This window comes from Schlesneria paludicola DSM 18645, from assembly GCF_000255655.1.
Lineage (GTDB): Bacteria > Planctomycetota > Planctomycetia > Planctomycetales > Planctomycetaceae > Schlesneria > Schlesneria paludicola.
This window is the reverse complement of sequence record NZ_JH636434.1, coordinates 2,611,625-2,669,295: the sequence shown is the minus strand read 5'-3', so window position 1 is coordinate 2,669,295 and position 57,671 is coordinate 2,611,625. Positions and strand designations below refer to the sequence as shown.

53 protein-coding genes, 1 tRNA gene and 1 other RNA gene (1 of these 55 cut by a window edge) are annotated in these 57,671 nt (G+C 55.8%); 17 read left to right on the top strand and 38 right to left on the bottom strand.

The genetic code is table 11. The annotated features are described in order from the left end of the window. On the top strand, positions 1-121 hold the final stretch of the coding sequence (gene lpxB / locus OSO_RS0113255) for a lipid-A-disaccharide synthase (RefSeq protein WP_237729279.1). Its footprint begins 1,058 nt before the window's first position; the window shows 121 of its 1,179 coding nt (coding positions 1,059-1,179); the start codon falls outside the window, past its left edge; its stop codon occupies positions 119-121. Positions 122-246: 125 nt separating this feature from the next. On the opposite strand, the gene OSO_RS0113250 is transcribed toward lpxB, so the two are convergent. The 17 genes from OSO_RS0113250 to OSO_RS43355 all read right to left on the bottom strand — a co-directional run bounded on the left by OSO_RS0113250 (position 247) and on the right by OSO_RS43355 (position 20,744). Beyond that, entirely contained in the window at positions 247-1,902 is a 1,656-nt protein-coding gene (locus tag OSO_RS0113250; RefSeq protein ID WP_010583774.1) for a pyridoxal phosphate-dependent decarboxylase family protein, read from the bottom strand. A 438-nt stretch (positions 1,903-2,340) separates the two neighbouring features. Then, positions 2,341-4,110, bottom strand: a complete 1,770-nt coding sequence (locus OSO_RS47900) for an RNA polymerase sigma factor (protein WP_010583773.1) — start codon at positions 4,108-4,110, stop codon at positions 2,341-2,343. Positions 4,111-4,456: 346 nt separating this feature from the next. Further along, on the bottom strand, positions 4,457-6,106 hold the full coding sequence (locus OSO_RS0113235) for a LamG domain-containing protein (RefSeq protein ID WP_010583772.1): 1,650 nt from the start codon (positions 6,104-6,106) through the stop codon (positions 4,457-4,459). Positions 6,107-6,350: 244 nt separating this feature from the next. Next, the gene (locus OSO_RS0113230; RefSeq protein WP_157605175.1) at positions 6,351-6,761 is read right to left on the bottom strand and encodes a hypothetical protein; all 411 of its coding nucleotides are present in this window, start codon (positions 6,759-6,761) and stop codon (positions 6,351-6,353) included. Between the two features lie 68 nt (positions 6,762-6,829). Continuing rightward, a complete protein-coding gene (locus tag OSO_RS0113225; RefSeq protein WP_010583770.1) occupies positions 6,830-7,603 on the bottom strand; it encodes a sulfite exporter TauE/SafE family protein in 774 nt (257 codons plus the stop codon). Then, positions 7,600-9,810, bottom strand: a complete 2,211-nt coding sequence (locus OSO_RS0113220) for a heavy metal translocating P-type ATPase (RefSeq protein WP_157605174.1) — start codon at positions 9,808-9,810, stop codon at positions 7,600-7,602. Before OSO_RS0113220 ends, OSO_RS0113225 begins: the two co-directional genes overlap by 4 nt. 62 nt (positions 9,811-9,872) lie before the next feature. Next, entirely contained in the window at positions 9,873-10,046 is a 174-nt protein-coding gene (locus OSO_RS50790) for a hypothetical protein (RefSeq protein WP_010583768.1), read from the bottom strand. Next, positions 10,047-10,490: a hypothetical protein gene (locus tag OSO_RS0113210; protein WP_010583767.1), complete on the bottom strand. Its 444-nt coding sequence runs from the start codon at positions 10,488-10,490 to the stop codon at positions 10,047-10,049. 4 nt (positions 10,491-10,494) lie between these two features. Next, positions 10,495-11,181 (bottom strand): cbb3-type cytochrome c oxidase subunit II, encoded by a 687-nt coding sequence (locus tag OSO_RS0113205; RefSeq protein WP_010583766.1) that lies wholly within the window; start codon positions 11,179-11,181, stop codon positions 10,495-10,497. 69 nt (positions 11,182-11,250) lie between these two features. Next, positions 11,251-12,672, bottom strand: a complete 1,422-nt coding sequence (locus tag OSO_RS0113200) for a cbb3-type cytochrome c oxidase subunit I (RefSeq protein WP_010583765.1) — start codon at positions 12,670-12,672, stop codon at positions 11,251-11,253. 57 nt (positions 12,673-12,729) lie between these two features. After that, entirely contained in the window at positions 12,730-13,392 is a 663-nt protein-coding gene (locus OSO_RS0113195; RefSeq protein WP_010583764.1) for a hypothetical protein, read from the bottom strand. Positions 13,393-13,591: 199 nt separating this feature from the next. Further along, positions 13,592-14,644 (bottom strand): cytochrome c, encoded by a 1,053-nt coding sequence (locus tag OSO_RS0113190; protein ID WP_010583763.1) that lies wholly within the window; start codon positions 14,642-14,644, stop codon positions 13,592-13,594. Positions 14,645-14,727: 83 nt separating this feature from the next. Beyond that, complete coding sequence (locus OSO_RS43370; protein ID WP_010583762.1) at positions 14,728-15,171, bottom strand: hypothetical protein; 444 nt, start codon at positions 15,169-15,171, stop codon at positions 14,728-14,730. Between the two features lie 99 nt (positions 15,172-15,270). Next, positions 15,271-15,762, bottom strand: a complete 492-nt coding sequence (locus OSO_RS43365) for a universal stress protein (protein ID WP_010583761.1) — start codon at positions 15,760-15,762, stop codon at positions 15,271-15,273. A 70-nt stretch (positions 15,763-15,832) separates the two neighbouring features. Further along, positions 15,833-16,342, bottom strand: a complete 510-nt coding sequence (locus OSO_RS47895) for a universal stress protein (protein WP_157605173.1) — start codon at positions 16,340-16,342, stop codon at positions 15,833-15,835. 331 nt (positions 16,343-16,673) lie between these two features. Continuing rightward, positions 16,674-18,131 (bottom strand): sigma-54-dependent transcriptional regulator, encoded by a 1,458-nt coding sequence (locus OSO_RS0113170; protein ID WP_010583759.1) that lies wholly within the window; start codon positions 18,129-18,131, stop codon positions 16,674-16,676. A 318-nt stretch (positions 18,132-18,449) separates the two neighbouring features. Continuing rightward, the gene (locus tag OSO_RS43355) at positions 18,450-20,744 is read right to left on the bottom strand and encodes a PAS domain S-box protein (protein WP_010583758.1); all 2,295 of its coding nucleotides are present in this window, start codon (positions 20,742-20,744) and stop codon (positions 18,450-18,452) included. A gap of 384 nt (positions 20,745-21,128) precedes the next feature. Here OSO_RS43355 and OSO_RS0113155 point away from each other — a divergent pair, with 384 nt between their 5' ends. Then, positions 21,129-22,307 (top strand): acetate/propionate family kinase, encoded by a 1,179-nt coding sequence (locus OSO_RS0113155; protein ID WP_040592313.1) that lies wholly within the window; start codon positions 21,129-21,131, stop codon positions 22,305-22,307. 152 nt (positions 22,308-22,459) lie between these two features. Here the strand turns inward: OSO_RS0113155 and ilvC are convergent, their stop codons facing one another. From ilvC to OSO_RS0113135, 3 genes are all read right to left on the bottom strand, one after another. Continuing rightward, positions 22,460-23,464 (bottom strand): ketol-acid reductoisomerase, encoded by a 1,005-nt coding sequence (gene ilvC, locus OSO_RS0113150; protein ID WP_010583756.1) that lies wholly within the window; start codon positions 23,462-23,464, stop codon positions 22,460-22,462. A 148-nt stretch (positions 23,465-23,612) separates the two neighbouring features. Next, a complete protein-coding gene (gene ilvN, locus OSO_RS43345; RefSeq protein WP_050986102.1) occupies positions 23,613-24,152 on the bottom strand; it encodes an acetolactate synthase small subunit in 540 nt (179 codons plus the stop codon). A 298-nt stretch (positions 24,153-24,450) separates the two neighbouring features. After that, entirely contained in the window at positions 24,451-24,672 is a 222-nt protein-coding gene (locus tag OSO_RS0113135) for a hypothetical protein (protein ID WP_029246964.1), read from the bottom strand. A gap of 656 nt (positions 24,673-25,328) precedes the next feature. Here OSO_RS0113135 and OSO_RS0113130 point away from each other — a divergent pair. The 5 genes from OSO_RS0113130 to OSO_RS0113105 all read left to right on the top strand — a co-directional run bounded on the left by OSO_RS0113130 (position 25,329) and on the right by OSO_RS0113105 (position 28,748). Next, positions 25,329-26,564, top strand: a complete 1,236-nt coding sequence (locus OSO_RS0113130) for an NAD(P)/FAD-dependent oxidoreductase (RefSeq protein WP_010583754.1) — start codon at positions 25,329-25,331, stop codon at positions 26,562-26,564. A 45-nt stretch (positions 26,565-26,609) separates the two neighbouring features. After that, positions 26,610-26,999 carry a DUF488 domain-containing protein gene (locus tag OSO_RS0113125; RefSeq protein WP_010583753.1) on the top strand — a complete coding sequence of 130 codons (390 nt, stop codon included), beginning with the start codon at positions 26,610-26,612 and terminating at the stop codon, positions 26,997-26,999. A gap of 153 nt (positions 27,000-27,152) precedes the next feature. After that, positions 27,153-27,716: a c-type heme family protein gene (locus tag OSO_RS0113120; RefSeq protein ID WP_010583752.1), complete on the top strand. Its 564-nt coding sequence runs from the start codon at positions 27,153-27,155 to the stop codon at positions 27,714-27,716. A gap of 194 nt (positions 27,717-27,910) precedes the next feature. Next, positions 27,911-28,480, top strand: a complete 570-nt coding sequence (locus OSO_RS43340; RefSeq protein WP_010583751.1) for a c-type heme family protein — start codon at positions 27,911-27,913, stop codon at positions 28,478-28,480. Positions 28,481-28,547: 67 nt separating this feature from the next. Continuing rightward, positions 28,548-28,748 (top strand): DUF542 domain-containing protein, encoded by a 201-nt coding sequence (locus OSO_RS0113105; RefSeq protein ID WP_029246962.1) that lies wholly within the window; start codon positions 28,548-28,550, stop codon positions 28,746-28,748. Positions 28,749-28,916: 168 nt separating this feature from the next. Here OSO_RS0113105 and OSO_RS0113100 read toward each other — a convergent pair whose 3' ends face one another. The 8 genes from OSO_RS0113100 to OSO_RS0113060 form a co-directional block, all read right to left on the bottom strand. After that, a complete protein-coding gene (locus OSO_RS0113100; protein WP_202799931.1) occupies positions 28,917-30,473 on the bottom strand; it encodes a glycerophosphodiester phosphodiesterase family protein in 1,557 nt (518 codons plus the stop codon). Positions 30,474-30,813: 340 nt separating this feature from the next. Then, entirely contained in the window at positions 30,814-31,299 is a 486-nt protein-coding gene (locus tag OSO_RS0113095) for a hypothetical protein (RefSeq protein ID WP_010583748.1), read from the bottom strand. A gap of 3 nt (positions 31,300-31,302) precedes the next feature. Beyond that, a complete protein-coding gene (locus OSO_RS0113090; protein WP_010583747.1) occupies positions 31,303-31,719 on the bottom strand; it encodes a hypothetical protein in 417 nt (138 codons plus the stop codon). A gap of 7 nt (positions 31,720-31,726) precedes the next feature. Continuing rightward, positions 31,727-32,209: a hypothetical protein gene (locus OSO_RS0113085; RefSeq protein WP_010583746.1), complete on the bottom strand. Its 483-nt coding sequence runs from the start codon at positions 32,207-32,209 to the stop codon at positions 31,727-31,729. Positions 32,210-32,257: 48 nt separating this feature from the next. Further along, the gene (locus tag OSO_RS0113080; protein WP_010583745.1) at positions 32,258-32,587 is read right to left on the bottom strand and encodes a hypothetical protein; all 330 of its coding nucleotides are present in this window, start codon (positions 32,585-32,587) and stop codon (positions 32,258-32,260) included. Positions 32,588-32,897: 310 nt separating this feature from the next. Next, complete coding sequence (locus tag OSO_RS0113075; RefSeq protein ID WP_010583744.1) at positions 32,898-33,305, bottom strand: hypothetical protein; 408 nt, start codon at positions 33,303-33,305, stop codon at positions 32,898-32,900. 29 nt (positions 33,306-33,334) lie between these two features. After that, the gene (locus tag OSO_RS0113070; protein WP_157605172.1) at positions 33,335-33,679 is read right to left on the bottom strand and encodes a hypothetical protein; all 345 of its coding nucleotides are present in this window, start codon (positions 33,677-33,679) and stop codon (positions 33,335-33,337) included. Between the two features lie 641 nt (positions 33,680-34,320). Continuing rightward, positions 34,321-34,785, bottom strand: coding sequence for a hypothetical protein (locus OSO_RS0113060; RefSeq protein WP_010583741.1), 465 nt, complete (start codon positions 34,783-34,785; stop codon positions 34,321-34,323). Between the two features lie 2,114 nt (positions 34,786-36,899). Here OSO_RS0113060 and OSO_RS0113045 point away from each other — a divergent pair. The 3 genes from OSO_RS0113045 (at position 36,900) to OSO_RS0113020 (ending at position 39,169) form a co-directional block, all read left to right on the top strand. Next, positions 36,900-37,121 (top strand): hypothetical protein, encoded by a 222-nt coding sequence (locus OSO_RS0113045; protein WP_010583737.1) that lies wholly within the window; start codon positions 36,900-36,902, stop codon positions 37,119-37,121. A gap of 1,072 nt (positions 37,122-38,193) precedes the next feature. Then, positions 38,194-38,952: an HK97 family phage prohead protease gene (locus OSO_RS47890; protein ID WP_010583733.1), complete on the top strand. Its 759-nt coding sequence runs from the start codon at positions 38,194-38,196 to the stop codon at positions 38,950-38,952. 4 nt (positions 38,953-38,956) lie between these two features. Beyond that, positions 38,957-39,169, top strand: coding sequence for a hypothetical protein (locus OSO_RS0113020; RefSeq protein ID WP_010583732.1), 213 nt, complete (start codon positions 38,957-38,959; stop codon positions 39,167-39,169). A gap of 161 nt (positions 39,170-39,330) precedes the next feature. Here the strand turns inward: OSO_RS0113020 and OSO_RS0113015 are convergent, their stop codons facing one another. From OSO_RS0113015 to OSO_RS0112985, 6 genes are all read right to left on the bottom strand, one after another. Then, a complete protein-coding gene (locus tag OSO_RS0113015) occupies positions 39,331-39,852 on the bottom strand; it encodes a hypothetical protein (protein ID WP_010583731.1) in 522 nt (173 codons plus the stop codon). A gap of 734 nt (positions 39,853-40,586) precedes the next feature. Continuing rightward, a complete protein-coding gene (locus OSO_RS0113005) occupies positions 40,587-41,081 on the bottom strand; it encodes a hypothetical protein (RefSeq protein ID WP_010583729.1) in 495 nt (164 codons plus the stop codon). Between the two features lie 193 nt (positions 41,082-41,274). Beyond that, positions 41,275-42,012 (bottom strand): hypothetical protein, encoded by a 738-nt coding sequence (locus OSO_RS0113000; RefSeq protein WP_157605171.1) that lies wholly within the window; start codon positions 42,010-42,012, stop codon positions 41,275-41,277. Between the two features lie 310 nt (positions 42,013-42,322). Next, complete coding sequence (locus tag OSO_RS52255; protein WP_261340379.1) at positions 42,323-42,454, bottom strand: hypothetical protein; 132 nt, start codon at positions 42,452-42,454, stop codon at positions 42,323-42,325. Positions 42,455-42,842: 388 nt separating this feature from the next. Next, positions 42,843-42,913: transfer RNA gene (locus tag OSO_RS0112990), tRNA-Gln, on the bottom strand. Between the two features lie 181 nt (positions 42,914-43,094). Further along, a complete protein-coding gene (locus OSO_RS0112985) occupies positions 43,095-45,635 on the bottom strand; it encodes a DUF4159 domain-containing protein (protein ID WP_162130539.1) in 2,541 nt (846 codons plus the stop codon). A 299-nt stretch (positions 45,636-45,934) separates the two neighbouring features. Between OSO_RS0112985 and pgm the strand changes: the two genes are divergently transcribed. The 4 genes from pgm to OSO_RS0112955 all read left to right on the top strand — a co-directional run bounded on the left by pgm (position 45,935) and on the right by OSO_RS0112955 (position 51,350). Then, positions 45,935-47,581, top strand: coding sequence for a phosphoglucomutase (alpha-D-glucose-1,6-bisphosphate-dependent) (pgm, locus tag OSO_RS0112980; protein ID WP_010583724.1), 1,647 nt, complete (start codon positions 45,935-45,937; stop codon positions 47,579-47,581). Between the two features lie 71 nt (positions 47,582-47,652). Further along, positions 47,653-48,951, top strand: coding sequence for a 3-keto-disaccharide hydrolase (locus tag OSO_RS0112970; RefSeq protein WP_050986100.1), 1,299 nt, complete (start codon positions 47,653-47,655; stop codon positions 48,949-48,951). Between the two features lie 15 nt (positions 48,952-48,966). Continuing rightward, the gene (locus tag OSO_RS0112965) at positions 48,967-50,355 is read left to right on the top strand and encodes a lactate utilization protein B (RefSeq protein WP_010583721.1); all 1,389 of its coding nucleotides are present in this window, start codon (positions 48,967-48,969) and stop codon (positions 50,353-50,355) included. A gap of 266 nt (positions 50,356-50,621) precedes the next feature. Continuing rightward, entirely contained in the window at positions 50,622-51,350 is a 729-nt protein-coding gene (locus OSO_RS0112955) for a hypothetical protein (RefSeq protein ID WP_010583720.1), read from the top strand. Between the two features lie 82 nt (positions 51,351-51,432). Here OSO_RS0112955 and ltaE read toward each other — a convergent pair whose 3' ends face one another. The 4 genes from ltaE to ricT form a co-directional block, all read right to left on the bottom strand. Continuing rightward, the gene (gene ltaE, locus OSO_RS43330; protein WP_010583719.1) at positions 51,433-52,521 is read right to left on the bottom strand and encodes a low-specificity L-threonine aldolase; all 1,089 of its coding nucleotides are present in this window, start codon (positions 52,519-52,521) and stop codon (positions 51,433-51,435) included. A 154-nt stretch (positions 52,522-52,675) separates the two neighbouring features. Then, on the bottom strand, positions 52,676-53,461 hold the full coding sequence (locus OSO_RS0112945; RefSeq protein WP_010583718.1) for an NYN domain-containing protein: 786 nt from the start codon (positions 53,459-53,461) through the stop codon (positions 52,676-52,678). Between the two features lie 302 nt (positions 53,462-53,763). Further along, positions 53,764-54,150, bottom strand: coding sequence for a VanZ family protein (locus tag OSO_RS0112935; protein ID WP_157605169.1), 387 nt, complete (start codon positions 54,148-54,150; stop codon positions 53,764-53,766). A gap of 182 nt (positions 54,151-54,332) precedes the next feature. After that, the gene (gene ricT / locus OSO_RS43325) at positions 54,333-55,424 is read right to left on the bottom strand and encodes a PSP1 domain-containing protein (protein WP_010583716.1); all 1,092 of its coding nucleotides are present in this window, start codon (positions 55,422-55,424) and stop codon (positions 54,333-54,335) included. Between the two features lie 700 nt (positions 55,425-56,124). Here ricT and OSO_RS0112910 point away from each other — a divergent pair. From OSO_RS0112910 to OSO_RS43320, 3 genes are all read left to right on the top strand, one after another. Further along, positions 56,125-56,685, top strand: a complete 561-nt coding sequence (locus OSO_RS0112910; RefSeq protein ID WP_157605168.1) for a hypothetical protein — start codon at positions 56,125-56,127, stop codon at positions 56,683-56,685. A gap of 260 nt (positions 56,686-56,945) precedes the next feature. Beyond that, positions 56,946-57,297, top strand: a transfer-messenger RNA (tmRNA) gene (gene ssrA / locus OSO_RS49425). 166 nt (positions 57,298-57,463) lie between these two features. Continuing rightward, a partial coding sequence (locus OSO_RS43320) for a four helix bundle protein (protein WP_010583714.1) occupies positions 57,464-57,671 on the top strand: 208 nt, incomplete at its 3' end.

The following is a 57,671-nucleotide window of genomic DNA, read 5'->3' as shown; positions in this document are numbered from 1 at the left end:
GGAACTCAAGGATCTTCGCAATAAGATCCATAGCACCGGGGCCACGCGTCGCACCGCCGAACTCATTCTGAGCTGGATGGACAACAAGCCTGAGTCGGTGGAGCGGTCGATTGCGGCCTAGGGGGGTATGCCACGCCTGGTAACGCGGTTGCGAAGTCTGGCAGGGCCGGAGTAAACAACGAATCGCGTTGCCCGCAGACGCATTCCCCTTCGCCGCCTTCGGGGCGAAGGAAATGTGTTCTGTCATCAGGGCTTCTGCGCTTGTTCGGCGGCGATTTGGGCTCTGGCTTTCCACAAAGATTCGAGGACGGCGTCGATATATTGTTCTTCGGAGAACGGGCTCAGGATGTAGCTCTTGAGGGCCACGATGGGTTCGCCATAGTCCGTCTCGCGGTAGCAATCAGTCAACGAGATCACGACACCGCCACCTTGCAATGCATCGGCCTGAACCAGTTGATAGATGCGGCGATTGTATTCGTTGTGAAGCCGTAACTGGTCGCGGTAGGTGGCATCCTTTTGCTCGCGCTCTGTGATGCTGAAGGTGTCGACTCCGTCGGGATAGACTCGAAACAGCGTGACCGGACCGAAGTTGCCGCGGTTCACGACTGTGGTCGCGGCGTGGCCTTCGAGATGTTCGCGTAAGACCTCGGCCATCGAAACGACGTGTCCCAGCAAGGCGCGGAATCCGTCCTTGCCGAACAACCGGAGATTCGCCAGGGCGGCCATCGGCGCACTGCCTCCGCGTGTCGTTTCGAGCGTATACCGACCGGGATGATAGTGGCCGTCATGAAACAGATACGGTGTGTCCGACTGTGCGCGAGTGATCAATTCCAAGTCGATTGCCTCTTTGACCAGGAACAGACTCGACACGTAGGGCGTGAATCCGGTCTTGTGAAAATCAATGCCAACCGAATCGGCCAAAGGCAACTCGCGAATCCGTCGCCGGGTTCCAGCCAGAGCCCGGACGGTGCGAAGGCGAAACTCGAGCGGGTTCTTGTCGAAGTCGTAGTCGTTGAAGACGGACCACGCCCATCCAATCACCGCGTCGCCGTGGAGATGCGGGCGATAGTCGAGGTGAAACTCATCCACCAGACGGTCGCGGATCTCGCGGATCGACTTCAGGTCGTCCAGGCCGAAGTGGTCGGTGGTGCCCATGGTGGCCACGATCGCGGCGATCTTGCCGCCATTTTTGAGAACATCGCGCGCCATCGATTCGAGCAGACAGACCTGCATTTCGTTGTCGACCGAGCACGGGATTGAGATCACGTTACCTCGTCCGATTCCCAGCCAGTTCGCGACGCTCAGGCAGGCATAGTGAGCCCGCTCGGAACAGAAAATGACCGCTCGTTCGGTGATCCCGCGGTCCGCCGTACCGGGGCAGGCTTTTTCCAGGCCCAGTTTGACGGCGTAGAGCAGCGTGCCAGTACCGCCGAAAGTGAAGAGTCCCGCCGAACGAGCGGGATCATAGCCAATCAATTCGGCAGTCATTGTCGAGACTTCAACCTCGGCGACCCCGACCTGGCGCGACGATTCTTCGCTGACCAGATTCGGGTTGTAGATCGACGGCAACAGGCCCCCAATCACGCTGGCGATCGTCGGGGGAGGGATGACGTTGATTTGGGCCCGGGGATGACCCCAGATGAACATGCCGGACAGATGTTCGACCAGCATCTGCGTGACTTGTTCGAGGGATTGCGGTCGTTCTTCGACGCGCGATCGTTTCGCCGCGTCGTAATCGAGCGTCACTGCTTTGCCCAGCAATGGCGAGACCGACTTCATCCCATCGAGTTGATCGAGTGCTCGCAAGAACGAGAAGACGAAGTAGGCATCGTGGACACGATCAGAGACGGGTTGCGGAAATCCTTGCCGTAGCGAGGTCACCAAATCGACATAAGCAGACATCAGCCAAATTCCCGGGAGAAACGATCGACCACGAGCACCTGTGGACGAATGGTTTTACCACGGATGGCACTGAAGGGCACGGGACAGCCGATGCGAACGAGCGTGGCGACATTTTTTCCCTCGTTACCAAGCACCACTTGGTGACGCCTCTTGCGATTCACTTTCTTGTCTCGAGCAGGAAAGTGGCCTCGGATCGATGTCTACATTTCTGAAGTGTAGGAACAAAGGCCTGTAGGACCGGCCATTTGAAGGGGACGCGAATTCGGCTTGGGTGAATGATCGGCCTTACAGGCCTCAATGGAGTTTTTTGGGGGGGAACCCAGCCCGTCGGAGTCCTGCGGCCTCCTTTGGGCTGGGCTGGTGGAATGGCTGGGCCATTTGGCCCGCAAACGATTTGGAACGAGGGGAAACGGCAGTGCAGGACAAACATTCGCAACATCAAAAGCCGGGGTTCGCCTTGGTTGGTTTTGTTTCATCTACTCGCTGCTCACCCAAGAGTTCGTCCAGGAACTCGTTGATTTCGTCATGAATTCGTTGAGTCTGACGGATGATCAGCTTTTGTTCAAAGATACTAATCGTTCCTTCTGCTTCTCCGGCGACCCGATCGCCATCTTTTTGAGGTGCCCACGAGTCAGGGTGTACCGATTTGGGAATGACTTCGACCAGTTGCTTCAAGAGGGGGGCGTTGTTCGCCGGCGAGGCGATTAGTGGCTTGTCGAAATACACACGCGTCTCGAACGTATTTTGGGCGCGCGTTTGGGTGGTGATGATCAATTGATCATTCTCCAGCACGTAGTCGAGTGCAAGGGGGTCTAACATGAGCCGCAGCGTGTTTTTCAAAGGGATCTCATTCACCGTCAGCGTGACCGGAACATCCGTGGAAATTCCCTCATCGCTGAGAGCTTTGTTGTCGAACTGAACGGCAATCCCGTGCGTCGACTTGAAGACGTCAATGGCTTCATGAAGAGGTGTGTCGACGAAGTTCGCTTCCGAGTTCACTTCCAATTCGGTCAGGATCTGTTGGGCTTTTGCGCTCCGTTTTTTCGTATCCCATTTTTTCCTGATGGGTTTGGGGAGCTGGACTGATCCAAATGGAAGCTTGACGTCCTTCGCTTTGGTAAATGCATCAGTGGTCTCGGATTCGGATGAATTGAAGGTCGCGTTTTTGGAACCTGGCTTGAACTCGTCCGATTGGGGACGCTCGGAATTCGCCGGTTTCGAATCCGCCGCCTGAATTGGGTCGACCGCAAGCGTCGCGATGCTGGCGGCGTTTTCGATTCCCTGGAGCGCCGAAAGGGTCGAGACAATTCCAGCCGCCTGGGCGGTTCCCTGTGATCCCTCGTCGAAATAGCCGATGGTTCCTGTTGCCAGAGCCAGGCATCCCAATGTCAGACCGATCGTCAATACCGCTTTGGTTCCCGTTGTCATGACGAAAACTTCCTTTCCGGCGAGCTCGAGCGCCCGTGTTGAGATGTGTTGACTTGAGATTCGTTCCGGTGCAAAGCGGCAGGAGGAGAAATCCCACGCCAGGCCCGTCTGGACCGTTGCTTCGATCAAAGCCTCTGATGCCACTGCCGATGTCGATCCTTGCGCCAATTGAATCGCAGTTAACGCGGCACCAATGGTCACTCCACGTTTCAGCAACCGCTGTCGTAATTCGTCTTTTCCCCGTTTGAGCAGCCCCTCGACCGCACCGACGGTCAGCCCCAATTCCGTGGCCACGTCGCTAGGAGACTTTCCCGCCAGATATCGCAGCACCAGTGGCTGGCGGTACCGTTCTGGCAGTGCGTTCAGTTCCGCATCCAAAAGCTGGTGATCGTGGCGGTCCGCGACTCCCGCCAGGATTCCGAGATCGATCACATTGTCTTCTTCCACGAGAGTGGTCTCCCGTCGTCGTCGTTTCTGGCGTGTGACCTGCAGGGAAATCCGATAGGCGACTCCATACAGCCAACTTGCCAGAGACGTTTGTTTCCGCACTCGTCTGGCATCGCGAATCAGGACCAGAAAAGTGGCCTGAAACGCGTCTTCAATATCGTTCGCGTCGCGTAAGACTCGGCGGCAAACGCCCAGGACCATGGGGCTGTGTCGTCGGACGAGTTCGGCGAATGCGAATTGATCACGAGCACCGACGAAACGTTCGATCAACTCCGGATCGCTGGGCGCGGGCGAAGCAGTGATCAACTCGGCGTTGAGTTCGGCGATGCTCATGGTTTTCGATAGATAGTGGCGCGAGCGATCTATTTCCGGCGCGCATTCTGCCAGATTTTTGAGAAAAGTGGGAAGAATTTGGACGGAGGGAGATGAAGAGGCGTTTCCAAGCGGGAGCGTCGTAGCGAGGGAAAGGCGTATTCTCCTCGTTGCCATGCTTCCACTTGGCGACGCTTCCTAGACGTCAGAAATGTGTACGACGGGCCGTGGCCACTTTCCTGCTCGGGAGAATGTCAAATCGTAGGAGGCGTTACCAAGCGGGAGCTTGGTAACGAGGGAACGAAGCTCCCGCTTGGTAACGAGGGATAGACTGGAGTTGGAGGGCCGAAGGTGGAGCTGGTCTGACTCACGGTTTCGTGGCCAATTTTCGAATCTCGTCGGCGGAGAGGGCGTAGCGATGGAGTTGCACATCAGCCATCGCGCCGTGAAAGAAATCGCCACTGCCGGCGCCGATCTGCCATGGTTGATCGTTTGAGAGGTTGAGTGGGGTCGCCGCGCTGCTTGTCGCTTTCGAAACCAATTCTCCGTCGACAAAGAGCCGCAGTTCCTTTCCCGCGCGTTGTGCGGCGATGTGGTGCCAGCCGGTGGGAAACTCGCGATCCCAGGTCGTACAAAGACCGGTCTCCATCGACCAGATATGTCCCGATGGCAACGTCGTATTGAACAGCTTTCCGCGATACTGCGCCATCGTCCAGAGGCGGCGGTACTTCACGTCGGGAGTTGTGTCGAGCTGCTTCAGCAGTTCCCAGTGTTCGCCACCTTCGTAACGATAAATCTGACCGAGAGGTAAAGTCCCCCCATAGAACGAACCGTTGTGAACCAGCATTCCCATCACTTCGAGTTCCGTTCCGGTTCGGCCTCGGTCGATCCACTGTGCATTGTTCCATTCGAACACTTTCCCGGTCGCCCAGGTCGCGACTTGCAACTTGCCCTGGTACGCGGCAAACGCATAGGTCTGGGTATTGGCCGCTTCGCCGACCTGACCCATGTCGGTCCAAGTCTCGCCGTCGAATCGATAGACGTGTCCTTCGTCGTAGCCACTGGCCCACAAGCTTCCGTCGAACACACCGAGTGCTTCAACGCGTTTCCCATTGGGAAGGCTGAGAGGTGTCCAGCGTTGGTCGCCGTCGTAGCGGAAGAAGGCGGCCGGCTTGTAGAGCGAGCTTACGTACAACTTGCCTTTGTAGTTGACCATCCCGCCGACTGCCTCGACACCGGGAAGGTGGCCGACTTCCTGCCACTGCGACTTGTCGTTCAGGCGGAAGATGCGACCGCCCAGATTCGGGTTTTCCGATTCCTGCAGCGACGATCCCCCCAGCCGGTACTTGCCGGACCCGACATACAGATGACCGTCGAAGGCGGCCATTCCCGTAATACTGTTGGCCTTATCGGGTGAACCCAGGTCGGTCCACTTGTCAGCGCCTTCGTAGGCAAACACGTGCCCGGCTTGATCGACGCCGGCCTCACACGTTCCGACATACAGGCGATCGTCATGAACGGCCATCGATTGGCCGAAGACAGCGCGACCAGGACGCCCCTCATCCGTGAAAATCGGATCGGTTCCCGCATCAACGCCAAACTGCAGTTGCCGGAAATTGGCTTGACTATGAGTCACGCCCGAATTGGTTCGCAAACTGAGATGAAACCCCGTTCGCGTCTTCGGATCAAAACTGCTGAGCAAATCTCCCAGGTCATCATCGGCGGAATCCGACGCATGGACCCAGAGTGACAGCGTGAAGTCAGAGGTGCCCAGCTGCAGGGCCGCATGGGCGGGAACTCGCACATGGTCGCCCCGTCCATTCAACGTGGCGTACTGCTTGGGAAAGACACCGGTCGAATAAGAGAGCCCCAGCGCCGTTCCGTCGGGGGACGACGAGACGGCGTTTTTGGTGTCGCCGGAAAGTTTCCAAACGGCAGCAGGTTCTTCCGCATTCAGACTCGAAAAACCTGTCACAGCGACGAAGGTCAGCAAGAGGGACGTGATCTGGTAGCGCATCGATTCTCACGTTTATGGAAAAGTGTCTGGATGGCCTGGCAGCCTGTTGAAACAGAGAGTTAACGCCTTCGTCATGACGACATCATGGCGTTTTCGAATCTGCGGAAAGCCGGTCCGCGCGGTTCCAACACGCTGCTCATGCGGGGCCGCCGCATGCGTTACCGTTATGCGAAATGAACGGGCCAAGTGTCAATCGAGCGGGGTGAATCGAGCCCACCGAATCAAGGGGCAACGTCGTGGCGGTTCAGTTGGGTCCGCGGAGTCCGGCCTTGGCCGCGATGACACCCACCAGTAGCAGATGGACCAGGACCACGATGGTCCCGACACCGATCAACGTCAGTGATCCATCATCCTTGCCCGCTTTTCGACCGAGCAATCGAGTCGAAATGACCGCGCAGACCCACGTCCAGTGAAACATGACATGGACGACGACGGCGGCGGCAAAGATGCAGAATGTCGTTGTCAGGGAGTCGATCCAGTCGACCGACGTCGCGCCCCACACTTTCCAATCGAGTCCGGCACCGCGTGGAAACACGATTTGAAGGACCGCAATGATCCAGGCCTGAATCATGAATGTCACGAGTAGAAATACATCGATCCAGAAATTGATGATCGTCAGATGACGGCTCCAGAACGTGGCGGGGGGCGAAGACATTCGTGTGGCTCTTTGGATCTTGGGGCTGGCATCCGGCGTCGCAAGTGGACTCGTCGATTTCGTCACGTTCATTTCCAACTCGCGAACCAGGTCGTAGCCAAAGGAGATGCTGGAGCCGATGGCTGAGAGAGATTGGTTTGTTTCGCGCAGAACGGACAGGCTTCTGGTGGCGAGTTCTCGGGCATTCCAAGGAAGGCGGCGCCGCGTGCTACCGTCAGGAGTCCCGTCGCCATGACGGACCAGGCCGAGATCTGCCAGATGCGTTGCCGTGTGTTCACGTGAAACCAGGACATGCCGCAGCCAGCGAGCAGCATCAGGGGAATGGTCCCCACACCAAACGCGATCATCGTCAGCATGCCATTGACGAGATCATGCGAACTGGCCGCCAACGAAACAAAGGCGTAGACCAAACCACATGGCAGCAGTCCCGTCAAAATTCCGGCGGTGAAGGCATTTCGCAGGCCGGGGGTTTTCAGGATGGTCGAGAACAAGGGGCGCAGCAGGCAACCTGTTGTGGAATGTCCATGTACGCTGCGCCGCCAGATTCCCGTGGCTGCCAGTCCTTCTCGAATGAGAAACAGGCCGGAAATCAGGCACAAGATCGCCGGAACATGCACGATTTGTGGAGCCGATTCGATCAGTCGCTTGCCGGCGAATCCCGCCGCCGCTCCCAAAGTCGAATAGCTGATGATGCGTCCAGCGCTGTAACAGAGTTGAGCACGCAAGTTCGCAGCGAACGTCCCCGTGTTCAATCCCACGAGTGCGGCAAACCCTCCGCACATCCCCAGGCAATGGGACGAGCCAAGTAATCCGCTTAACATGATCAGCCACCAGGGAGTCATGGCGTCGCCTTTGGGTATGCCCGGAAGTCGGGCGGCGCGACATCTGACGTCGCGCCGCCCATTCCCTGCGCCGAATCGTGGCGGAAGAAAGACGACTTTGAAGAGAGCCGCAATGAGTTTCCGAGTACCATCAGGCTACTGGCCACCATCAGAATGGCGGCGAGTGCAGGATGAAGTTGGCCAGAGGCTGCGACGATCACGCCGACACTGTTATAAGCAAACGACCATGCCAAATTCGTCCTGATCGTCCTGACGGTTCGTCGCGAAAGATCATAGATCCAAGGAACAAGCCGCAGATCGGTCGTCAGCAGGCAAATGTCGGCGGAATCGCGACTGACATCCGCTCCGCAGCCGAGTGCAATTCCGACATCGGCAGCAGCCAGCGCCGGGGCATCGTTCAGTCCATCGCCCACCATCGCGACGAGGTCATACTGATCGTGTGCTGAACGAACAGCCGCCAGTTTATCCTCGGGCAGTAGCTCTGCCTCAACGGGCAGGTTCAGCTTTTTCGAGAAAGACATCGCACGCGCCGCGCGATCGCCTGTCAGAATCGACTGATCCAGACTTCGATTGCGGCATTCCTCGATCGCCTCGATCGTTTCTGGACGAATCGTTTCCTCAAGAATAAAGAGACCGCGCACCGCCCCCCGAAAACCGATCGCGACGACGGGACAGTCGATGTAAACAGGGGCATGGAGCACGGTGGACAAGTGCGGTCCCCAGGACAGTCCACTGTCGTTCATCAACGAAGGAGATCCCAGTAGAACGGTGTCGCCGTGAAGTGTGACCAGGCGCAGTCCGCGGCCGGGGATCGTCTGAACGTCACCTGCGAGATCCATTGAGTGAGGATCATGGCGGACGTTTCCGACGGGCCATTGGGATTCGGGATCGGCAGGCACAGGTGTCGAATCGGAAACGGTCGAAGTCACGCCGACGACATCGGTCAACTCGTCACGAATCGCGCGCGAAAACAAATGATTGGACGAGGCGGTCATGTACCGCGCTGTCGCGATGACGTTCATTCGGTCGGCCGATGATTCGCCGACGATTTGCAGGACTTGCGGTGTGCCCGTGGTCAGCGTTCCTGTTTTGTCCCAGCGGATCGCGCGGATGCCCGCCAGTGTTTCCAAGGCCGCACCGCTACGGCAGAGGATTCCCTTCTCGGCCGCGGTTCCCATCGCGGCCCAGATCGCAAGCGGCGTGGCGAGTGCCAGCGAGCAGGGGCAGGCAATGAGAACCACCGAAAGTGCCGTTAAGAGGCCGTAATCCCAGTCCACGCGCAGGCCGTGAAAGACAAATGCGGCGATCGCCACCACGCTGATGATGGGAAAAAACCATTGTGACCAGGTATCGCTGAGCTGCTGGTAGCGACCTTTCGAGATGCGGGCCATGCGTACGGCGTTGATGAGTTTTCCCAAGGCGCCGCCCGTGGGTGGTGCGGTAACTTCGACCAAGAGGTCTCCATCCAGATTGATCGTGCCGCCCAGTAAAAGATCTCCGCAGTTCTTTTCGATCGGGCAGCTTTCACCCGTGAAGAACTGTTCGTCGACGACGCCGCGTCCACGCAGAATCCTTCCATCCAAGGGAATTCGTTCACCTGCCCGAACGCGAAAGTGTTCACCGACCACCATCAGCGCCCGAGGAACGTCGATCTCACCCACGGCGTTCGCGCGATGGACGAGATCCGGAACGAGTCGTTCGAGATGTTCCAGCGCATGTGACGCCTGGGCTCGTCCGGCCGCTTCCATCCAGCGGCCAAGCGTGACAAAGACCAGAATCACGCAGCCCACTTCAAAATAGACATGCCCCTCATCGCGCAGCGTGTGCAGGGCGGACAATGCGAATGCGGCGAGAACTCCAATCGAAAGCAGCAAGTCGGTCGAGACTCGTCCATTACGAAGGCCGGCCCAGGCGTGACTGATGAGCGGTCGGCCCAAGAGCAACAAGACGGGGACCGAGAACGCCAGCGCGCCATACCGCAGAAAGTTGCGAAGCGCGAGCTCAAAGGGAAGTTGGGTCTGCCCGGTGTAGCTCCACAGAGCCATGGTGAGCATCACAACATTCATCGTAAAAAAGACGGAAAGCCCCAGAGCGGTGGCGGGGCCGAACACCGATTCGGTTCCCGGGGCGGAACTGGTGATGCTGGCGGCGAACCGGCATCCAAAACAACAGAATTCTGGTTCCGAGGTTTGTCTGGTTCTTGCCACCGGCAGATCACAATAGTGACATCGCGCGGGCTCTGGACAGTCGTGCTGTGGCGAGGGCTGGTTCATGGTGGCGACAGGAGCTCGGACTGAATTGCCGGAAGAAAATAGGTGATCGCGTAGCCGATGGCGAAGATCCAGAAGATCAACCACATCAAGCGGACGTACCAGGGGATCACATGGCTGGAATAGGTGTGATAGTTCAATTCATCATCTGGCGTGTTTTTTTCTGGCGACATTTACGGCCCTTCCGAAGCTGGCGACGTGCGGGCGAAGTCTCCCATCGCGTCCAACCGTTGTTCATTTTCAAACATGGTACGACTGGGACGATCCAGATCCTGGAATGCGCCGCGTGAGGCCGTCCAAAGCAGCAAACACAAAAAGCCCGCCGTCGCGAACAGGTAGTTCATGATCGGCGTAATGGCGAACGCACCCTCTTCATCCCCCTGAACGACGAGCACCAGATCCAGGAACTTGTTGGCGAAGCCCAGAATGGTGGGAATCAGAACGAGGGCGGCAAAGAACCACGTCAGCCAGTGCGTGCGATAAGGCGGCTCGGATTTCGTTTCGATCACAGCCGAGTCCTTTGTCGAGAGTTGATTTGCGGTGGAGTCAGAGGAGGAGCTGGTGACCGTCGACGTCGATTGCGACGTTGTGGCCGGTCCTGGATGGGACGTGGTCATGGGGTTACTCCGCGAGGGCTGCCGTCTTGATCGGAACAGGCAAGTAGTCTTCGTAATACGGATAGGTCTCGTGCCACGACCCGAGCCATTGGACATAGGTGATCAGTGCCAGGCCACGAGCGGTGGGCTGGTCTGGTTTTCCATCGAACAGCCACGGATAGCGCGGCATGGGTGAGTCTTTCGACAGCGTCTGCGGATCGAAAAAATGCACGGCATGCCAATCGTTGGATCGGCGTCCCCCTTCGCGGCTGAGATCGGGACCCACGCGCCGGGTTCCAAACATCACCGGACGTTGAAGTTCGTTCTGATATTCCCAGGACTTTGAAACGGGCCCCCAGCGGCGATCTTCATTGGAGACGGGACGTACGAACTGGCTATGGCAGTGCCAGCACCCTTCACCGACGTAGATCTGTCGCCCCAACCGAAGTGCCTTGGCACAATTTTCGTCGTACCAGTGGCCGGCCGCTTCGAGATCTTCGGGAGGTTTCCCATAGGCCGTTTCAAAGGCTTGCGGGAAGCGTTGTGCCAGGTCTTCAAACTGATAGCGCAGATTGCCATTGACCAGTTGTTCGGCCGTTTGCTCGGGCAGATGCCGGTACATCAGAATGGGGACCACAGCATTTGAGAGAAATGCGATCGCGAAGAAGCCGACTCCCGCGATCAATAGGATGCCTGATTTACGTTCAAACATAAGGTGACTTTCTGAACGATGTCTCGACGAATGAACGATCGAATGTGGTTCGATTCTTGTTAAGAAAACTTACGATGCGAGCGGCGAGACAACATTGATGGCCGGCAGCAGGTTTCTCGATTTCTGCCACGTCATGTAGAAGTTGACGACGAACAGAATCTGAGCCGAGAACATGACCAGTCCCGCGACCAGGCGGACCGACCAGAATGGAATCGAAAGTTGGATGGATGTTTCCCAAGGGTGGAGCGCGGCCCAGGACCATCCTTGAAACAGCCCTCCCAGAATCAGATCACCGGCCATGACCATCAGCCCACCGCTCGATGCCCAGAAGTGCCATTCGCACCAGGTTTCGCTGTACCATTCGGTCTTCAGAATTCGCGGAACCAGATAGGTCATCACTCCCAGTTGCCACAAACTGAACACTCCGAACATCACCATATGGGCGTGTCCGACGACCCAGTCGGTGAAGTGGATCAACGCCTGGAATGTCATGGTGACCTGCAGGGCACACTGCAGACATGTCAGGAAATAGAACATGATTCCGGTATAGAAGTATCGCAGAGGCAGGTTGCGAACGACGCGTCCACCCGTTCCGTACAGGGTTCCCAGGAAGTTAATGATCACCGTGATCACGACAAATTCGAGCGCAATTGTGGAAAGGACCGCTCCATACTGAAGGAACATGGGGATCGGTGTGTACAGGAAGTGGTGAATGCCCTGCAGAGGATAAAAGAACGCCAGGCCCCAGAATCCCACCAGCGACAAACCGTGACTCCACATGGGCCGCTGTAGAAGAATGGGCACAAAGTAGTACAACATTCCCCAGCCGAGAGGGGTCACGAACAGCCCCACGAGATCGTGGATGAAGAGTCCCCCGATCGCTCCGGCGCTTGATCCGCAGACGAAGTATTCGGTGACGAAGTTTCCCATGGCGTACGTCAAGAAGGTCCAGACCAATGCCGCCAAGTAGTACCAAAGCGTGACGTAAAGCGGTCCTTTCACTTGCAAGATCGGGGCACCAAAATTGATCGCGACCAGCAGCAGCCCCAACTGGGCGAGGGGATCGATCCAGACGGGTGTTTCACCCCATTCCACGCCTTGCGCCTGACCGAACATCAATCCGACGGCGGTTGCGAGCACCACGAATTGCCATGCAAAAAAGATCAGGTACGAAAGCCGGCGATCAAACACCGGATGCAGCGTGAGCCGGGGAACGACCCAGTGCATGATCCCCAGAAAGCCGTTGGCCAGGAACCCGTAGGCGATGGCATTTGTATGGATCATGCGCCATCGTCCTGGCGACAGCAGTTCGATCGCCGGAAGCGGATTGTGCCGGATGAGCTGAAGTCCCATCAGCAGGCCCGCCAGCATCGAGACCGTCATGAACGTCAGTGCGGCGATGAAGTACCAAAGGACAATGCGGCCATCGACCAAATCCTCGTGCCGCGGCATGGTCTGATTGGCGGTGATCTCGTGCGATTGAGGAGTCATTCCACTCTTTCTGATGAACTTGATAGCCGATTCAACGTGTCTGCCAGTTGCTGCATGTCATTTTGAAACGGGATCTGACGTCGGTCGTTTGTAGGCTTCGAAAGCACCCCATGGATAAAGCACTGCCAACGTCCAGCCGAAAACCAGATGCGTCGACAACGCCACCCAGCTCGGCAAATACTGCGAATTCGTAATCCAGTTGCCGCCAAACAGCAGCGGTTGCAGCCAGGACAGAATCAGCCAGAAATTGATGAACCACAGCGCGACCGCCAGTCCTGTCGCGACCACCAGGCGGTATCCGAATGACTTGAATTGAGTCAGTCGGACGAGTGTCACGAAAAAGGGAACACCAAGAATCATCCCTGTCGCCAGGTAAAGGCAGCAGCCAACGGCGAGGACGACGCCGTCACCGATGGCATAGACATCCTTCGTTCCCGACGCGAGCTCCAGCGCCCGCTCGCCCAAGGGAAACGTCAAGTAGACTCGAATTAACTCCAGGGGGGACTTGCCGGCGATTGGCGCGCCGATGACATTCACCAGCAGACTCATGGCTGCTCCGAAGGCGCCGAGCAAAAATCCGGTCGTCGCGTAGTACTCGGAATAGAATCCCTGCGGGGGCCACGGCTGAATCGGACCAGCCTCTTTCATTTCTGCTTCGAGTTGGTCGAGGCGATTCCGTAGTTCTTCCAGTTCACGGACTTTCTGAGCATCGAATGTCACGGTGACTGCCCTTCTCTCAAGGATCAAACATGGGTTGCAGCATGGGCCAGGGGCCAGTGCGATGGATGCAATTTCGATTGGATCAAACGGATGTGAGGCCGAGAGTCACCGGAGACTCTCAAGGACGGGCATCTCGGAAATTCAGACGTAATGTTTTTTAAACGTTCGCCGTGTCATCGCCCGCTCGCCCTCATCGTTGTCAATGTTCAACGTGCGTCGATGTCGTCGCTGCCGCAGAAACTGGAACGTAAGGCTTGATCGCACCCGGTGCAGGGATGTCTCCTTGTCGCCGGCGATTGGTGACGGACAAGACGTACGCCACCAGATCCCAGATCGTTTCGGGCTGGTCTTTCAGTGCATTGGCAAATCCCGGCATCGGCGTACCGTTAATTCCATTGTGAATCCGGCGATAAATATCGATCGGTCGATTGCCGCCGTGCAGCATTCCCGATGTTAGGTCGGCGGCACGTGTCTGATGTCCCCAGGCATCTGCTCCACGATTTTCGGCCGTTTGACCGCGACCGTCGTCGCCGTGGCACTTCGAGCATCCCTTCGACAGGAATGCCGCCTGACCGCGTTTGACTTCGGCCGTCGTAAATTTGGGCTGCGGCGTCATCGGCAGGACTTCCGAGGATTCGGCTTGCGTCCAGCGCGAAAGGACCTGGGGAATCAGTTGCGATTCGACGTCTTCTGGCGTGATTTTCTCGTCAACGTCGGCCATGTCGACAAGTTCTGCTTCGAGTTCGCCGCGGCGCGTCAGCATAAGGACGTAGTCGACGACCGCCTGCTGATCGGCTTCGTGTAGCAGGCTGAATCCGGGCATCGAAGTTCCACGAATCCCCTGTCGAACGGTCCGAAGCAGGTCTTCACGCAAGGGCCGGAAGCCATAAGGCGTCGATGTGAATTTGAAAATCCCTTTGCGGTAGTCGCGAGGCCGGGGATACATGAACACGGCAGCCGGGCCCTTTCCGTCTCCCGTGACGCCGTGGCATTGTTCGCACCGTTGTTGGTAAACGGCCTGGCCCCGCACGAGATCCACAGTACGTTCATCTTCGTCGGAAAGCAGTTTGGTTTTCAGAAAGCTTCCGGTGTGTTTTTCCAGTTCGCTTCGAACCGCCTGTTGCAATTCGGGCGACAATTCACGGGCCGCATCGCTGCTGGCGAACTGCGGAACCTCGGCGCGATGGCAGCCCGCGATCAGGCACAGAATAATGACACCGGCAATCGATGTCTGACAGAGGCGATCGATCACAACGGACTCTCCCGAACGGGGGATTGGGGACGGAACTCTTCGCGCCTGGGTGCGATTTCAAATGGGGCTGAATGTCTGCGGAGTTACTTCTTCAAGACGGGCCGCTGGCTTCGGACATACTTGTGGCATTCGACACAGCCTTTCATGGCATCCATCCATTGCAACATGGCATTATCGAGATTTGATTTGGCGGCGGCCTCATCCAGTTTCCGCACGGCAGTTCGAAAATCACGATTGAAATCGCGATAGTCGGCGTCGGTCAGGACATTCCATTTTTCGACTTTGCTCATCTCCAGCAGAGTGGCCGCGCCCTGGCGAATCAGACCGGGGTCTTCTACCGTCAGACCCTCCAGAATCTGGGACGAGGCCCCTAACTTCTTCCGCATGAAGGCTTGCAGGTCGAGCGACGACTCTTCGGCCGCCACAGGTTGGGGTCGCGAACCGCTGAGTTCGACAACCGCAGCCACCGCGACGACGACTGCCACGCAGGCAAACCAGCGTAAGGATCGATTGGAAAATTTAAGCATGTTTGATTTCTCCTTTTGAGTTGCATCACATCTGAAACGGATTCCGGCATTTCCGTGCGACACGATTCGTCAGGCTGGCTGCGTCGCACAGAGGCTCGTTCATCCCTTGGTCGCCGTTCCCACCTCGTCGACGAATTGATGTCCGGTGGGATGAATGGTCAGCACGGGGCAATCGGAGATTCGGACCAGCTTTTCCGCGACGGAGCCGAGAAGGAGTCGCGAGAAGCCGGAATGACCATGGGTTCCGACCACGATCAGATCGATGTCCTCTTGCTTCGCGTATCGGACGATTTCGTCGACGGCGAAACCGACGTCCGCCACGAGAATCGTCCGATGCTGCTCGGCCCATTTCTGACCAATCAGTTCTGAAAGTCGCCGACGTGTCTGCTCGAGCAGGATGTCTTGGGTGGAATCGGGGATTGTCCAGGAAGTGGTTGCATCAGGCAGCGTGACCGGCAGCGGGGCAATCACGTGCATCACGTGAAGTTCTGCTTGAAATCGTTCGGCAAGTGACATGGCATATTGCAGAGCTTGCTGTGCCGGCGGACTGAAGTCGGTGGGGAACAAAATTCGTTTCACTTCGACTTTCATCGTGAACTCCGGTGGATGGGTCTGGTGTATCGTGGATTTGGTCATGATCCGAGAGCGTTGGTCAAACGTGTCACAATGCCGGAGAGGTGCGCTTTTCGGTTGACGGCTTTGAAGCGGCGCGTAAGGGCGATTCAGGCTGACGCAGGCAGAACACGGGGCAATGCGACTGACGGAAAACTCCTTCTGCAACGCTGCCATGCAGCCGAAACGGCGACTGACGATGCTGTTCGGACGCAATGACGATCAGGTCCGCATCTTCTTCCCGGGCGACTTTCAGGATCATGCCTACGGGATAGCCCTTCACCAGGCGAAACGTCACAGGGACATCACCCGCCATCGCGCACATTTGCTGAAAGGATTCACGGCACTTGAGATATTCCGTACTCGCCTCGTCGACGAGCGCGAGATCTTCGTCGTCCGGTGCCTCATTGGAGTGCGGCAAGACATGCAGGACGACAAGCCGCGCGAAGTGGTCGCGGGCGATCGAGCAGGCCAAGTGAAAAGCCTGATCGGCTTGTGTTGAAAAGTCGGTGGGATGGAGTACGACATCAATGGCGGCCATGATCGGTTTCCGATTCATTCGAACTGCGTTCCAGGCGAAATCGAAGTCGATCTGGTGTGTCTGAACACCCAGCTCTGATCCGCGAAGAACGGAAACGATCGAAAAGCAGGCCCCGTGCCACGATTGATCAATCTGCGGAATCGATCCGGAGATTGGAAAATCTACCTGGAATCGCGAGTCGGCGCAGCGATGGAATGCCGCCAGACCGTCATCAGGTGGGGAACACCTGGAGTGTTTTTTTTCAGTTGGATGAAGTTCGACAGTCCGACAAGAACGCACAAGAGGCGTCGCGATCAGTCGGCCCTGTCAATCAGGGGCATCGATCACGGATTGGCGACAGCGTCACGGGTCAGTCTGACACGCGAACGGAACGATCCAACTGTATTCCGAGCGCACTGAGCTTCACGCGCAGCGTTGAGCGAGAGATTCCGAGAATCGCCGATGCGCGACTGATGTTTCCTTCGACCTGGTGCAAGAGTTCCGTCAGCAACGTTCGTTCAACGCGCTGGATGACTTCGTCGTACAGTTGCTCGGTTCCAGACTGAATCCGTTCCTGAATGAATCGGCTGAGTTCGTTGTCGGAAGTCAGTTCCGCCGCACTTGGGATCGGCTTCAATGACCCGGCATCGCCAGACGTTCCTCGAAGTCGGTCCGGTAGCGATTCTGGCAGAATGACCACGCCCATCGCCTCGACGACGGCGTGTTTCAGCACGCTTTGCAATTCTCGTAAGTTGCCGGGCCACGTATAGGCTTCCAGCAGTTGCATGGCCTCGGGCGAGACACGCTGAACATCCTTTTCGAGTTCCTTGCTGAATCGTTTCAGGAAATAATGAATCAGCAAAGGCAGATCACCATTGCGCTGCCGCAGCGGCGGCAAATGGATGGTGTAGACATTCAAGCGATAATAGAGGTCATTACGAAACGTTCCCTGTTCCATCATCTCGGTCAGATTGCGATTGGTGGCGGCGATCAAACGTACGTTCGTACGGATCAAATCACTGCCGCCGACCCGCTCAAACTGCTGGTCCTGCAAGACGCGCAGAACCTTTGTCTGCGTCAGGGGCGTCATGTCGCCGATTTCGTCAAGAAACAACGTGCCACCATCGCACTGTTCGAATTTTCCAATGCGCTTGCGTTCCGCGCCGGTGAAGGCACCTTTCTCGTGACCGAAGAGCTCGCTTTCCAGCAGATTTTCTGGAATTGCGGCGCAGTTGATCGCAAGGAACTGTTTGTCGGATCGCTTACTGTACTGGTAGATGGCCCGTGCAACGACTTCTTTGCCGGTACCGCTTTCGCCCAGAATCAGCACAATCACGTCTTGCCCGGCCACCCGGCCGATCTGACGATAGACTTCCTGCATTGCCGGGCATTGTCCCACGATCAAATCGACGGAACAAGAATCCAGTTCGTTGTCCGCCGCAATTTTCGTGGGGGTCCGCGCCATGCGTGAGGCTTCGAGTGCGCGGTCGATCGCCGCCTGCAGGGCATCGAGATCGAGCGGCTTCAAGAGATAGTCAAACGCGCCGAACCGCATGGCATCAATTGCGGTATTCGCGGTTCCATGACCGGTCATCAGGATTACTGGGGTGCGACTTTGCCGCTGCTGGAGTTCTCGCAGCAGTTCTAATCCCGATGTTCCGGGCAACCGCAGATCGGTGACGATGGCATCGAAATCGTCTTTCTGAACGAGACTTAGCGCTTCTTGTGCATTCCCGGCCGTTTGAACGAGGATTTGATCAGAACAGAATGCGTGCCGAAAGCAGTCCAGAATGAGCGGGTCATCATCCACAACGAGAAGTTTCGGCATAGTGATTCTGACTTTCGAAACGCATCGAGGCGATTTCGCAGTGACTGTTGTGGACCGAGGGATTTCGACAATAAACAGTATAACGTCGAAAGAATATCTATCACGCATCGGCACCGAGAATTTCCCCCAATCGGCAACGCTGTGAAGGATTTATTCGTTCGATCTGAAGGTCCCGAAGTTGTTTCGCTGATTGAGAATCGATTCAAGCGAGCCGAGAAGCGTCCGGGAACGTCGAAACCATGAAGACTGGCTCTGCAAGGTGCCTGTCCCCATGGTTTCCGGCCGTAGAAGTTTGCTCGTTCCTGCGGTTTCGTTCGATCATGCACCGCGAGGGATCACGTCGGAAAGCGCCTGTGCGAGCTGATCGGCGGAGTACGGTTTCGAGAGAAACATGCGCGCGCCGAGTTTTATCACTTCGGTCTCTCGCTGCGTTGTTCTTAGTCCGCTGCAGGCGATGACGGGCAAGCTGGGGGCGATCTGTTGAAGTCGGCCGAGCGTCTGCTGTCCATCCAGTCCGGGCATCATCATATCCAGCAGGACCGCCGCAATCCGCGAGCGGTACTTGGTGACAATTTCGATCGCGGCCAGTCCATCCGCGGCGGTCAAGACATCATAGCCGCAGCTTCGAAGGGCCGCCTCGGCCGTTTTCAAAATAGGCAATTCGTCGTCGACGATGAGTACGGTCAGTCCCGCACCCGACCGCGTTACTCCCGAAGTTGTTCCGTTGTGTGCGAAGAACTCGTGCACGGTTGCCGGGAGGTAAATGGAGAAGGTCGTCCCTCGTCCCGACTCGCTATAAACGCTGATGAAGCCGCCGTAGCTTTTGACGATTCCCTGGACCGTGGCCAATCCCAATCCTGTTCCTTTACCGACATCTTTTGTGGTAAAGAACGGATCGAAAATTCGGTCAAGAATCTCGGGGGCCATCCCCGTTCCAGTGTCGGCGATCTGAATCAACGTGTAGAGACCCGCGCGCGCGCCGGGATTCACCTGAGCGGCATTCTCGTTCAATTGTGCAGGGCTGGCATCCATTCGTAGCGTGCCGCCATTCGGCATGGCGTCGCGGGCGTTGATACACAGATTCATCAGGATCTGTGAGATCTCGGTCGGGTCCCCCAGAACGTGCGGGCAATCGGGGTCGACATGCATCTCAATCTGTATGGACTTCGGCAGGGTGTGAACCATTAGCTCACGCGTTTCCTGCATGACCTTTGCCAAATCGACCGGCTGGCGCTCGCCCCGGATTCCCCCGGCGAACGCCAGCAGTTGCTTGACCAGATCCGCGCCGCGCTGCGCACTGGCCATCATCGTGTCGAGCAACCCTTCGCGGTTCTCCAGCGCTCGTCCTTTGGACAGCAGCTTGGCGCCCATCATGATCGGTGTCAGCACGTTGTTCAGATCGTGTGCGATGCCACCCGCAAGCGTGCCGATGCTTTCCAGCCGCTGGCTGCGATGGGCCGCGCGTTCCCTCTTTTTTCGTTCCGTGATATCGATGTTGATGCAAAGGTAGCCTTTGATCTTGCCAGCTTCGTCACGCAGGATCGTGCGGCGATGTTCCACCGAGACCATTTTTCCCGATCGCGTGGATTTCGACATCTCGCCACCCCACGAACCGCGTGCATTCGTCGTGCGCTGCATTTCCCAGAATGCGGCTTTATCGCCCGAAAAAAGCAGGTCGTAGTCATGCTGACCGATCGCTTCTTGCGCTGTCCAACCAAAGAGCCGCGTTGCCGCATGATTCCAATATGTGATCCGATCGTTCAGGTCGACCACGATGACCGCATCGGAAACCTGATCGAGCATCTCGGACTGTTCTTCAATCTGGCGTCTGCGCAGGATCGCTTCGGTGACGTCTCGCAGGATGACCGTGAAGATTTTCTTGTCTTTGACGGATGTCTGCGAAATTGACGCCTCGATTGGGAACTCTTCACCCGACATCCTCAGCGCCATCACCGTCCTTTGTTCCCCCATCCGGCGTCGTTCGATGGTTCCGGCCCCAAACCTTTCGACATCTTTGCGATGCCCCCCGCGGAACCGGCCGGGAATCAGCATATCGATCGGTTGCCCCAGAACTTGTTCCGATTTCCAGCCAAAGATGAGTTCCGCTGCGGCGTTGAACAGCACAATTTCGTGGCGTTCATTCATGGAGATAATGCCATCCATGGCCGTTTCCAGAATGGTTAAAAACGGAATTTCGCCAATTTGTCCGTCGGAGACTTCAGGCTGTTGCGATTCGCGAAAAATGATCATGGATTGAGGACGTTGATCCAGCGGCGGAAGTGTGACGACGGTGCTGGCCACATGTGCGTACGTTCCGTCCAGTCGACGGATGGTGGTTGATGTGAGCGGAAATCGCGTCTTTTCGGGTTCCTGTCGACGATTCCATCCTGAAATCAGCCCGCGAAATTCCGGAGAAAGCAGATCGACGAGCAACGCCTGATGGAGTTGCTCTGGACGCTCGGCACCGAACAGCCGCAGGCAATCCTGATTGAACTGGACGACGTGATTGTCGATCTGAATAAATGCCGGATCGGGATTGAAGTCCAGCAGTTGCTGCGAGTTGAATTGCGGCTGACGTGTCGGGTCAACAGTGGAATCGTTCGCGTCCGCCATGATTTGAGCGCCTTGATTGTCCAGTTGGGTAAAAAATTGCCAGTCCGCTGCCAGTGGGACACCCGGTCAGCGAAACCGATGAATTGAATCACAGTCGAACAGCGTCGTTGCCGGAAATTCAGCCGCTTTGGTACGGTCCGTGCAAAGCTTAACGCAATGCCGGAACGTTCTCGATTCCGACGGTGAATCCCCGCGTTGCTCGACAATATCGAATCATTGCAACGTTCGTTCCACACAAAACTCAAGTGTGGCAGAAGTCGGTTTGTGACAATCCTGCATGAGTGGCAGCGAACGCGTGCAGCGTGTGCTTGATTGAAGTGGATTGCGAATCGGATCTCGTTTCGCGACTCTGTTTCGGTTGGATTTTCTTACGGAGAGCGATTGATGATGCGAACAATTCTCACCATCAATACCGGATCATCAAGTTTGAAGGTCGCACTCTACGAATGCGAGCACGAGGCGACGCGCGTCCTGACCGGCCAAGTCGACCGCATCGGCCAAGTGGACGGCTATCAACGGATCAGTGGTTCTCGCTGTTCGCTGATCAGCGAACAGCAGGGCTATTTTTCTGACTACCAGGCGGCGCTCAACTCCATTCTGGCGGGGCTGCGCGAATGCCGGAATTCGTTCACCATTGATGCCGTGGGGCATCGCGTCGTGCATGGAGGGGCCGAGTACCGTGAGCCGGAACTGATTACCCCCGCGCTCCTGAGCAATCTTGAGCGTCTGGTCCCCATGGCATCGCAGCATTTGCCACAGGCCATCGCGGCCATGCGGACAACCCTGGATCTTTTTCCAGACCAGCCACAGCTGGCCTGCTTTGACACCTCGTTTCATCGAACCATGCCAGCCGTCGCACAGACCTATCCGCTGCCAGCGCGTTATCGGGATGATGGTGTGCTTCGATACGGATTTCATGGGCTTTCGTATCAATACATCGTCTGCAAGCTCAGGCAGATCGCTCCTGATGAAGTGCAGGGGCGAGTTCTGATTGCCCATCTTGGGAATGGGGCCAGCCTGGCTGCGGTTCGTCATGGTCAGAGTGTCGACACGACGATGGGTTTCACCCCCACCGGTGGATTGATGATGGGGACGCGCACGGGCGATCTTGATCCCGGACTGTTGGCCTACTTGCTTACGCAACGTGGCCTTTCGCCCGAGGAATTGATGACTCTGATCAACCGCCAATCGGGGTTGATCGGTGTTTCCGAGACGAGTTCCGACATGCGTCATCTGTTGGAAACGGCTCGCACGGACTATCGAGCTGCCGATGCCGTGGAACTGTTTTGCTACCTGGCACGAAAGCAGATGGGGGCCATGGTTGCCGCCATGGAGGGGCTCGATACTTTGATCTTTACCGGAGGCATCGGTGAACACGCCGCCGCCGTGCGCTGGCAGATTTGTGCCGGACTCGGCTTTCTGGGAGTCAAACTCGATCCTCTGGCAAATCAAGCCAACGCACCGGTCATTTCCACCGAGACAGGCCCGGTGAAAGTTCGCGTCATCAACACGGATGAGGAACTGGTAATCGCGCGCGCGCTGCTGCGGTACCTCGAACTTTGATCGCGGGATCGACGGTCACGGATTTTCCCGTTTCCATGTCAAAAAGAAAAGCCGGCGTCTCGTAAACTACGGGACACCGGCTTCTTTAGATGCACAATCAACTCGCTGTCACACGGTGGCGACGAATCGCGTGGGCGTGCGACCGAGGTCGATTAAAACTCTTTCGCGTTGATCCACTTCATCATGCGGCGCAGTTGCTTGCCGGTTTCTTCCAACTGATGCGTACGCTCGCGTCGCTTGATCGCTTGGAACGTGGGTTGATTGGCCTTGTTTTCCAGAATCCACTCGCGAGCGAACTGGCCGGTCTGGATTTCGTGAAGAATCTTCTTCATTTCGGCCTTGGTCTGCTCGGTGACGATTCGTGGACCACGGGTGTAGTCGCCGAATTCCGCCGTGTTCGACACGCTGTAACGCATGTAGTTCAAGCCGCCCTGGTAGAACAGGTCGACGATCAGCTTCAGTTCGTGCATACATTCGAAGTAGGCCATTTCTGGCTGGTAACCGGCTTCGGTCAGCGTTTCGAACGCGGCCTTGATCAGGGCGCTCACACCACCGCACAGCACAACTTGTTCGCCGAACAGGTCGGTTTCGGTTTCTTCGGCGATCGTGGTTTCGATCACGCCACCGCGAGTTCCGCCGATGCCCTTGGCATAAGCCAAAGCCAACTTACGGCTGGTTTCGGACGCACCAGGCGTCAAGGCGATCAGGCTGGGAACGCCGCCACCCTTTTCGTATTCGCTGCGAACGAGGTGTCCGGGGCCCTTGGGGGCGACCAGGGCACAGTCCACACCGGCCGGTGGAATGACCTGGCCGAAGTGCATGTTGAAACCGTGCGAGCACATCAGCAGCGCACCAGGCTTCAGGTTTGGTTTGATTTCGCTCTTGTAGAGATCGCCTTGCACTTCATCGGGAAGCAGGATATTGACGAGATCGCCTTGCTTGGTCGCTTCGGCGATCGACAGTGGCTTGAAGCCGTGGCTGACGGCCAAGTCGTAGTTCTTGCTGCCGGGGCGCTGGCCGATGACGACGTTGCAGCCGCTGTCGCGCAAGTTCTGCGCCTGGGCGTGTCCCTGGCTGCCGTAGCCCAGGATTGCAATCGTCTTGCCTTTCAAGAGGGACAAATCGGCATCGTCGTCATAGTAAACTTTGGCGGCCATCGTTGCTTCTCATTCAAGAGGGAAAAGGGATATCGTTAATCAGGCGGAAATGAGCATTTCCGTTTCAGCGATCTCGTTTTCGTCTGGTGTGTGCTGAATCCGTATCAGGCCGAGTTCAGCGGATGGGCTGGAATCAACCCGGGTGGAATCAGCTTTGTGCCGTGGCGTCTTCATAGGCCGGAGGTGGCTGAAGTGCGTCGGCCACCGACAGCGACTTTTCTCGCGACAAGGCGATTCGTCCCGTCCGCACCATTTCGATGATGCCAAACGAACGCATGAGGTCGATGAACGCCGTCAATTTGTTTTCGGAACCCGAGATTTCAACCATCACGTGTTCGGCGCTGACGTCGACGACTTTCCCGCGGAAAATCTCGACTAGTTCACGCACGCTCGACAACTTGCCGCCGGCGGTCGAAACCTTGATCAGCATCAAGTCGCGTTCGACGATTTCCTGGTGCAGGTAGTCCACAACCTTCACAACCGTGATAATCTTTTCCAGTTGTTTGCGAACCTGATCCAGAACCTTGTCATCGCCCGCTACGACGAAGGTGATCCGCGAGAACTCGGGCCGTTCGGTTTCTCCGACGGCCAGGCTTTCAATATTGAACGCGCGCGAGGCGAGCATTCCTGAAATGTGGGCCAGCACTCCTGGCTGGTTCATCACCATTGCGGACAACACGTGCTTCATCGAACAGGAACTTTCCAAGCGGCATCAGCGGGACGTAGCCACTGATCGCGCACTTTTTGTCGAGGCCGTCGCCTCGAATCGCCGCTTGTTGGCGGCATCGGGTTCAAAAAAACTTTCGGCAAACGAAATCAATTTTCCGTTGGCCGGTCGCGGAGAGCCAAACATGGTAAGCAGCGACACGCGGGGAAACAAGGTTCCTCGTTTTCAGACGGACCCCAAATCCAGAACTTGGTTCGGTCGAATCGATCACAGAATCCGGATCGGTCAGCCGTTTTGCGGTTCTTTGCGTGGGCGGAATTTACCACTGAATCGGTCGGAGAACTTGCGTGGCAATCAAGATTCCGAGAATGACTCCAAACCAAGTCAAACCGAGCAGCACCCAACGCGCTTTCTGCGGTCCAAACCACTGCACCAGCCGCCGGCCTTTTTTCGAATGCTCCAGAAACCAAGTCTGACGCATCAGCAGCATCAAACAAAGAATCGCTGTTAAGCCGCCGACGAGAACATGTTGTGGAATCATAAGATAGGGGATTCAACGAAACCGACGCCAGACACGAAAATCCCACCGTAACGTGTTGAGTTGTCCATCGCCAGCCTTCGCTGACGGTTTGCCAGCCGCTTTGCGAGTGACACCCATTCATTCCACTCTTTGATCGGGTCGCTGTACGGACCTGGGGCAGGCTCCCGATGGTGGGTGGGCAATCTTGGGGTCTCGTGTCTCTTCGCTCCGGTCATTGCCGATGATTCACCGCCCTGAATCGAGGACGCCCTGAATCGAAATTGAAGTGACGCCTGTCTCATTCGATGAATCTCCCGGATCGACTTCGTTTGTACAATAGTCGTCTAGACAAATGTTGTCAGGACGCATATTTTCTCTTCGGGGAACCGAAATTCTGTGGTCAGCGTTTCCGGCCAGAGGGTAAGAGTGTCCCAGACCTCGCGCGTACTTGTCGTGACCTCGATTCTTCTCGTTACCAAGCTCCTGCTTGGTAACGCCTCTTTTGAACATGTTGGCTGTCAAGCGGGAATTGGACTGGAGCCGTCGTTCGCATGTCCGGTGTGTGGGAAGAGCGTTACCAAGCGGGAGCTTGGTAACGAGGAAAACGAGGGGGACGAACGAGGAAAAACGAGCAGAGTTCGATCTGAGTTTCCATCCAGAATTAGGGAGTGGCATCCGTGGTGAAAAGCACATCTTCCGCCAATGTCGTCGTGATCGGTGGTGGCCCCGCCGGGGCCACGGTGGCCACTCTGCTGGCACAGCAAGGTGTTCGCGTCGAGCTCTTTGAACGCGAGAGGTTTCCGCGATTTCACATTGGGGAGTCGTTGATTCCCGAGACCTACTGGGTACTCAAGAGATTGAAAATGCTGGACAAAATGAAGGCCAGCCATTTCGTCAAGAAGCACAGCGTGCAGTTCGTGAGCGCCAGTGGCAGGGAGTCGACACCCTTCTATTTCCACGACAACAAGCCGCACGAATGTTCGCAAACCTGGCAGGTGCTGCGGAGCGAGTTCGACCAGATGCTTCTGCAGAATGCCAGCGAGCAGGGCGTCCAGGTTAGGCAGGGCGCGAGGGTTCTGGATGTGTTGTTCGAAGGCGATCGCGCAGTGGGTGTCGACGTCGTTGATGAGGAATGTGGCAATCGACGAGTTCTGGCCGATGTTGTCGTGGACGCCAGCGGGCAGAGTTCGATGATCATTAATCGTTTTGGTCTTCGCGTACCTGATCCGCTCTTGAACAAGGGGGCGATCTGGACCTACTTCGAAGGCGCCTATCGCGATGTGGGTCAGGATGAAGGTGCCACTCTGGTGCTGCAGACTCAGGACCGGCAAGGGTGGTTCTGGTATATCCCTCAACACGACAATCGAATTAGCGTGGGCGTCGTGGGTGACTTTGGCTATCTCTTCAAGAATCGCGGCGATCACGAAACGACGTTCAACGAAGAACTCGATCGCTGCCCCAGCGTGAAAAAACGAGTCACCATCGGTCGGCGCGCATCCCGGTTCTATGCGACCAAGGACTATACGTATCGCGCTAGCAGGGCCGCCGGTGACGGCTGGGTTCTGGTGGGCGATGCGTTTGGGTTTCTCGATCCGCTGTATTCGTCCGGCGTTCTGCTGGCGCTGAAGTCCGGGGAACTGGCCGCCGACTCGATCGTTGAAGGACTCGCCCGCGGCGACACCTCTCGGGCACAACTTGGCAAATGGGAAGAGGGCTATGTACGCGGCATGAACCGGATGCGTCGCCTCGTTTGCGAGTACTACGACGGTTTCAGTTTCGGTCGTTTCGTCCGGCGCTTTCCGCATCACAAGGGGGCAGTGACCGATCTGCTGGTCGGAGATTTGTTCAAAGATGAATTGGACAGCGTCTTCGATTCGATTGATATCATGCGCGAGGAACTGAAGCAGGTGTGAGTCGCCAGGCCCAGAGCGAGCCCACGTGACGGAGGGGAATCTGACATGAAAGCCAAACATTCATCGGACGGCCGCACGATCCGATTGGTCCGTGCTTACGACATCACCGAGAGCGATGCGGGGTATCGCGTTCTGGTCGATCGAATCTGGCCGCGAGGTGTGACGAAGGAACGGCTGGCCCTAGATGCCTGGCCGAAGGAGTTGGCGCCGTCGGCCGAACTCAGAAACTGGTTTCAGCATGATCCGGTGCGCTGGGGCCAGTTTCGGACACGGTACTTTCGGGAATTGAAGGCCAATGCCGATCGGTTGACCGAAATGCTCGCCGAATCCAAAGGGCGGCCGCTGTTATTGATTTACGGAGCGCGGGATGTTGAGCATAACAATGCCGTCGCTCTTCGAGATTTCCTCAACGAGTCTGCGGAATTGACATCATAACCGTCCGTTGAATTCACGGGGGCTGGCTTCGCCTCGATTCAAATAGGCCATGACTTCGTGACGACCAAGGTGCCTGTTCCCGTGATTTCAACAGATTGATTGCGGCATCATGTCTGACATTGAGAACCGTTTTTTGATCCTTAGGAGATGTGCATGAATCGCCATTCAATGATCTGTGTCGCGGTCATGGGCATGGCCATCGCGATCGTCGGCGTGGTGAACTCGGCGAGTGGCGACCCGGCCTCTAATGCGTCACAGACCAAAGGCGATGCGCCCGAATTTCGGCCCCGTCTTGCGGTCGACGTTGCTAAAGATCGGGCACTGGTGATGCATCAGATTTACTCCGCAACGCTCGACGTCATGCACCGACACTATTTCCATGCGAACAAGTCTGTCCTTCCCGCGCGAGCCATGGAAGATGTGTTCGCCGATGTCGCCAAAGAAACGTCTTCGAACGCGCGTTGGATCTCCGTGAACACCAAGCCGATGAGTGTCGATCATGAGCCCAAAACGGACTTTGAACGAAAGGCGGCACGCGAGATTGCAGCGGGCAAATCAGAGTTTTCTTCAATCGAAGACGGGTACTATCGCCGCGCGGGTGCGATTCCGCTTACGGCTGGCTGCATCGGCTGCCACTCGGGATTCTTCAATGACCCCAGCAAGACGCCCCGTTATGCGGCCTTGATCATCAGCCTGCCAGTGCGCGATGAACCTTAGTGCCATCACGGCCATCACGGCCATCACGAAAATTGGATGGCGATGATGAAAGCCCCGATTTGCCGGCGTTGGGTGGCCTTAGCCGAACCCCCGGGACGTCCGACGTGTATTCTGGGCGGTCACTCAGAACGGGTGAGCGATCATCGTTCAAGCGTCGCGACAGATCTCCTGCTATCTTGCTCACGAGGAAGAAAATGGTGTTCCGCGCGTCAGTTTCGAAGTTGATCTGCTTGTTGCTGTCGGTGGCCATGGTCGCGTTTGTCGCGGTCTCGTGGGCGCTGGTCGAAGCCGACGATCACGTCCAAACTCCGAAAGCCAACACGGTTGCAACGCAAGCTCACGCCTCCAAGGCGGAAGCGCGTCGCCAGGCGGAACTCTTGCACACCTCGTTCGCGGGGACGCTGAGCGCGATTCATCACGAGTACTATCGCAGCGATCAGGGAATGACGATTCCCGCCGTGACACTCAAGAGCGTGTTTCGTGATCTGGAGCGGAATCACAAGCTGGAATTTCGGTGGCTGGCCATCAATGCGCAGGCTATGAACGTCGATCACCAGCCGAAATCCGATTTCGAGAAAGAAGCTGCCAAGTCCATCGCTGCAGGAGCGGATCAGTTTGAAGGCGTCGAAGAGGGTGTGTACCGGCGCGTTGGCGCGATTGCCTTGCAGTCCGAGTGTTTGAAGTGCCATCTGCCGAACCGGACGAGCAACAAGAACCGTCTGGCCGGGTTGATGATCTCCATTCCGATTCAAGCGAACGAATAACGAAGAACAGTCCGTGCTCGGCATGCCCTGGCCAATCGTATCTCAATCGAACTTGAAAAGGCTCGCCATGAATCATCTGGATCTGGATGACAGCGTTCCCGAGTGGGTCATCGAGTACCCTCAATTGCTGTCCTTGTTCCAGGAACTTGGAATCGACTATTGCTGTGGCGGAAAGTCACTGCAGTTTGCCTGCCGCGAGCAGAATTTGAATCCGAAGATCGTGTTGGCTCTGATCGAAGATCTAACGACCACCACGAATCATCCTTGAGGGGATGTGAATTCCACACGACCCGGAAAACGTGCCTCTCCCGCTCTCTTCGGACTCAGACTTCGAACGGTGATCAGTGATACAGAGTGGCTCCTGACTTCAACAGACTGTCGACGGTATCCGCCCAGTGTCGTTCCAATTGCCCTGCGGCAACGCGCTGCCGAACGTTCAGGGCGATTTTTTTGCAGCCAGCAGTTCAATTGCCCGCAACAATCGCAGTGGATGGTCGATCTGGATGCAGTCAATGCCCCATTCGATGGCTTGCTGAAACTGAAGCACGTCATCACCCGACCCCGGCGCATCGGCGAAGACCTGAATTCCCTTTTGGTGGCATGCCGCGATCATCTCACGGCTCAAGATCGACCACTTGGCATCCACGCCATAGGGCTTGATGGCGGCCACGGCATCCAATTGTTCCAGGCGGCTCAGGGGCGGAATCGTGCGGACTTGTGGGTCGAGCTTTTGAATTGTGTCGCAATAGGCCAACGACTGATAGACGACGTGGCGTTCTTCGAGGCGATACTTGTGGATCGCGGCGACGAGCACTTCAGGAGCGACGTCTTTGGCATCGAGATAGACACTCATCGAGTCACCCAGTGCGCTCAGACCATCTTCGAATGACGGGATCCGGGTGTCACTGAAGGCCTTTCCGAACCAAAGTCCGGCCGAGAGGGCTTGTGTTTGCGCGAACGTCAAGTCGCGGGAATTTCCGGTCCCGGTCGTGGTTCGGTTCAGCGAGCCATCATGCAGGAGAAAGTGCTTTCCGTCAGTCGTCGTTCGAATATCGATCTCGGCCAGATCGATCCCCAGCCGTGCGGCTTCGCGAATTGCGGGAACCGTGTTTTCGGGTGCGTAGCGATTGACCCCGCGGTGCGCCGCGATCTTGACTGGGAATTTTCCGAGCTTTCGTCGAGCATTGAAGAAAAGCAGACCGGCGGGATCATCCGTCTGCAGCCAATCAACACCCGCGTCGATCACCTTGGCCCAGACCGCGGCGTTGTCAGACTTCTCGCCCAGGACCTGCGCCTGCACTTTGATTCCTGCCGCATGGAATTGCTGACACAGTTCGGCGGTCACTTCGTCCGCATTGATCTCGACTGCCGCTGGACCGACCTCTTTAAGGAACTTTTCGATCGTCATCGTTTGGGGCCGATATTTGGTCATCCCAGGAACACGCCCTTGCGACCGTTCCTTAATTTTTGCCAGGACGGCAGGGCTGTCATAAACGATGACCTGCTGTTCCATCCCGGCCGCGACGATTTCATCAACCAGCCGATTGGGGTCGATCTGTTTGCAGTCCAGATACAAGTTGACCTTGCCTTTGGCGAGTGCGAGGGCTTCGGGCAAGGTGAGCAATCGAGTTCCCGTAAACCGCTTTGCGAACCATGAGCCCGCATCGAGTTTTTGCAGTTCTTCGAGTGTCAGCTCGGCCACCCGTCCTTTTCCATCGGTCACGGCATCGACCGTTTCGTTGTGGATGACGACGTGATGACCATCTTTTGTCAGCCTGAGATCGATCTCGACCCATTCGCAAAAGTCTTCCGTGCACAGCTTGATTGCGGCGGCGGAATTCTCGGGAGCTGCTTTCGCCATCCCGCGATGAACCATGACTTGAATGTTGCGTGGCGGGTGGACCGGCTCAAAAAAATGAAAGTGGGATTGCGCGAAGCTCTGCGTGGCGGCGAAAGCAAACACGGTCATCGCGAGGCTGAACTGTCGGTACACGGGGCGTTCCTGTTTCGAATTGAATGCCGAATTCTGACCGCTCGGCATAAGTTGCACGACTTTCGTGCCATGCGCACGGACGTCATTGAGCAGTCAGAGACCGCATTCGATAACCACCGATTCACTGCAGAAAATCGGGCAGTGAATGAGTTTGAATGGATCGGCGTTCTTATGACGAGTTCACGGGGTGACGGCAAGAGTTCCGCTGGGGCGACGAGGCGTTGCAGAGCTAGGATTCACAGGTCACACGAAGCGAATTGCGGAGCACGAAGTCTCGTTCGCGTGCGGAAAATGCCGCTAGATTTTGACATGATGCTCCAAGAGAAGCTCGCCCAGACGATCAACCTCGACCCGCAAAAGGTTTCGATTTTGACAGGAGCAACCACGTGGAAAACGCCGTGAGAACGCTCACGATTGCCCAGTAAGGAATCGCGACCTCCGACGACGTCTCAGTTCCCCCAATCAGAAATCCGCACCCGTTTCGCGTCCAAAATCCCTCTGCTTTCGCTTCAGGAGAGGTTGCGTAAGCGGCGTGTTCCTGAACCTGCTTCTGAACTTGTTCCGGCGTCAATTCGTAGGTGTGTGAAACCCATCCTGTACGAGGTGGGGCATTTCCATTCGCAATTCGGCCATGAAAAAAGAAGACTCCAAGACCGTTCCCGAATCGGCAATTGCTGAAGTGAAGCACGGAATACGTTTCTCGACCAGCAATTGTCACACGATCAAACGTCGTATATCCCCTGACCCATGCGCCTGTGAACACGCATGCCATCACGAGCGTCAGAACGCCGAACTTCCTTCGCCATTCGCTGAAGAATTTTCGCATGCCTCAAACTCCCTCAATCGGTAGACCAGCAGCGGTTTGTGTCTCCGCTGGACGTAGCTTGCTGACCAGCAGATAGGCGCTCAGGAACGTCAACAGAGCAAGGATTGCCCAGTAGGGGATGACAATCTTGTTGCGGGCGTTGCGTGAATAGTCCATTTGCCGCTTTCGAGCGCGGATCGATTCCGGATGGTCCGATCCATATTCCGTTCTGAAGACACGTCCTGTCTGTTGATATGTATAGAAATGCGCTCCGCCGGCGCTCGAAATCACGGAAAAGCTTGGAAGAAGTGAATCCTTCGGGCAGATTAGTGTGAATCGATCGTCAAGATTTCGAGTGCGCAGCCACATCGTCATCACCACGCATGCGATAACGAGCGCCAGGACGCCCAGTTTGCGTCGCCATGGCTTGAATCCGTACATGCTTGCCTCAGATTGTGGCGCGTGGGTTGGGTTCACGCAGTTTGCTCAACAGCAGCCATGCGGAGAGCAGAACGAGCGGGATCGTGATCGACCAGTAGGGGACGAAGATAAATGGTATTGAATGATGGGGGGCAGAGCCGGGGCGAACCTGACCGAGGTCAAAGCCGGAGAATCGAAATCGCAATTCAAATTCATTCCCATTTCCCGGCACGACATTGAAAATTGCTTCGGCATCCACGGATTGTTGGCCGTAAACGGCAGCGATCGGAAGTGTGATCCAATCGAATCCGCTTTCCGGATGGTTAATGTGGGATTGGAAGATGCCGAGTTTTCCATCGACGGAAATCACGGCAGTTCGCACTTGCCAAAGGGGCAAGTAGAGCGATTCTCGATTCCGGAAGCTCCTCACCCAACCAACCGTGAAAACAGATGCCGTAAGCAGCGTGACGATTCCCAAAGTGCGTTTCCAATCTTTGAAGAATTCGCGCATGCGGTTCGATCCTATGTGCAAGTTCAGGGTGCTTGCTGACGAGCTTTGTCACTCAGAAATCCCGATGGAGCGAGATTGATTGATCGCTTGATTCACGGCGATGGCCGCTGGGATTGAACAAATAAAGATGGCAATCCAGGAAAGAACGGCTCCAATGAAGTCCGCTCGATTCTCCAGCCGCTCGTACTCGTCGGGGTCTTTTGCCGATTTCAAGGGAGGCAGGAAAATGATCGTGACCAATCCGATCGGCCCACACGCGAACAGCCAGAACCAGGGCTTGTATCCCTTCTTCATGGCAATCAACGGCGAAAGAGCAAACGAACCTCCCAGCAACGCGGGAATGAGGAGCATCCCCAAGAGCCGCAAGAGGTCGTCCATGTTTTGATGCTCCTGGGGACTTGTGACGATATGTCTGTATTTTGCCGTCGCGGCGCAATGTTTACTAGTGTTGTGTGGATGCAACTCCGTGAACGAATTTCTCGTCGAGAACCTGGGCGTTGCCGACATGCGGAGCGATGAATGCCGGTCGACCGCTTTCACTCCTCGGGCCTGTACGTCCCGGCGGGTACCCCAACCCAGGCGCTACAGATCGGTACCGCAATCGCCGCTCTCAGACGGGCGGCAGGCACATTTTCCCGGGGCAGGCGTTTCCTCTCTTTTTTAGTCATGACGGAGGGATGACTTGTGATCAGTCACCCGAATCTGTGCCCGTGATCTTTCCGTCGGTGATCACGATGTTCACGCTGAGATCGCCCCATTCTTCATTTCCGACGTAGCTCACGTCGATTTCGTTTCGTTCGGCCAGCCATGAAACATCGATGCCATCGATGTGCTTTTCGCCATTCCATTTACACCAACCGTCGAGGTGTCGTTGAATCTCACGGTCAATTTCAGGGTTGAGTTCCGTCAGCCATTGCGCCACGTCGTTCAGTTGAATCAGCAGTGAAGGCGTGAATGTCGGGTTGTCGAAGAGCGTGTAAAGAATTCCATCCGCTCGAAATTCCCAATATTCATCTTCATTCCAATGGATCACGATGTCGCCGCAACGGATTGTCGGAACAGGGCTGGGTTTTGTTTGGAGAGAAAAGGGCCACATCACGTATTCGCCTCAACTTGTAAATGCCGTCAGAATCGACGCCGTTTCAACACGGGCTTGTTCGGGATTCCATCGCGTTCTTCGAATTGGGGGAGCTCAAGTAGAGTCGACTCGGACTCGCTGCGCTCGCTGGAGTCGACTTGCGGCTCTAACAGTCGGTCGACAATCCAAATCAGAGCATTCAGAACACCGAGTGATACCAGAGATTGCGCGATGAGTGATCCCCCGATGACAAAGTTGACGACTGCGATTTCGCGATTGGACTGAAACGAACTCAATCCGACGCAGCAGACGATGACTCCAATGACAACGCCAATTACGCACAGAATCATTCCAAACGCAAGCAAGCCGCAAAAGCCAGGACGTTTCTTCATGAGATCTCCCGCATTCTGAGGTGTTCGCAATTGCACGCTCTTCGCCTCAACCGCCCATTTCATTCGGCGGCATCATTGTGAGTGTCAATTCGTGCCTGCAGCAAGTCGGCACAAAAAACTACACCGCTTTCACCACAACTCCCAACGTTCGTCGCCAAGACTTGAAGTCGCTTATTGCGATTGGGCCATTGGTGTTCATGTACGACTTCGTCGTCTGGGTTTGCTGAGCAGGAGCCACACGGAGGATAGTGTCAGCGGAATGACGATTGCCCAGTACTCCATTCCGATTCTGTAGCATAAATGCGTCGGAGACTGGCTCGAACTTGGTTTGTGAACCTCGATCACTTCGAACGGCCAGTTTCTTCCTTTAGGCCATGACTCACCTGCAGAAATCCAACGTTCACCTGTATGCAGCATCCTTCTCGGTTCGGTGATCGGCACGCTGACCCAAAATCCCTGGTCATCACGCAACCACGGACCTGTGTAAAGAACAACGACCTCGCAACAGGATTCGGCACCGAATGTCGTTCCGATTTGAGTCATATCATGGTGAGTTAAGCTCCGCATCCACGCCGCCGCAAACAGGCACGCGAATAGCAGTGCTACCACGCCTATTTTTCGTCGCCATGGTTTGAGGTAAGTCATTGCGATTTAATCCCGACGACTGCCGACAATTTCCACTTGCCAGGCTTGCTGAACAACAGCCACACGGAAATCAGCGTGAGTGGGAGGACGATCACTTGGTGAGCGATACCGAGTCCTTTCATGTTGACAAAGCGGTTTGGTGCCACGGCCATTTCCCCTGCAATCTGACGAAACCATTGTGGTTCGGATTGGTCACCGATCGGTACGTTGTTCGCGCCCGCAGAGTACTTGATTCCTGTCCGCGAATTTTGAAACACGGGCCAGCCCATAATTCGTTGATTGGCGCGGATCCACGTGATTTCTCCGCTCTTCGAATTGATCCAATGTGATCCTAGCAGCGATGAATCGAGGAAGAGGCAATCAACGGTCGTGGAACTTCTGATCCACCCCGCCGCAAACAAGCACGCCATCACCAGCGTCATCACGCCCAGCGCGCGTCGAGGCGATTTCAATTCGCTCATGGTAGTGGCTCTTTGGGTCTGATGATGGTTTCCGCATGTCAGGCTTGCTGAAGAACAGCCATGCCGAAATCAGTGTGAGCGGGAGGACGATCAACCAGTAGGGGACATGCCAGAGACATTCTCCCGAGAAAGCTTTAGGGATACCGTGACTACCCACAGCGAAGCTGGCGATTCGTTCAATTCGTCCTTGGTACGATCTCAACCATCCCGCACGGATGTTCCAACTTGCCGGAATATAATTCGTTTCACAAAGCATGATGGAGTCCGTATCCGTAAAACTTCTCACCCATCCAACCGCAAAGACGCACGCCATGAGCAGGGTCACAACGCCCAGCTTGCGACGTAGCGGCCTGAAATAGCTCATACCGGTGCCTTCGCTGTTGTCGGTCGTGGCTTGCTGAGCAGGAGCCAGGCGGAAAGTAGGGTCAGGGGGATGACGATCGACCAATACGGAAGAGTGCACAGATCTAGGTGGCGACTTGACATCCGTTTGTGGGTGCCAGTGCCAATGTGAAAGCTGCTAAAGAAGTCGTTTCTCCATGTCAGATTGAAATGTCGCCAGTCGTCGACGATGTATTCTGCAAGCATCCACCTCTCTTTAGGAGGCGGCATTGAGTTCCACGACACGAATTCTCGGGCGTCATTTGGGCCAAAGCGACGGAACTGAATTCTTCCATCAAACGATCTAATTGCAAAGTTCGAGCGATGCGCATTAAGGTTAAGGACCTCGTCCCGTTTTAGGCTCCTCGCCCATCCAACCGCAAATACACAAGCTACCAGCAGCGCAACGACACCAAGCTTGCGGCGTAGCGGTTTGAAATAGCTCATACTGGTGCCTTCGCTGTTGTCGGTCGTGGCTTGCTGATCAAGAGCCAGGCCGACAAACCAGTTAGTGGGATGACGATCGACCAGTAGGGGCCTGAAAACATCACCATTCTGAGGCCTGGAGTTGATAGTTCTCGCTTAGAAAACCCGAACGAGCTCCAAATCACTGGAGGCAAAAATTCCAATCCCTTCTCTGGCTCAGATACGTGCGTACTTACCCACGTGAACCTCCTGCCTTTAGCCTTTGCGAGCAAATATTCCACATCCGCTTGCACGGTCTGCCAGTATAGGCGGCCTTGAAACGAAATTACGGATTCCGAAGAGCCCTCGCGAAAAACAGCCATAAGACCATCGTTGATCCTAAAGCTCCGCACCCACCCGGCCACAAACACGCACGCTATAAGCAACGTCGCAACACCAAGCTTGCGTTTGCAACCCCTGAAGAACTCTCGCATGATCTGGCTCGCCGAAGACGACGTGACGGTTTGTCTGTAGTCTGGCAGCCCGCAGAGTGGGGAGCAAGTGTCGACGACTGCGGACCACACTTGAACGCGGGTCTCGTTGTTGTCGGCACATCTGGCAAGAATGCGGGTCAATCGCTCGTTCGATGGGACGATTATTTGTGCGGCATTGCCGCACAAACACAGGCGGGCCGGTTTTCTGGAACTGGCGTTCTCGCTCGTGGCTTGCTGAGAAGCAGCCATGCTGAAAGAGCAGTGAGAGGGAGGACAATCGACCAGTAGGGGAGCAACAGCATCGGAACTGATTCCCCTGCAGATTTATCGAATGCCTCGAAGAGGTCGCCTTTAAATCGTTCGACTGCTAGAGGGCCTTCAGTAAATACTGGCAACCAATCGAAAAAAGTGAGGATGACCTTTGTATCAGGGGGTGATCCACGAAACTCAATCGAATGGTTGCCCAGTTTCAGAAATCGAAATCGACCACAGCCGGAAAGAATTGCGTGCCCCGGCCACGCGCTGTTGAAAATGATGATCTCAACTTTTCCTGCGCTTCTGACCCATCCCGCAGTAAACACGCACGCCATCAACAGCGTGACGAGGCCAAGCTTCTGTTTCCAACCCCTGAACTCTCGCATAATTTTGCTCACGGGCGATTTGTGACGGTTTGTCTGTAGTCTGGCAGGCCGAAGCGAGGGGGACAAGGGAGTTGTTCAAGGTGAGTTCTGAGTTATCGATCGACGTTCTGAAAATGAGGTCGAAGGGGTGCGTCCCTTGAGGTAAGATGTCCTGAGTTGGGCCAGACGTCGAAACTCACTGGGGGAAAACAGAATGGCATCTGACAAGAACTCTCGATGGGTCATGCTATTGGTCGTTGTCACGCTCGCGAATTCCGTGCTGGCGGCCACGACGTTTGTCGAACTCTCTGGACTAAAGGCAACGGTCGAACAACTCAAAAAAGAGACCGATGAGCTGCGAAGAAACGAGGAGCTACGCGACAAACCGCAAATCGTCCCGTTGTACTCTCAAGCGGTCACAAGCCGCGAGTTCTAGACGGTTGGGTTCCTTCCTGGCAGGTCGGAATACCGGACTTACTTGGCCTTCTGCTGGGTGGCGTCGTGCCTAGTAGCAGCCATGCGGAGACCAGTGTCAGAGGCAGGACGATCGACCAGTAGGGAAGTTTCATCGCGTTGATATTTGTTGAATGCCCCATCCGTGTTTCTAAATTCCCCGTTCCAATATAAACGCCAGCACTCGGCCATCGTAATTCTCGCTTGACGATTTGTAACGGCACCAGTCTGTTCGGTACAAAACCTCGTTTTTCATGCGCTGTCCAAGAAAACCGTTGTCTAAATAAAGCTTTTGGAAATGATGTGTCTTTTGTGTGAATCCAACAAAAGCATCCGTCTGCCGACGTGACGACATGGTGTGAAGATGGTCTATGCCAGCAGGTCGCCTGGTCATGAACAGCGCTGCTTCGCACCCACGCCACCATGAATGCGCACGCCATCAACAGCGTGAGAACCCCAAACTTCCGTCGCCACGGCTTGAAGTAGGTCATGTTAATACTTTGGCTGCACGCGGTCGCAGTTTGCTGAGCAGAAGCCAAGCGGAGAACAGTGTCAGCGGCAGGACGATCGACCAGTAGGGAATCTGAACCCACCGAATCATAACGTTTGTACTATCGAAGCCAAATCCCGAGCAATTGCAAAACAGCATTTGTTCCTTGACGGGATACGTCACATCCATATCGCGAACTTTAAGCTCCATTTCTTTGAGGTTGCGTTTTGCGATGAAAATAGGCTCACTGGAATCGATTAGTCAGATTCTACTGAAAGCAAAGCGATAACCAATTGACGTGAAACAGAAACAAGCTTAACGCATGACGGTCTCATCGTTCGAACGGTCACTGTGCAACCGAGAATTTGAAAACGAGCGCTGTCGTCCTCGACGACAGCAAGCTTCAACAGGCCGAAGTCGAACGCCTCGAAGCGTTGATTTCTGGCTTGCAGGAAAGACGTGATTCCGGTTCACAAGTCGAGCTGAAATTGTTGGAGCTCGAATTGCGAGAGACGCGGGATTCGCTGGCGGTCGCATTGCGAGCCAGGTCGAGGATCTGAACATCGTGAGTTCACAGGCCGGTCTGTCGACCGGCCTGTCTTTGAGCGGAGACAATTTGAAATTTGATATCGAGCGCCGCACGAGTGTTTTTGGTCGCGATGATATTCGCGTCGAGACACGTTCAGGCGGCAAGCGGGTAATCTGTGGTTATGCTGCCAAATGGTATCAGCCGCGCGATCCTGGCAGTGAATATTTTTTGTTTGACAAATGCGTCGAGCGGATTGCTCCGACAGCATTCGATCGAGCCATCCGCGAGAAGCACAATGTGGTGTGTCGGTTTAACCACAAGGCTGAATATGAGATCGGCTCAACTAAAGCGGGCACGTGTCGCATCAAAGCGGACGACGTGGGGCTCTTTTACGAGGCCGACATTCCGAACGTCACAAACCCTTCAGACCTCGTTCACAAAATCGAGTCTGGTCAGGTTCGTGGATCAAGCTTCCAATTCCTGACCGGCCCGCGCGGGGCTGTCTGGCAAACCGAAGGCGACAAACAAGTCCGCATGCTCGTCGACTTGCAGCGTCTCATTGATGTCAGCCCGGTCGAAAAATCGGCTTACGTGTCGACAACGACCGGCATTCGAAACAGCGACGGAACGATCTTAAGCCGAGATCTTGAGCGTCAACGTCAGGCGGTCGCAACGAGGCTTCGGCAACTGAATTTGGAAGAGGGAGCGAACGGGGAACGGGATGCAGAACTCGAACGGCAGCGACAACGCGATGACATCGCGAAACGACTCAAATATCTTGGACTTGGAGCCTGAACGCATGAACGAACCGACCGAACAAACGCCCGTCGACATAAACGCCCTGGCACTGGCAGCCTTCCGTGAAACCCATGCGGGGCTGCTGGCATCGTGCCAGGAGCTTTCACGGACCTTTGATTGTGTGCGGGCTCTCGACGAGCAAGCCACGAAGCCGGAAGACATTCAGGCGCTCAAGCTGCTCCTCATGCGTGTGATCGTCAAGTTGCAGGAGTGAGCGTTTCCGCTGATGGACGTTGTCCGCAGGGCTATCGACGATGCTGAATCGCGGATTGCTGCTGCGTAGCTGGCTGGCGGTTTTGAGGCCCGTGGGCGTGAGTCTGCGGGCCTTTTTTCGTGATCATCGCCCGAGGGGCACTCGTTACAATTCTCCTAGACCTAAAGCTTGTTATCACGTTTTGGCTTACCTGGGTACTCAACAAGATCGCCATAGCCGATGCCTACATCTTGGCACAACAGGAAGCCTTGCAGTAGCAGCGTGAGGCGATCGAATGATTCTTTATCTTTGACTTCTCCCTTTAAGGTTACGTGCCCTCCTTTGCGAGGTTCATAATAACTTTCGATCTTACCGTATTCTGGGTTCTCCTTGAGTCGGGCCCGAAAGACGTTGAAGTTGCGTTCAAATTGTATTTTCTTGTCTAAGCCTAAATTGAACCAGTTACAAACAAGAGCAATCATGAGGCCTTGAATAACTAAGGTGGCCCCAGCGAAGCATATGTATTCGTGCCACTTGATTGGCTTATTTCTAGAAAGCGTGACACATGCAACGACAAATGGCAAACCAAACAAGACTGTTGCCATTAGGGCGCGGACAAATTCAAACCTAGGTGTTAACCATCCGCAGGCAAATATCAGCAAGGCACCTGAGATGACGATGAATGCTTTCGGTAGATTTCGCATTAATCGAGTCCTTCGATTTTCGCAGGGAAATCATCATTGGGAAGCTAAGCAGGCGTAATGATCGCGCATAGCTCCCCCACTCGCTGTGGCTTGCTGAGCAGCAGGTAGGCGGAGAGTAGAGTCAGGGGAACGACGAGGGACCAGTAGGGGATGGTGCAAGCTTCATATCGTCCATTCCCGCGAGTTGCTTTACCACAACTGAAACCATTCCATTCCCAGTGAAACTCAACGTTGTACCCATCTCCGAAACCAATTTGGGGGCCGACTATGGACGCTACTCGACCTGATTGCCAGTGGATGAACTTCCCGGTTGATTGAGATGAGATAGGTTCAATAAAGTTACGCGACTAAAACGTAACATGCCGAATAGCGATCCCGATTTATATGTGGCATTTCGCGTTGAAACGATGATGAAGTCGTACGTGAATTCGCTTCTCATCCACCCTGACGCGAATACGCACGCCATCACCAGCGTAATAATGCCCAGCTTGCGTTTCCAACCCCTGAAGAACTCTCGCATGATCTGGCTCGCGGAAGACTCGTGACGGTTTGTCTGTAGTCTGGCAGGCCGCAGAGTGGGGAGCAAGTGAGGATTGGCCAGCGTCCAGCGGATCGCGGCCGCACAGCGGGGACAGGGGGTAGCGTCTAAGAAGTCGGCTCAGTTCAACCAGAATCAGATCGGGAGCATGGGCAAATGATCGGATCACCGCGTCGAACCGGGTTTGATGAATTCGTCAAACCCGGTCTTCTGGACTTGGAGTTTTCACTCGTGCCTTGCTGAGCAGCAGGTAGGCGGACAGCGCGGTCAGCGGAATGACGAGGGTCCAGTATGGGAATGCTAAGAATGCGATCCAGCAGTTAATGGAGGGGTTCTGAAGCAGAACGTCACCGCTTCCTAATTCGCCCAGTTGCCAGCTCCAGTGAATGTTGGGATTTCGAAGAAAATTATCACCCAGGATGTGATCGCGCCCGAGGCGTCCATGTGCGGGAAATTCGAATGCGGGGAATTCAAGTGACAGGCTTGGTGTGGTGCTGTCATATGCGGCCTTCATCCAGACCAAGTGACCATCCGTCGATACAAGACACTCCTTGACTGTCGACCCCAGGCAAGTGATGCTGAGGAGATCCGCGCCACTGTTGCTCCTCATCCACCCAACAGTAAGCACGCACGCCAAGAGCAATGTGACGACGCCAAGCTTGCGTTTCCAGCACCGGAACAACTCTCGCATAACGATTCCCTGTCAAAAAAGACGATCAGACGACGCGTCTTGAGTTTGCCAGATTGGCGGCGGGAAGGAAATGCAGATTCGGCGACGACTGCGGACCACACGTGAGCCCGGGTCTCGTCATTGTCGGCACAGGCAGCCAGTGCTCTGGCTTGACGTTCGCTGGCAGGTAATTTGTCTCCCATGGGAGACAACCTTACGCGGGCTGGTTTTCTGGGGCTGTCGATCGCGACCGGGGCTTGCTGAGGAACAGGTAGCCAGACAACGCAGCTAGCGGGATGACGAGCGACCAGTATGGGACAATAAAAAGGATGGCCTGTTCTCGGTCTGCGGGTTGGAAGCCATACGCAAGGCCGAAGAATCGCCAATGCCAAAACTTGCGTACCATATTGGGATCATTGTAATAATCCCTTCCTTTAACATTTGCATCCGTCGAAGCATAGCTAAACTTGAAGTCAAGAAGCATTTCGACACTCAACTCGCCATAGATACCGCCGTTGGATGATATGAATTGGCCACTTGGGGCATACAAGGCGTCAAACGTGATGAAACTTCTCATCCACGCCGCCATGCACAAACATGCCACCACCAACGTCAGCACGCCGATCTTCCTTTGCCACGGTTTGAAGTAGCTCACATTTCGGTCCTCAGTTCGCGGTGGTGACCAGTGGTGCGGCTTGCTTGGCTCGACGCGGTTAGAGAGTAGCAGCCATGCGGAGAGTACTGTGAGTGGGAAAACGACGGACCAGTAGGGTGCAAACCAGCATGACATATTAGCGATTGAAATCTCGTCGGCTTTGATCTTTCCCGCTCCGAATCCCCATCGTCGGAATCGCCAATCGTAAAATCGAAACTTCATTTCGAAAGGAACGTAGTCATTTTCGGGAGCGTCAAACGTGAAGATGCCGGGCCATTCGCTGCGAAGATGAGTCATCCATCTGATTCTTGTACAATGAACGTTATTCGTGAAACAGTCAAAGTAGCACCAACGGAATGAGCCATTCACGGACTCAATTATGTGATACTTGGTTGAAATGCGTGTTGGCAGATTGATCTGATCGGCGATGCTCAAGCTTCTAGTCCACCCCGCCGTAAACACACACGCCAAGAGCAGAGTGACGACGCCCAGCTTGCGTTTCCAGCCGCTGAAAAGCTTTTCCATACCGACACTCCCGCTAAAGCCAACAAGACGCAGTGTCTGTACTCTGGCAGATTGTGGGATCGGTGACAACTCGATTTGTCGCTCACTCCGCCTTCTTCTTCGCAGCCTTTTTCGGCCACGGCTTCTTGGCTGCTGCGGCTTTCTGGCTGGCGGTCTTCTGTTTGTGAAGTTCAGCCTGCGACACGACGCCCATTAAGTATGATCGTGACTGCATTTTGACGTCAGCATGCGCTTTCTCGATCCAATCCAAGACCGCCGGGAGATATACGTTTTTCGGCGACGATCCGTGAATTAAGGCGTTCGGCAGTCCGCTTTCGCGCATGAGCGCAATGGACGCCTCGCCCCGCCAGCCAGATGGCTGACGGGGCTTTTGCTTTTCAAGGCCAACTCTTTTGCATCGTACGATACAAAAGCGGGTCGGCGAGCAGCGTTTGTGGGTTTGAATCAGAGAGTTTATCTAGTCAAGCGTTTCAAAGCCGCGAGAGGCCGACGAGAATTTTTGCTACTTTTAAAGTAGCACCGGGGTAGCACCAAACAAAAAAGGCGGGATAACCCGCCTCAGAGTCCCGTCGTAAGTCCTTGCGGGATAACGACTTATTGAATTGCCCGGAAAGGATTCGAACCTTTACTAAGTGATTCAGAGTCACTCGTGCTACCATTACACCACCAGGCAGAACGATTCGTCGCCGAGTCGCTCGCGATGTGCGGGGAGTATACAAGTCGATAGCCGTTTGCCAAAGTCGACTTGGCAGTTTTTTCTGCCGCCGGTTCCCACTTTTTCCTTATCGCGGTCGATCGTGGCGAAAAAAGCGGGAGAATGGCACGCTGTCGCGTTCTATTGTCGCTTCCGTTTCTCACTTGCTCTTGCCGGAATCACCCGATTTCAGCCGTAAATCCTGCAGCATGCAGTAAAGCACGATGTTGGTCCCGAGTTTGACCGCGTCTTCGGGCAAATAGCCTTCGCAGTTACCGGCAATCTGGCGTTCGAGTGCGCAACTGATGTCGTACTTGCTGTAAATGACCGCATATCGGCCGTCGATTTCGATCCCTTCCAGGATCGGCTCGGCAGGTCGCACCGTGAAATTTCCTGCCCCCGCGTTCTCGCCCCCTTCGAGGGTCCGTCGCTTGAGTAGCTTGATGTCGGTTCCAATCTTTTCCGAAAAGATTTCGTGGGTGATGGGGATTCGTTCCAGCTTTTTGCCGGGAAAGAGATCTTCCACGAATTCGCGAAAACTGCGGTCAAACGGCTTCGCACCACAGCACGAATCCGCCACGAGCACGCCGCCACGGTCGAGGTAGAGTTGCATCTGTTCGCGCTGGGCAGCGGGGATCGCAAACCGGTTCCGGCCATGCATGTACAGGATCGGGTACCGAAAAATGTTCTGATCGGACAACGCCAGGTCGCGGGTTCTGGTGGAGGCCGACAAGCCCACCGAATCGTTCAGAGCCATCAGCAAGTTTCGCAAGGCGCGAGGGGCTGTGTCCCATCCGCCTTCATGCTTGATCTGTGCGATTTGTAACAAGCCACGTTCGATGTTATCGAGTTCGCCCTTTTCTGACCTCGCTTCGCGCACCTGCATCTTGTCGGGAGGCTCGCGACTGGTCGCGTAAGCCATCACGTTGACGCCAATTCGCGTCGCGCGAATGATTTTGGTCTTTAGCTGGACGTTCCGATTGGGGGGATCGACTTTCGCCCAATAGTCCCAAAGGCATGCCAGATCTTCGGGCGAATAGATGATTGACGTACGGCAACCGAAATCGACTCCGTATAGGGGAACGCTTTCAGGGGCCAGTGGATGTTCGCTGCGATAGACAGGATGCTCGGGAGGCAAGAGTTTCAGCTCACCTTCTCCGGGGGGCATCAGTTTCGTCACGAGTTCTCGGAAGCTTGCCTCGAACTCGTCATTCTCACATGAGGGGCATGCAAAAATGAAGTTGCCTTCTTCGAGATACCCTTTGAGAAGCTTGGTTTCTTCTGCCGAAAAGGCCAATCGATCGCGTCCGGTAATAAACAGGACGGGGGCCTGAACCAAGGCGTTGACGCCGCCCGATTTCACGGCCCGCGCAAGATCGACCTCTTGGCTGGTCAGCAGCTTGGGCCATTTGGGCATGTTGCTGATCAACTCCACGAGATTGCGGACGTCGCGAGGATGTCGATTCCAGTTTTCGGTCGTCACCTGGTTGAGGTTTTTCGGTTGTGGCGGTCCGTACTTCAACTTGTTGATCAAGACCGGTGCCAGTCCTTTCGAGAGGAACAGCAGCGCGAGGCTTGTGCCCAAGGTCGGGTGCGATTCGTATTCGCCGGTCCCAATCCAATGTCCATCGACAGGGTTTTGGATAGTGAGCAGCATTGACGTTCCTTCGCGATACCAATCGTGATCCCCGAAGAATCGCTGGCCTGATAGCCGCCCCGCTCGTTCAAGGCCGTAGACGTAGTACAGGAACCACGGCAGGCTGCCGGGGTTGCGACTCACGCTAAAGTTGGCGGACATCCACGCCAAACCACGCTGCATGGATTTGCTGGGAGCGACGTCGTTGCAGCAGGGAGGTGTCCCGTCCGGGGCCACGTCGTCGTCCGATTTCAGCATTTGTTGCGTGATCGACAGTGACGAAATCCCTGCGACTGTCATGCTGCCTTTGCTGGGACCAATCGAGTATCCCCAGCCGCCGTCCGGGTTCTGCATCGACTCCCAATAGTCCCGCGAGCGTTCCCACGTTTCTCGGCTGGCCATATAACCGGCATCGACGGCTTCGCGAAGTCCAAGAATCGCAAACTGCGTGTTGCTCGGATCACCTGTAAAGAGGCCGCCCTTGTCCAGCTTATAGGCCCAGGCACCGCTGTTTCCGCTTGTGATCTGTCCGTCTTCAAGTCGGCGTGCGAACTCGGCAATCCGGACGGCATCGACCCGGTCTCGCGCGGCGACAAGAGCCATGATCAAAAGTGCCACCTGATACGTTTCACGTCCATTGGCGGAAAGGTCGTCGATCTTGAGTTCTCGGAGATACTTCAATCCACGGCGTACGGCGGGGTCTTGTGGTGACATGCCGGAGTTGATCAAAGCCAGCACCGACAAACTGGTCACTCCCACGGTGACGTCGCCGCTGACACCAGCGGACCACGAGCCATTCTGGTTCTGTTCCCGGACGAGGAATTTCTTGCCTTGATCAATCGCCAGTCGGACGTCGTGCTCCGAGAGATCGGCGGCGGTGACGACGGTACTGGAAAGGCTGACCGCAATGGTCATGACACCTAACATGAACGCGCCGCGCCATGTTCCTCGCGCACGTCCCTGTCGGGCCTGTTTGGCAGGGACGCCGCGGGATTCGTCAACTCCGGTGACGACGGCAGGTTCGAACGCGAACGATGGAGCGATCGGATTCTCGTTCCCAGTCAATGGACGTAACCTTCTTGCGCAGGTGACGAGTGACGCACTGGCGGGTGCGGAGGTCGACTTTGAGCTGTGTCGCGTGTGCAAGGCGATCACCATCCGATTCGACGAGTTCACTCGACGTTGACGCATTTGTCTGAAGTGCGGCAAGTTGTCTTAAATGCATGTGTGCGGGTAGATTTTGCCTAAAATGGGTTCGAATCGCTTTTGATTCGCGATCCCTGCCCAGTTCTTGAGGCGGAGGCTACTATAGCGTTCAGCTTGCTCGACTCACTAGCTCAGTCTCTGCCTGTTGAGGATTGAAAATGCCGCTAAACCCGCTGGCTGGCCAACCGGCCCCTCCAGAACTGTTGATCGATATCGACAAACTGCTCGCCGATTATTACGAGCAGAAGCCTGATCCCGACGATAAGGCCCAGCAAATCAGCTTCGGGACCAGCGGCCATCGGGGAACGTCGCGAAACGGAACCTTTACCGAATCGCATATTCTCGCGATCACGCAAGCTTTGACCGAATATCGTCGAGCCCACGGAATTACCGGACCGCTCTTTCTCGGGAAAGATACGCACGCCCTGTCAGCTCCTGCCGAGCGAACCGCACTTGAGGTTCTGGCGGCGAACGGCATCGAGACGATGGTTCAGAATGGGAATGGATTTACTCCCACGCCCACGATTTCGCATGCGATTTTGACTTACAACAAAGGGCGGACGCAGCATCTGGCCGACGGCATCGTGATCACCCCGTCACATAATCCTCCCGAGGACGGTGGCTTTAAATACAACCCGCCGAATGGGGGGCCCGCCGATTCGGATATCACTGGTTGGGTCCAGAATCGCGCCAATGAACTGCTGAAATCGGGCGTCAGCAGCATCAAACGCCTCCCCTATGAAAGCGCACTCAAAGCAACCACGACCCATGCACAGGATTTCGCGCGGGCCTACATCGACGATTTGAAAAATGTGCTCGACATGGACGTCATTCGTAGTGCTGGACTGCGGCTGGGTGTCGATCCGCTGGGGGGAGCGGGGGTGGGCTATTGGGAACCGATCGCCGAGACGTACGGCTTGAACGTAACCGTGGTGAATCCTCACGTTGATCCACGTTTTGCCTTCATGACGGTGGATCACGACGGCAAGATCCGGATGGATTGTTCCAGCCCCTACGCGATGGCGAGTCTCGTCAAGCTCAAAGACAAGTTTGATATCGCCTTCGGAAATGATCCGGACACCGACCGACATGGCATTGTCACCAAGTCGTCGGGTTTGATGAATCCCAACCACTTTCTGGCGGTCGCGATTCAGTATTTGTTCCAACATCGTTTGCAGTGGCCCGCCACCGCGGGGGTGGGCAAGACCTGCGTCAGCAGTCAGATGATCGACTGCGTGGCAGAATCCCTGGGACGCACCCTCGTTGAAGTCCCGGTTGGGTTCAAGTGGTTCGTTGACGGGTTGTATCACGGCACGCTGGGCTTTGGTGGTGAAGAGAGCGCCGGTGCCAGCTTCCTGCGAAAAGACGGGACTGCCTGGTCCACCGACAAGGATGGCATCATCCTGGCGTTACTCGCGGCCGAAATCACGGCGAAAACGGGCCGCGATCCCGGGCTTCACTATCAGGATCTGGAGAAACGATTCGGTGAACGCCATTACACGCGAATCGATCAGCCGATCTCGGCAGACGAAAAAGAACGCTTTAAAAAACTGACGCCCGCCGCCATTACGTCCGTGTCACTGGCCGACGCGCCGATCTCGGCCAAATTGAGCGAAGCGCCCGGCAACAACAAACCGATCGGCGGTGTGAAAGTGACAACTCCATCAGGCTGGTTTGCCGCTCGACCTTCGGGAACCGAAGCGATCTACAAGCTGTACGCGGAAAGTTACGTCAGTGAAGAGCATCTCGACGCCGTTGTCTCGGCCGCGCGGGGCATTGTGAGCGGCGTTCTGAAACCCGAATGAGAAATGCACTGTCACTCTGTCCAGACCGATTCGTGTGATCCGTTCACTTTTACGTCGTGGGAGCTTCATTCATGAATGGCGTATCGCGAGCCACTCGCTTGTTCGGAATCATCGCTGCGTTTTCCATTGGATGCGCAGAGAAGCCATCGGCTCCCGCCAGTTCGCCATCGACGTCAGAGACTTCGGTTGCTCCAAACACGACGACTACTGCCAGCGAGAATCTCGCGTTCGAAGGCGGGTCTGCAGATGGCATGAATCGACTGACGCCTGAAGAAATTGCCGACGGTTGGATTCGCCTCTTCGACGGATACACGCTGTTTGGCTGGAAATCCAACAGCAACCTGACCTGGTCGGTTCACGACGGAGTCATCAAGGCCGACAGCAGCAAGGCGGAAAACAAGGGGCTTCTGGTCTCGACATCGCGATTCGCCGACTACGAACTTCGTTTTGACTATCGCGTCGACAAAGGCGGGAATAGCGGGGTGTTCCTGAGAACCGCGATTGACCCCAAGGATCCGGCCATCGACTGTTACGAATTGAATATGTGTGATAAGCATCCGGAATTCGGAACCGCAAGCCTCGTCAAACGCATCAAACCCTCCAAGCTGGTCTTGGGGGACGGCGACTGGCACTCGTTTCATGTCCGGATGGAAGGGCCGAAGATCACGGTGAAGTTCGATGGCGAGCAGGTCCTGGAATATACCGACACCACCGAAAAACCGCTGACGACAGGACACATTGGCCTGCAGATGAATGGTGGCAATATCGAGTTCCGCAACCTGTTTCTCAAGCCCTATGGAACGCAGCCTTTGTTCGATGGTGAATCGTTGAAAGGCTGGCACGACGTGCCGGGCTCCAAGAGCAAATTTTCTGTCAAGGACGGGACAATTCAGGTGCTCGATGGCCGTGGGTTTCTGGAGTCGGATCGGGTGGCCGGAAATTTCGTGTTCCAGTTCGATGCGATCACCAACGGCGAGAAATTGAATAGTGGAATCTTCTTCCGCGCGATGCCAGGTACGGAAGCGAACCCTTCGAATGGATACGAATTCCAGATTCAGAATGGGATCAAAGGCGGCAATCGGGCTGCTCCCGAAGATTTTGGCACAGGGGCAATCTTCCGACGCGTGGCCGCTCGACGTGTCGTCTCGGATGACCGAACCTGGTTCACAGGAACATTGGTGGCCGATGGGCCGCATCTTGCAACATGGATCAATGGCACTCAGGTTGTCGACTGGACTGACGAACGCCCCGAAAACGAGAATCCTCGCGAAGGACGCCGCGTCCAGCCCGGTCATTTCAGTCTGCAAGGCCATGACCCCACAACCGATATCGCTTTTCGGAATCTGCGCGTGGTCGAAACCCCGCAGTAGGACCTAGAATTCAGTATGACTACAACCGCCCTGCATCACGATCATCCTGAGAATGCCACCGAATTCGTGGCGAACGACGCTCGCGCGCACTGGCACGATCAGTCGCTGTGGTTTGTCCGCTCGAAACGCGACAAAGCCGCGGCCACGCTGCCTGAGTGGGAGACGTTGCGACAGCGCGCCTCGGAAATCAAGCTTCACACAATGTCGCGTCTGGCCGACTATCTGGAAGAGTTCGAGCGAAACGCGACGAAGCTTGGTGCCGTCGTGCACTGGGCCCGCACGACTGCGGAACACAACCAGATTGTTTATGACATCATCCAGCGGCATCAGACCACGAAAGTGGTGAAGAGCAAGTCGATGCTCACCGAGGAGTGTCATCTCAATCCGTTCCTTGAACGACATGGAGTTGAGGTCGTTGACACGGACCTGGGCGAATGGATCGTTCAGCTCCGGAATGAACCACCATCACACATCGTGATGCCGGCCATTCACATCAAGCGTGAAGAAATCGGCGAGCTGTTCAACAAGCATTTGGGCACTGATGCGGGTGCCACCGATCCACCTTACCTGGTGAACGCCGCGCGCGATGAATTGCGACGAAAGTTTCTGAATGCGGGTGTCGGGATCACCGGTGTCAATTTCGCCATTGCGGAAACGGGTGGATTCGTCGTCTGTACCAACGAAGGCAACGCCGACTTGGGCGTGTCGTTGCCCAAGGTTCATATCGCCTGCATGGGGATCGAAAAGCTGATTCCGCGTGCCAAAGATATGGGCGTGTTCTTGCGGCTCTTGGCCCGTTCGGCCACCGGCCAGCCAATTACGACGTACTCGTCTCACTTCCATGGACCCGTTGCGGGTGGCGAGTTACATATTGTCCTGGTCGATAACGGTCGAAGCGACATTCTCGGCTCACCGGATTTCCGCCGATCACTGAACTGCATCCGCTGCGGTGCGTGTATGAATACCTGCCCCGTCTATCGCCGCAGTGGCGGGCATAGCTACGAAACGACGATCCCTGGCCCGATTGGTTCGATTCTGGCACCGTCGCGTGACGCCGCGACACACTACAGCCTGCCGTTTGCCTGCAGTCTGTGCGGCTCGTGTAGCGATGTCTGTCCGGTGAAAATTGACCTGCATACACAGTTGCTGACCTGGCGACGTGAAATTGCCGTCCGTGGTTATTTGCCGTGGACGAAACGGATGTCGATGAAGTTCGCGCGCGTGCTGCTCGGCAATACCTGGCTGTTCACCACAGCAGGAAAAGTCGGTCGCTGGCTTGTTCCCAAGCTGCCACGGTTCATGATCTACAATCGCTTCAACGCCTGGGGTAAACAACGCGATCTGCCCGCGATGCCCAAGCAGAGTTTTCGCGAGCTCTATCAACAGCGAAAGAAAAAGAGTTGAGCCGCTAACGAAAGTGAAAGCTTTTGCGGGCTGCTGCGTAAGCCCCGCTGTCCGAAGTCATTTCATTCAGTGACGGTGGCGTCAGTTCGTCATTCTCGCAATTCGCGTGATCCAGTTGTCGATTCGGATCGTTGGCTGTATCACGCCATGTCTCAGGTTGCTGTACAGATTCAGATCTGAAAAACTCTTGCCCGAACTTGGGAGAATGGCGACAAATACGCTGTTGCGCAAATGCGATCGACCATTCGATTGATCGGGGCCATTCGATGAATCTAGCCGTTCCGCCGCGTGATCGTGCCGTCAACCGTACCGTCAATCTGCTGAAGCAACGCGGTTCGCCCTATCTCCAGATGATCTTCTTTTTGTTGATCGCAGGAGTGATGGCGTTTCTCACGTCGGTTTGTTTACACGCGCTCGGAATGACATCGACCGCGTTTCGATACCCGATTTCTGTTGGGGTTGCCTATGCGACCTTTCTTCTGATGATGTGCTCGTTTGTTTCTTACCACCGCAGGCGCCGGGTGAAATCTTATTCGCCAGCCGCAAATGTCATTGATGCGGATTTCGGCCACTGCGCGACTGCAATTCCCTCGATCGACCATCCGCACGCCGTGACGAGCTCGAACGGAGCAGAGGCGGCAGGGTCGTTCTGGATTGGCGATGCGGACGCAGCTGGCCCCGTTGTATTGGTTGTGCTTCTCGTGATTGCGGTCGGCGTCGCGACATTCGCAAGTTTCATGTTCGTGATTCAAGCGCCTGCCTTGCTTGCCGAAGTTCTGGTCGATGGCGTACTGTTGGTCGGATTGACCCGGAGTGTTGAACAGAAGTCGGATGGGGCTTGGCTATTTCGCCTGGTTCGCAAAACAATCCTTCCCGCGATCGCGGTTGCCGCGTCGTTCGCTCTCTTGGGAATGTTCATCGACGTGTATTTGCCTGGAGCGACGACCTTGAATCAGGCACTTAATCAGATTCCGTCGTCGAAAAGTATCCGGTAGACGCCATCAAAGAATGGCGATTGCCCGCTGGACGCCTCGCCTTCGTCATGCCCTGTCTCCGGTGAGGGGCTCCGATTTGTGTTCACCGCGCGGAATAGGCTGAGGTGGCTGCGTCTTTCAAATTGCCAAACCCTTCCGAGACACACTCGCGAACCAGCTCCGCCGCGCGCAAGACATCGGCTCGCGAAACATCCAGGTGCGTGCACGCGCGGAGTCGTTGCGTGCCCATCGAGTTGAGTCTCACTCCTCGTTTCAGGAGCAATGCCGACAATTGAGCCGCCGTTCCCAGCTTCGGCTCGATTCCGAAGAACACCAGATTCGATTCCACGTCACTGACATTCAGTTGAACGCCATCAATGGTGGAAACCGCTTCGGCGAACGCGCGGGCATTGGCATGGTCTTCGGCCAGTCGCTCGACATGATGTTCGAGGGCGTAGATCGCCGCAGCTGCCATCATCCCGGCTTGTCGCAGTCCCCCGCCGAACAGTTTTCTGGCGCGGCGAGCACGTCGAATGGATTCGGCATCTCCGACAAGGATCGATCCCATCGGACATCCGAGTCCTTTGGAGAAACAGACCGAGACCGTATCCGCATTTTTCACGAATTCGCGCGCCGAATATCCGCCCGCTGTCACCGCATTGAACAGTCGAGCTCCATCCACGTGGACCTGGAGTCCCTGATCATGTGCCCAATCGGCCACGCGATTCATTTGCGCCAACGGCCATACGCGCCCGCCGCCATGGTTCGTGGTATTCTCGACGCTGACCAGCCGTGTAATCGAATAATGCGGATTGTCGGGGCGAACCATTCCCTCGAGATCGGCCACATCGAAGAGGCCGCCACGTCCTCGCAGGACTCGGAGCGAGACCCCGCTGAGCGCCGCGGCCCCGCCAGCTTCATAGTTCACGATATGCGATGATTCGTCGATCAGAATTTCATCGCCTTGCGCGCAGTGGGCGCGGACGGCCATCTGATTCGACTGAGTGCCAGAACAATTGAAGACCGCCGCGGCTTTCCCGAGCTGTTCAGCGACCATCTGCTCCAGCCGATTGACCGTCGGGTCGTCCGAATAGACATCGTCGCCGACTTCGGCGTTTGCGATCGCGTGCCGCATCGCGGCGGTCGGTTTTGTGACGGTATCGCTGCGCAGGTCAATCATCGGTGAAGTCATCTGCCCCGTCTCCCTCAATTCACATCACGGCCTGTCGGGACGACGGGGATCGGCTCCGTGAAGTCTTAAGAGCGTTCGTGACCTCGTGTCGTCAAGGTGCCTGCTCGCCTTTTGCATCCGCACGTACGACGCGGCGATCGTCCGTCTCCACGCTTCAAGGAACCCGCTTTTTGGCTTCCTTCTTTTTGGTTCGGATCTGGTAGTTGCCGCGATTCTTGTCGAATTCGAGTTCAATCAGTCCGGCCTCTTCGATGTCATGCAGCAGGTCCGAGAAGGTCGCGTATCCGTAGTAACCTTCATTGAACCCCGGGTGAACTCGTTTGATCGCCTGCTTCAGCATCGAGCCCCAAATCGGAGGATCGTAGTCCAGCTCCAGCGAATTCAAGACTTCCAGCAATCGATCGGTCGCCTCTTGCTTCTTGTCTTCCTTCTTGACGCCCGACTTCGGCGCCACGACGGCCGGCTTCTGTGCCACTCGAACCAGGTCATCGTAATAGATGAATTCGTCGCAGTTCGCGATCAGCAGGTCAGACGTTGAGCTTTTCACGCCGCAGCCCAGGACCCGCTTATTGTTTTCCTTGAGCTTGGACACCAAGGGAGAAAAATCGCTATCGCCCGAGATCAGTGCGAAGATATCGATGTGCTGCTTGGCATAGCAAAGGTCAATTGCATCGACGACCATGCGGATGTCGGCGCTGTTCTTGCCGCTCATCTTGCTTTGCGGGATATCGATCAGCTCAATTCCCTGGGCGTGAAATTCGCGAACCGCGTCGCGATAGTTGCTCCAGTCGCAGTAGGCTCGCTTGTGAACAATGCGGCCTTTTTCCAGCAGGCGTTTCAGAATCAACTGGATCTGAAACGCGCCCGATTTCATGTGACGAACACCAATTGCCAGATTTTCAAAGTCCACAAAGACGGCAATCAGTGGCTCGTCAGACATTCGCATTCTTCCTCGATTCAGTTGATGTTCATTCGTCGTCGAAAGTGCTCGTGTTCCAAGAATATCCGTTAGCGGCGTTTTCGCCAGCCACTTACCATGGCATTCAGCCCGAAATTGGCGTGCTGACGACGGCAGGAAAACCGCGATCCGTCGCGTGACAACGTCTCAGCCGTCTGCTGCTATGACGCGGGCAGGCTCCGTTCCGATTCAAAACGATCTGAGATCGTGAACGCCACGCTGCCGACTCCCTGGTTTCGACTGACGGTTCGGAACACGGTGATTTTCGTGGCGAGGAAGGCCGTTTACGCTGGATGAGTTTCGGACGTGACCTGGGATTTGCGGTATTGCCAGCAGATGAACGCCACTGCCAGCAATCCACACGTCACGCCCGCAACATCGGATAGCCAGTCGACAAAGTCACAGGATCGATTGACCAGAAGCTGCGTCAGTTCATCAAAGGCTCCGTACGCGGCGAGAACAAACCATCGCATCACCACGCTGTACCAGCCGAAGGCGCCACGCGTCGCACGCAGCGTCATCATCAGAACCGCCAGCAGGCCATACGCCGTGAAGTGGATGGCTTTATCGGTTTGGCCAGGAAGCAGGCCGACGGGCAGCGGGGTGTGAGTCGCATAAAACAACACGCCCCAGTAGCCGATGAGCAGCAAGACGACAACCAACGTCGCCATTGGCATTTGTCGTTTTGATGTTTGGTCGTCTCCTGCCACGCCATTCGCCCTCGATCTGATGCCTTCAGTGATTCCGATTTCCTCGTCAGTCGAGCGGCTGACTCGATTCATTCGAGACCTTGCGGAAACGCGTTTCCCACGAGCGGCCGACGCGCTGCCTGTTCCCTCGATTCAAAGGGCGATTAGTTGTCCTGCGGCGTGGGATCGTCCCCCGCCGCTGGACCTTCCGAATTCGGCCGAGGCTGCTGTTCGCCCGGACCATTGTCGCGTCGCCCGCGAGGCCCTTGGCGAGGCTCACGCGATTCTTCTCGAGGCTTTTGGTCGCGACGTGGCCTGTCTTTCCCGGGTTGATCTTTGCCTGGTTGATCCTTGCCCGGTTGTTCGCGTCCACCACCCTCGTTGGCTGGGGGATCGCGCCGCGGTGGCGGCGCTGGCTTCGGTGACTTCGTGCTGACAACCGTCAAAACATCTTTGGCGTCAGTCATGATCTGGCGTTGGCCCTCGTACGAGATCACCAGTTTTTGCGCCAGCAGTTCCAACCCCACCACGCGTCCGGTCCCTTGCTTCGTGACGACCGTGGCTCCGACCGGAGGCAATTCCTTGCGGTGCTCTTCATACGTGTCGTATTCGTAACGCAAGCAGCACTTGAGCCGACCACAGCGTCCGGAAATTTTCGAGGGATCGAGCGTGGCCTTCTGCAACTTCGCCATCTTCATCGAGACGGGCGGCATTTCCCGCAGGAAGGTATTGCAGCAAACCGGCTGGCCGCAGTCGCCATAGTCCGCCAGCAACTTGGCTTCGTCACGAATCCCGATCTGCCGCATCTCGATCCGGACGTGGAACATCTTCGCGAGGCATTTCACCAGATCGCGGAAGTCGACGCGTTGTTCGGACACGTAATAGAAGATCATCCGTTCGCCGCCGATGACTTGCTCGACGTCGACCAGTTGCATTTGCAAATTGCGTTCACGAATGAGATCCAGGCAGCCCGCGAAGGCCGCCTTCTCGGCCGAAACCGATTTGTCGCGTTCGACCTCATCCTCTGGCGTTGGAAAACGGACGACGCGCCCCTGCACGTCATTCGCTCCCAGGTACGTACGGGTCTGATCGGTGGCGGTGCACAGAATCGTGCCCCATTCATGGCCTCGATCACTGCGCACAATCACTTCAGTGCCGCGAGCCAGCGTCCCAAACCCTCGTGCGGTGAATTCACCGAGGATTCGAGTCACGCCGAAGCGGATCACATACGACAAATCTTCAAGCGGTGTATCCATGGTGCCTTCAGAACGAGGCGACTTTATAGGAACTGTTTACGTCGTCGAATTGGTGCAGGCGGTGTAGCAGATGCCGACCGCGCTACGATTGAGGAGAGTGGATTCGATGCCGCTGCCGCTTATCCGTATCCGTCTTCCCAAGTTGCGACACGGCAGTATAGCCCGAAAGAGGCGTCGGACGCCAAGCTGCCCGCAGAAATTGAAATTCAGGATCGCTGGCTGTCGACATCCTCTTGCGAATCGCGTCGGAACGCGGGTATACCGGATCGAAGCAGCTTTCCGCCAAGTCACCTGGATTGTGAAAGCTGGCTAGGTGTCTGGTGGAATGAACGGGACGGGCTCGGCCCAGACTCAAGAACACAATGTCGTCGCGAACACCACGGTCCTGTCCCCCTTCAATTCAATCACCTGAAATGCTGGAACAAACGGAACGCGAATTGCAAAACTCACGGTGGCCCGTCAAACACATTTCTACTGTGACAAACAGCGAAAATCGGTCGAAAATCATCGAGCAGGCTGGATCGACAGATTCGTGTTGAACCGTCAGGTGCCTATGCTGTCTGACGGAATTCGAGCGAATTTTCCACATCTCTGCACAGGCAGGTGTTCTGTGAATCCATTACCCACGTTATCAAGTGCCGCTCGAAGGCGATCGTCAGGCTTCACCTCATCGGGAGCCATTTCACGTCGGGCAATGGTGATGGCCTTAGCAATTGCGGCGTTGGCTCAGGTCGGTCGAATTGGAGCCGAAGACACGCGATTGCCGCGACTGTCTGGCCCGGAAGTCGGAACGGAAGTGACGACGTTCTACGTGCGAGCGGTCACGGGGCCTCATTCGGGAAAATCCGTCTGCTACGTCTGTCGCAACGGGAATCGCCCGGTCGTGATGGTCCTTCTGCGTGAGCTGGGCCCAGACGTCGCCCGATTGCTGAAACAACTCAACGCCACAGTCGATCGGCACCGTGCCGACGGCCTGCGTTGTTTCGTTGTGCTGCTGGGCGATGCCAATCAAAAGGATTTTGCCCGACTGCAGACGCTGGCATTCGACGAAAAACTCGAGATCCCATTAACGCTCGCAGCCGAAACATTGGCGGGGTCGGCCCTGAAGAGCATCTCCGAGGAAGCGGCCGTCACGGTGGTGCTGTACGACCACCTGAAAATCACTCGCCAATTCAGCTTTCGAACCGCCGAATGCGATTCACCCGCCTGCCAGCAGATCGTCCGCGCGGCAGACGAATTGGCCAGGGACGCCGCATTCTGAGCGAAAAGGTTCCAGCCGACCGTGCGGGCGCCACACCCCATCCCGCAAATTCGCCGGATTTGCACGGCAGTTCCGTGGATCGCCCGCGACAAATCCAGCCGCAGCTTGACCTTTGACCTCGACCGAGTACGATTCCTCAGTCCATCGAGCTTGAGATGCCGCGAATTCGTTCGAAGTCGAGGATTTTTCCTGTCCGTTTAACGGCACTGGCAAAGTCTGAGTCTTGTAGAACAAGTTCGGGGCAAACGAAATTCGATGAAGGGGGCGACCGGATTCGACTGGATCATGCGAGGTCTGGGTAGCGTGCCGTGGTTGATCAGTTGGCCACGTAAAAAGCTGATCAAAAAACAACTGCTAACAAGCCGTTGACCTTGGCTGCCTAGTGTGGCCGTGACTGAGGAATCCCTGCCTGTGGAGTCCAAAAGTCACCTGTAAATACAGGCTGGCCCCTGGTCAATGTGACCTACGCTAGGGGCGAGACTCGTGGGACACTGGTTACCAGAAGGCCTCGTTCGTTGAGCCTTCGGTAATGACTTAATCAGCGGACTACGCACGTAGATACTCTTTCTAAGGGATCTCAGGACGGGGGTTCAATTCCCCCCGCCTCCATTTTTGAGGCCTGAACGGCTTCAAAAATGAAGCGGCGAGAAAGTAGAGGGTGGTAAGTAGAGAGTTGACGGAAAAATGCCGTTTGGCCTTGGCCACTCGCGACCCGCCGCGTTCTACTTTCTACTCACTACTTTCTCGCTTTTTTCTCTTTCCTTCGCGGAACTGTCATATGGCATTCGCATTCGAGAAACTTCTCGTCTATCAGAAGGCCGTCGACTTCGCAGATTCCATTTGCCAGCACACCGAAGCGTTTCCACGTGGTTATGGTTTTCTTAGCGACCAACTCAATCGGGCCGCCCTGTCGATCGCGGCTAATATTGCAGAAGGTAATGGACGCTTCACAAAACCGGACCGTCGAAATTTCTTTGGAATTGCGC

Bases quoted from the DNA above. Each gene is read 5' to 3' on its own strand.
- OSO_RS0113250 (WP_010583774.1), bottom strand. From the start codon at position 1,902: ATGTCTGCTTATGTCGATTTGGTGACCTCGCTACGGCAAGGATTTCCG.
- OSO_RS47900 (WP_010583773.1), bottom strand. From the start codon at position 4,110: ATGAGCATCGCCGAACTCAACGCCGAGTTGATCACTGCTTCGCCCGCG.
- OSO_RS0113235 (WP_010583772.1), bottom strand. From the start codon at position 6,106: ATGCGCTACCAGATCACGTCCCTCTTGCTGACCTTCGTCGCTGTGACA.
- OSO_RS0113230 (WP_157605175.1), bottom strand. From the start codon at position 6,761: ATGTCTTCGCCCCCCGCCACGTTCTGGAGCCGTCATCTGACGATCATC.
- OSO_RS0113225 (WP_010583770.1), bottom strand. From the start codon at position 7,603: ATGACTCCCTGGTGGCTGATCATGTTAAGCGGATTACTTGGCTCGTCC.
- OSO_RS50790 (WP_010583768.1), bottom strand. From the start codon at position 10,046: ATGTCGCCAGAAAAAAACACGCCAGATGATGAATTGAACTATCACACC.
- OSO_RS0113210 (WP_010583767.1), bottom strand. From the start codon at position 10,490: ATGACCACGTCCCATCCAGGACCGGCCACAACGTCGCAATCGACGTCG.
- OSO_RS0113205 (WP_010583766.1), bottom strand. From the start codon at position 11,181: ATGTTTGAACGTAAATCAGGCATCCTATTGATCGCGGGAGTCGGCTTC.
- OSO_RS0113200 (WP_010583765.1), bottom strand. From the start codon at position 12,672: ATGACTCCTCAATCGCACGAGATCACCGCCAATCAGACCATGCCGCGG.
- OSO_RS43370 (WP_010583762.1), bottom strand. From the start codon at position 15,171: ATGCTTAAATTTTCCAATCGATCCTTACGCTGGTTTGCCTGCGTGGCA.
- OSO_RS43365 (WP_010583761.1), bottom strand. From the start codon at position 15,762: ATGAAAGTCGAAGTGAAACGAATTTTGTTCCCCACCGACTTCAGTCCG.
- OSO_RS47895 (WP_157605173.1), bottom strand. From the start codon at position 16,342: ATGAATCGGAAACCGATCATGGCCGCCATTGATGTCGTACTCCATCCC.
- OSO_RS0113170 (WP_010583759.1), bottom strand. From the start codon at position 18,131: ATGCCGAAACTTCTCGTTGTGGATGATGACCCGCTCATTCTGGACTGC.
- OSO_RS43355 (WP_010583758.1), bottom strand. From the start codon at position 20,744: ATGGCGGACGCGAACGATTCCACTGTTGACCCGACACGTCAGCCGCAA.
- OSO_RS0113155 (WP_040592313.1), top strand. From the start codon at position 21,129: ATGATGCGAACAATTCTCACCATCAATACCGGATCATCAAGTTTGAAG.
- ilvC (WP_010583756.1), bottom strand. From the start codon at position 23,464: ATGGCCGCCAAAGTTTACTATGACGACGATGCCGATTTGTCCCTCTTG.
- ilvN (WP_050986102.1), bottom strand. From the start codon at position 24,152: ATGAAGCACGTGTTGTCCGCAATGGTGATGAACCAGCCAGGAGTGCTG.
- OSO_RS0113135 (WP_029246964.1), bottom strand. From the start codon at position 24,672: ATGATTCCACAACATGTTCTCGTCGGCGGCTTAACAGCGATTCTTTGT.
- OSO_RS0113125 (WP_010583753.1), top strand. From the start codon at position 26,610: ATGAAAGCCAAACATTCATCGGACGGCCGCACGATCCGATTGGTCCGT.
- OSO_RS0113120 (WP_010583752.1), top strand. From the start codon at position 27,153: ATGAATCGCCATTCAATGATCTGTGTCGCGGTCATGGGCATGGCCATC.
- OSO_RS43340 (WP_010583751.1), top strand. From the start codon at position 27,911: ATGGTGTTCCGCGCGTCAGTTTCGAAGTTGATCTGCTTGTTGCTGTCG.
- OSO_RS0113105 (WP_029246962.1), top strand. From the start codon at position 28,548: ATGAATCATCTGGATCTGGATGACAGCGTTCCCGAGTGGGTCATCGAG.
- OSO_RS0113095 (WP_010583748.1), bottom strand. From the start codon at position 31,299: ATGCGAAAATTCTTCAGCGAATGGCGAAGGAAGTTCGGCGTTCTGACG.
- OSO_RS0113090 (WP_010583747.1), bottom strand. From the start codon at position 31,719: ATGTACGGATTCAAGCCATGGCGACGCAAACTGGGCGTCCTGGCGCTC.
- OSO_RS0113085 (WP_010583746.1), bottom strand. From the start codon at position 32,209: ATGCGCGAATTCTTCAAAGATTGGAAACGCACTTTGGGAATCGTCACG.
- OSO_RS0113080 (WP_010583745.1), bottom strand. From the start codon at position 32,587: ATGGACGACCTCTTGCGGCTCTTGGGGATGCTCCTCATTCCCGCGTTG.
- OSO_RS0113075 (WP_010583744.1), bottom strand. From the start codon at position 33,305: ATGTGGCCCTTTTCTCTCCAAACAAAACCCAGCCCTGTTCCGACAATC.
- OSO_RS0113070 (WP_157605172.1), bottom strand. From the start codon at position 33,679: ATGAAGAAACGTCCTGGCTTTTGCGGCTTGCTTGCGTTTGGAATGATT.
- OSO_RS0113060 (WP_010583741.1), bottom strand. From the start codon at position 34,785: ATGAGCGAATTGAAATCGCCTCGACGCGCGCTGGGCGTGATGACGCTG.
- OSO_RS0113045 (WP_010583737.1), top strand. From the start codon at position 36,900: ATGGCATCTGACAAGAACTCTCGATGGGTCATGCTATTGGTCGTTGTC.
- OSO_RS0113020 (WP_010583732.1), top strand. From the start codon at position 38,957: ATGAACGAACCGACCGAACAAACGCCCGTCGACATAAACGCCCTGGCA.
- OSO_RS0113015 (WP_010583731.1), bottom strand. From the start codon at position 39,852: ATGCGAAATCTACCGAAAGCATTCATCGTCATCTCAGGTGCCTTGCTG.
- OSO_RS0113005 (WP_010583729.1), bottom strand. From the start codon at position 41,081: ATGCGAGAGTTGTTCCGGTGCTGGAAACGCAAGCTTGGCGTCGTCACA.
- OSO_RS0113000 (WP_157605171.1), bottom strand. From the start codon at position 42,012: ATGACTCATCTTCGCAGCGAATGGCCCGGCATCTTCACGTTTGACGCT.
- OSO_RS52255 (WP_261340379.1), bottom strand. From the start codon at position 42,454: ATGCAGTCACGATCATACTTAATGGGCGTCGTGTCGCAGGCTGAACTT.
- pgm (WP_010583724.1), top strand. From the start codon at position 45,935: ATGCCGCTAAACCCGCTGGCTGGCCAACCGGCCCCTCCAGAACTGTTG.
- OSO_RS0112970 (WP_050986100.1), top strand. From the start codon at position 47,653: ATGAATGGCGTATCGCGAGCCACTCGCTTGTTCGGAATCATCGCTGCG.
- OSO_RS0112965 (WP_010583721.1), top strand. From the start codon at position 48,967: ATGACTACAACCGCCCTGCATCACGATCATCCTGAGAATGCCACCGAA.
- OSO_RS0112955 (WP_010583720.1), top strand. From the start codon at position 50,622: ATGAATCTAGCCGTTCCGCCGCGTGATCGTGCCGTCAACCGTACCGTC.
- ltaE (WP_010583719.1), bottom strand. From the start codon at position 52,521: ATGACTTCACCGATGATTGACCTGCGCAGCGATACCGTCACAAAACCG.
- OSO_RS0112945 (WP_010583718.1), bottom strand. From the start codon at position 53,461: ATGTCTGACGAGCCACTGATTGCCGTCTTTGTGGACTTTGAAAATCTG.
- OSO_RS0112935 (WP_157605169.1), bottom strand. From the start codon at position 54,150: ATGGCGACGTTGGTTGTCGTCTTGCTGCTCATCGGCTACTGGGGCGTG.
- ricT (WP_010583716.1), bottom strand. From the start codon at position 55,424: ATGGATACACCGCTTGAAGATTTGTCGTATGTGATCCGCTTCGGCGTG.
- OSO_RS0112910 (WP_157605168.1), top strand. From the start codon at position 56,125: ATGGCCTTAGCAATTGCGGCGTTGGCTCAGGTCGGTCGAATTGGAGCC.